At 62.8% G+C, this 57,671-nt stretch carries 50 protein-coding genes and 1 tRNA gene (1 of these 51 running past the window's edge); 27 read left to right on the top strand and 24 right to left on the bottom strand.

Annotation, left to right across the window (positions count from 1 at the left end):
* The coding region (locus K1X71_12005) for a hypothetical protein (GenBank protein MBX7073863.1) at positions 1-618 on the top strand (618 nt) is incomplete at its 5' end.
* A 405-nt stretch (positions 619-1,023) separates the two neighbouring features.
* Positions 1,024-1,593 (top strand): hypothetical protein, encoded by a 570-nt coding sequence (locus K1X71_12010; GenBank protein ID MBX7073864.1) that lies wholly within the window; start codon positions 1,024-1,026, stop codon positions 1,591-1,593.
* Positions 1,594-1,656: 63 nt separating this feature from the next.
* On the opposite strand, the gene K1X71_12015 is transcribed toward K1X71_12010, so the two are convergent.
* Positions 1,657-1,731: transfer RNA gene (locus K1X71_12015), tRNA-Pro, on the bottom strand.
* A 170-nt stretch (positions 1,732-1,901) separates the two neighbouring features.
* Entirely contained in the window at positions 1,902-2,288 is a 387-nt protein-coding gene (locus K1X71_12020; GenBank protein ID MBX7073865.1) for a DUF1622 domain-containing protein, read from the bottom strand.
* Between the two features lie 183 nt (positions 2,289-2,471).
* On the opposite strand from K1X71_12020, the gene cls reads away from it, so the two are divergent.
* Positions 2,472-3,929, top strand: a complete 1,458-nt coding sequence (cls, locus tag K1X71_12025; protein ID MBX7073866.1) for a cardiolipin synthase — start codon at positions 2,472-2,474, stop codon at positions 3,927-3,929.
* 9 nt (positions 3,930-3,938) lie between these two features.
* Here cls and K1X71_12030 read toward each other — a convergent pair whose 3' ends face one another.
* The 6 genes from K1X71_12030 to K1X71_12055 form a co-directional block, all read right to left on the bottom strand.
* On the bottom strand, positions 3,939-7,823 hold the full coding sequence (locus tag K1X71_12030; protein ID MBX7073867.1) for a hypothetical protein: 3,885 nt from the start codon (positions 7,821-7,823) through the stop codon (positions 3,939-3,941).
* A gap of 47 nt (positions 7,824-7,870) precedes the next feature.
* Positions 7,871-8,590: a class I SAM-dependent methyltransferase gene (locus tag K1X71_12035; GenBank protein MBX7073868.1), complete on the bottom strand. Its 720-nt coding sequence runs from the start codon at positions 8,588-8,590 to the stop codon at positions 7,871-7,873.
* Positions 8,587-9,519 carry a sulfotransferase gene (locus tag K1X71_12040; GenBank protein ID MBX7073869.1) on the bottom strand — a complete coding sequence of 311 codons (933 nt, stop codon included), beginning with the start codon at positions 9,517-9,519 and terminating at the stop codon, positions 8,587-8,589. The genes K1X71_12035 and K1X71_12040 overlap by 4 nt, the downstream gene beginning before the upstream one ends.
* Before the next feature lie 196 nt (positions 9,520-9,715).
* Positions 9,716-10,201 (bottom strand): histidine phosphatase family protein, encoded by a 486-nt coding sequence (locus K1X71_12045; GenBank protein MBX7073870.1) that lies wholly within the window; start codon positions 10,199-10,201, stop codon positions 9,716-9,718.
* A 26-nt stretch (positions 10,202-10,227) separates the two neighbouring features.
* Positions 10,228-11,202 (bottom strand): hypothetical protein, encoded by a 975-nt coding sequence (locus tag K1X71_12050; GenBank protein MBX7073871.1) that lies wholly within the window; start codon positions 11,200-11,202, stop codon positions 10,228-10,230.
* Between the two features lie 327 nt (positions 11,203-11,529).
* Entirely contained in the window at positions 11,530-11,856 is a 327-nt protein-coding gene (locus K1X71_12055; protein ID MBX7073872.1) for a hypothetical protein, read from the bottom strand.
* 251 nt (positions 11,857-12,107) lie between these two features.
* Here K1X71_12055 and K1X71_12060 point away from each other — a divergent pair, with 251 nt between their 5' ends.
* The 5 genes from K1X71_12060 (at position 12,108) to K1X71_12080 (ending at position 16,041) form a co-directional block, all read left to right on the top strand.
* Positions 12,108-12,749 carry a sigma-70 family RNA polymerase sigma factor gene (locus tag K1X71_12060; GenBank protein ID MBX7073873.1) on the top strand — a complete coding sequence of 214 codons (642 nt, stop codon included), beginning with the start codon at positions 12,108-12,110 and terminating at the stop codon, positions 12,747-12,749.
* Positions 12,750-12,754: 5 nt separating this feature from the next.
* On the top strand, positions 12,755-13,273 hold the full coding sequence (locus K1X71_12065) for a hypothetical protein (GenBank protein ID MBX7073874.1): 519 nt from the start codon (positions 12,755-12,757) through the stop codon (positions 13,271-13,273).
* Positions 13,254-14,348, top strand: coding sequence for a hypothetical protein (locus tag K1X71_12070; GenBank protein ID MBX7073875.1), 1,095 nt, complete (start codon positions 13,254-13,256; stop codon positions 14,346-14,348). The genes K1X71_12065 and K1X71_12070 overlap by 20 nt, the downstream gene beginning before the upstream one ends.
* A gap of 122 nt (positions 14,349-14,470) precedes the next feature.
* Complete coding sequence (locus K1X71_12075; protein MBX7073876.1) at positions 14,471-15,517, top strand: type II secretion system F family protein; 1,047 nt, start codon at positions 14,471-14,473, stop codon at positions 15,515-15,517.
* Between the two features lie 191 nt (positions 15,518-15,708).
* Complete coding sequence (locus K1X71_12080) at positions 15,709-16,041, top strand: iron-sulfur cluster assembly accessory protein (GenBank protein ID MBX7073877.1); 333 nt, start codon at positions 15,709-15,711, stop codon at positions 16,039-16,041.
* A 75-nt stretch (positions 16,042-16,116) separates the two neighbouring features.
* Here the strand turns inward: K1X71_12080 and K1X71_12085 are convergent, their stop codons facing one another.
* The gene (locus K1X71_12085; GenBank protein ID MBX7073878.1) at positions 16,117-17,106 is read right to left on the bottom strand and encodes a phosphoglycerate dehydrogenase; all 990 of its coding nucleotides are present in this window, start codon (positions 17,104-17,106) and stop codon (positions 16,117-16,119) included.
* Between the two features lie 450 nt (positions 17,107-17,556).
* On the opposite strand from K1X71_12085, the gene K1X71_12090 reads away from it, so the two are divergent.
* The 10 genes from K1X71_12090 to K1X71_12135 all read left to right on the top strand — a co-directional run bounded on the left by K1X71_12090 (position 17,557) and on the right by K1X71_12135 (position 27,475).
* Entirely contained in the window at positions 17,557-17,889 is a 333-nt protein-coding gene (locus K1X71_12090) for a hypothetical protein (protein MBX7073879.1), read from the top strand.
* A 153-nt stretch (positions 17,890-18,042) separates the two neighbouring features.
* Positions 18,043-18,549 (top strand): A24 family peptidase, encoded by a 507-nt coding sequence (locus K1X71_12095; protein ID MBX7073880.1) that lies wholly within the window; start codon positions 18,043-18,045, stop codon positions 18,547-18,549.
* A gap of 30 nt (positions 18,550-18,579) precedes the next feature.
* Positions 18,580-18,999, top strand: coding sequence for a pilus assembly protein (locus tag K1X71_12100; GenBank protein MBX7073881.1), 420 nt, complete (start codon positions 18,580-18,582; stop codon positions 18,997-18,999).
* Between the two features lie 34 nt (positions 19,000-19,033).
* Positions 19,034-19,942: a Flp pilus assembly protein CpaB gene (cpaB, locus tag K1X71_12105; GenBank protein MBX7073882.1), complete on the top strand. Its 909-nt coding sequence runs from the start codon at positions 19,034-19,036 to the stop codon at positions 19,940-19,942.
* Positions 19,943-19,984: 42 nt separating this feature from the next.
* On the top strand, positions 19,985-21,163 hold the full coding sequence (locus tag K1X71_12110) for a hypothetical protein (GenBank protein MBX7073883.1): 1,179 nt from the start codon (positions 19,985-19,987) through the stop codon (positions 21,161-21,163).
* A 57-nt stretch (positions 21,164-21,220) separates the two neighbouring features.
* Complete coding sequence (locus tag K1X71_12115) at positions 21,221-22,336, top strand: hypothetical protein (protein MBX7073884.1); 1,116 nt, start codon at positions 21,221-21,223, stop codon at positions 22,334-22,336.
* A gap of 61 nt (positions 22,337-22,397) precedes the next feature.
* Complete coding sequence (locus K1X71_12120; GenBank protein ID MBX7073885.1) at positions 22,398-23,759, top strand: CpaF family protein; 1,362 nt, start codon at positions 22,398-22,400, stop codon at positions 23,757-23,759.
* Positions 23,760-23,774: 15 nt separating this feature from the next.
* Entirely contained in the window at positions 23,775-24,704 is a 930-nt protein-coding gene (locus K1X71_12125) for a type II secretion system F family protein (protein MBX7073886.1), read from the top strand.
* A 66-nt stretch (positions 24,705-24,770) separates the two neighbouring features.
* Positions 24,771-25,811, top strand: a complete 1,041-nt coding sequence (locus K1X71_12130; GenBank protein MBX7073887.1) for a type II secretion system F family protein — start codon at positions 24,771-24,773, stop codon at positions 25,809-25,811.
* 176 nt (positions 25,812-25,987) lie between these two features.
* Positions 25,988-27,475, top strand: a complete 1,488-nt coding sequence (locus tag K1X71_12135; protein ID MBX7073888.1) for a lipopolysaccharide biosynthesis protein — start codon at positions 25,988-25,990, stop codon at positions 27,473-27,475.
* Positions 27,476-27,496: 21 nt separating this feature from the next.
* Here the strand turns inward: K1X71_12135 and K1X71_12140 are convergent, their stop codons facing one another.
* The 4 genes from K1X71_12140 to K1X71_12155 all read right to left on the bottom strand — a co-directional run bounded on the left by K1X71_12140 (position 27,497) and on the right by K1X71_12155 (position 35,650).
* Positions 27,497-28,183 (bottom strand): zinc metallopeptidase, encoded by a 687-nt coding sequence (locus K1X71_12140; protein MBX7073889.1) that lies wholly within the window; start codon positions 28,181-28,183, stop codon positions 27,497-27,499.
* Between the two features lie 159 nt (positions 28,184-28,342).
* Positions 28,343-29,815 (bottom strand): glutamate synthase subunit beta, encoded by a 1,473-nt coding sequence (locus tag K1X71_12145; protein MBX7073890.1) that lies wholly within the window; start codon positions 29,813-29,815, stop codon positions 28,343-28,345.
* A 13-nt stretch (positions 29,816-29,828) separates the two neighbouring features.
* On the bottom strand, positions 29,829-34,481 hold the full coding sequence (gene gltB, locus K1X71_12150) for a glutamate synthase large subunit (protein ID MBX7073891.1): 4,653 nt from the start codon (positions 34,479-34,481) through the stop codon (positions 29,829-29,831).
* 83 nt (positions 34,482-34,564) lie between these two features.
* Entirely contained in the window at positions 34,565-35,650 is a 1,086-nt protein-coding gene (locus K1X71_12155) for a LysR family transcriptional regulator (protein ID MBX7073892.1), read from the bottom strand.
* A gap of 549 nt (positions 35,651-36,199) precedes the next feature.
* Here K1X71_12155 and K1X71_12160 point away from each other — a divergent pair.
* From K1X71_12160 to aroB, 3 genes are all read left to right on the top strand, one after another.
* Positions 36,200-37,168 carry a serine acetyltransferase gene (locus K1X71_12160; protein ID MBX7073893.1) on the top strand — a complete coding sequence of 323 codons (969 nt, stop codon included), beginning with the start codon at positions 36,200-36,202 and terminating at the stop codon, positions 37,166-37,168.
* 116 nt (positions 37,169-37,284) lie between these two features.
* The gene (locus K1X71_12165; GenBank protein MBX7073894.1) at positions 37,285-37,506 is read left to right on the top strand and encodes a hypothetical protein; all 222 of its coding nucleotides are present in this window, start codon (positions 37,285-37,287) and stop codon (positions 37,504-37,506) included.
* Positions 37,436-38,653 (top strand): 3-dehydroquinate synthase, encoded by a 1,218-nt coding sequence (aroB, locus tag K1X71_12170; protein ID MBX7073895.1) that lies wholly within the window; start codon positions 37,436-37,438, stop codon positions 38,651-38,653. The genes K1X71_12165 and aroB overlap by 71 nt, the downstream gene beginning before the upstream one ends.
* Positions 38,654-38,716: 63 nt before the next feature.
* Here the strand turns inward: aroB and rplU are convergent, their stop codons facing one another.
* The 7 genes from rplU to raiA all read right to left on the bottom strand — a co-directional run bounded on the left by rplU (position 38,717) and on the right by raiA (position 44,711).
* A complete protein-coding gene (rplU, locus tag K1X71_12175) occupies positions 38,717-39,031 on the bottom strand; it encodes a 50S ribosomal protein L21 (GenBank protein ID MBX7073896.1) in 315 nt (104 codons plus the stop codon).
* A gap of 100 nt (positions 39,032-39,131) precedes the next feature.
* Positions 39,132-40,781 carry an Rne/Rng family ribonuclease gene (locus K1X71_12180; protein ID MBX7073897.1) on the bottom strand — a complete coding sequence of 550 codons (1,650 nt, stop codon included), beginning with the start codon at positions 40,779-40,781 and terminating at the stop codon, positions 39,132-39,134.
* An 83-nt stretch (positions 40,782-40,864) separates the two neighbouring features.
* A complete protein-coding gene (locus K1X71_12185; GenBank protein MBX7073898.1) occupies positions 40,865-41,512 on the bottom strand; it encodes a TIGR03936 family radical SAM-associated protein in 648 nt (215 codons plus the stop codon).
* Positions 41,509-43,251, bottom strand: coding sequence for a phosphoenolpyruvate--protein phosphotransferase (ptsP, locus tag K1X71_12190; GenBank protein MBX7073899.1), 1,743 nt, complete (start codon positions 43,249-43,251; stop codon positions 41,509-41,511). The genes K1X71_12185 and ptsP overlap by 4 nt, the downstream gene beginning before the upstream one ends.
* A 194-nt stretch (positions 43,252-43,445) precedes the next feature.
* Positions 43,446-43,733, bottom strand: a complete 288-nt coding sequence (locus K1X71_12195) for an HPr family phosphocarrier protein (protein ID MBX7073900.1) — start codon at positions 43,731-43,733, stop codon at positions 43,446-43,448.
* Between the two features lie 102 nt (positions 43,734-43,835).
* Positions 43,836-44,309, bottom strand: coding sequence for a PTS sugar transporter subunit IIA (locus K1X71_12200; GenBank protein MBX7073901.1), 474 nt, complete (start codon positions 44,307-44,309; stop codon positions 43,836-43,838).
* 48 nt (positions 44,310-44,357) lie between these two features.
* Complete coding sequence (gene raiA / locus K1X71_12205) at positions 44,358-44,711, bottom strand: ribosome-associated translation inhibitor RaiA (GenBank protein ID MBX7073902.1); 354 nt, start codon at positions 44,709-44,711, stop codon at positions 44,358-44,360.
* A 308-nt stretch (positions 44,712-45,019) separates the two neighbouring features.
* On the opposite strand from raiA, the gene K1X71_12210 reads away from it, so the two are divergent.
* The 3 genes from K1X71_12210 to K1X71_12220 all read left to right on the top strand — a co-directional run bounded on the left by K1X71_12210 (position 45,020) and on the right by K1X71_12220 (position 48,945).
* Positions 45,020-46,375 (top strand): PQQ-binding-like beta-propeller repeat protein, encoded by a 1,356-nt coding sequence (locus K1X71_12210; protein ID MBX7073903.1) that lies wholly within the window; start codon positions 45,020-45,022, stop codon positions 46,373-46,375.
* A gap of 122 nt (positions 46,376-46,497) precedes the next feature.
* The gene (locus K1X71_12215; protein MBX7073904.1) at positions 46,498-47,058 is read left to right on the top strand and encodes a HEAT repeat domain-containing protein; all 561 of its coding nucleotides are present in this window, start codon (positions 46,498-46,500) and stop codon (positions 47,056-47,058) included.
* Between the two features lie 93 nt (positions 47,059-47,151).
* Positions 47,152-48,945: a glycoside hydrolase family 15 protein gene (locus tag K1X71_12220; GenBank protein MBX7073905.1), complete on the top strand. Its 1,794-nt coding sequence runs from the start codon at positions 47,152-47,154 to the stop codon at positions 48,943-48,945.
* Between the two features lie 4 nt (positions 48,946-48,949).
* On the opposite strand, the gene recJ is transcribed toward K1X71_12220, so the two are convergent.
* Positions 48,950-50,707 carry a single-stranded-DNA-specific exonuclease RecJ gene (gene recJ / locus K1X71_12225; GenBank protein ID MBX7073906.1) on the bottom strand — a complete coding sequence of 586 codons (1,758 nt, stop codon included), beginning with the start codon at positions 50,705-50,707 and terminating at the stop codon, positions 48,950-48,952.
* A 191-nt stretch (positions 50,708-50,898) separates the two neighbouring features.
* On the opposite strand from recJ, the gene K1X71_12230 reads away from it, so the two are divergent.
* Positions 50,899-52,137, top strand: a complete 1,239-nt coding sequence (locus K1X71_12230) for a glucose-1-phosphate thymidylyltransferase (protein MBX7073907.1) — start codon at positions 50,899-50,901, stop codon at positions 52,135-52,137.
* 450 nt (positions 52,138-52,587) lie between these two features.
* Positions 52,588-52,908 (top strand): thioredoxin family protein, encoded by a 321-nt coding sequence (locus K1X71_12235; GenBank protein MBX7073908.1) that lies wholly within the window; start codon positions 52,588-52,590, stop codon positions 52,906-52,908.
* Positions 52,909-53,064: 156 nt separating this feature from the next.
* Here K1X71_12235 and K1X71_12240 read toward each other — a convergent pair whose 3' ends face one another.
* Together K1X71_12240 and K1X71_12245 are read right to left on the bottom strand one after the other, a co-directional pair.
* Entirely contained in the window at positions 53,065-54,864 is a 1,800-nt protein-coding gene (locus tag K1X71_12240) for a 30S ribosomal protein S1 (GenBank protein ID MBX7073909.1), read from the bottom strand.
* 294 nt (positions 54,865-55,158) lie between these two features.
* Positions 55,159-56,934, bottom strand: coding sequence for a hypothetical protein (locus K1X71_12245; protein ID MBX7073910.1), 1,776 nt, complete (start codon positions 56,932-56,934; stop codon positions 55,159-55,161).
* Between the two features lie 283 nt (positions 56,935-57,217).
* Here K1X71_12245 and K1X71_12250 point away from each other — a divergent pair, with 283 nt between their 5' ends.
* Positions 57,218-57,616: a hypothetical protein gene (locus K1X71_12250; protein MBX7073911.1), complete on the top strand. Its 399-nt coding sequence runs from the start codon at positions 57,218-57,220 to the stop codon at positions 57,614-57,616.
* Positions 57,617-57,629: 13 nt separating this feature from the next.
* Here K1X71_12250 and K1X71_12255 read toward each other — a convergent pair whose 3' ends face one another.
* Positions 57,630-57,671: the end of a recombinase RecA gene (locus K1X71_12255; GenBank protein MBX7073912.1), read on the bottom strand. It continues 837 nt past the right edge of the window; the window shows 42 of its 879 coding nt (coding positions 838-879); its start codon lies beyond the right edge, outside the window; its stop codon occupies positions 57,630-57,632.

Raw genomic sequence — 57,671 nt, forward strand, 5'->3', positions numbered from 1 at the left:
CGCAACAATCTGCCTTCTAACGAAGACCTGTTCAGCTCGGCTCAGCCGGTCCACGTCGTTTCGCCCAAGAATCTCCGCAGCAAGAATCCGGTCTACGTCCGCGACACGTACGGCACCCACTTCGTCTACGACGCCGACCACATTCACGACCTGCTCGAGTGGCATAACCCCAAGCCAAATCCCCTGTCGCAGGATTGGCTCGAGTTCTGTAGCCGGCAGGGCTTCACCGAAGGCTACAAAAAGCGGCGCGAGGCGGAGTACGCCGCGCATCAAAAGCTCAAGGCGGAAGGCCGCGCCGGCCCAACTCGCTACCGCTTTGGCCCCGACCTGTGGGGAGACGACATCGACTCCGACATCCACGAGCGCCGCCGCGCCTCGATCTTGTCGGAGCCGTACGATCCCTGCACCCGCGGCAAGTCGCCCCCCGCTGACGACGACGAAGACGAATTTGAATCGCCGTATGGCGATTCACGGCGCAGCGATTCACGGCGCGGCGATGCGCCGCGCAACACCCCGCGCGACGACCAAGAGCTCTACGGCCACGATCCCGAAGTCGCCCGCCAGCGCGAGCAGGACAAAAAACCCTCCTTCGTCGACGAACGTCCGAATCAGATTTGAAAGCAGCGACTAGCGGTCAGCGATCAGCGATCAGGGATCAGGGATCAGCAAAGCAGAAAAAAACGCCGCGTGCCATGCTCCACGGCGCAGCCGTGGGCATGCCGACCAACGCGCGAGCCGACTTCGGCCTTCGCCCCCGCGCAGCGAAGCGCAGCAGGGGGAGAAGGTGGCCGATAGGCCGGATGAGGGGGGCCTTCTCTTACCACTAACCACTAACCACTATTCTTCCCCTCGGCGTCTCTACATCTCAGCGGTTCATTCTTCCCTAACCACTCGCCACTTTTCCTCACTGCTCGAAGGCCAGATGATAGGGATCAATGATCTGGAAAACGCGACATCGAAACGGCCACGACAGGGCGTCGCTGCGGTTGTCACTTTTTGTAGTTATGAAAAGTTGTATTCTCGATGAGCGTATCTGGATGTGAATCGTCGTCGGCCGGACCGAACCTCACGCTGATCGGCTACTTCTTGAAGCGCACGACGTTGCCGAGCGGCTGGAACTTTCCGCAGTCGGTGGCCGAGATTTGCAGCGTCAGCGACTGCATCAATCCGGCGCCCGATGATTGGATCGAGCGCTGGCTGCACAACGAGTTGGGATTCTTCGATTCGCGCGACGACGCGCGCAGCATGAACGTCGACCCGAGCAAAGCGTGGCGCCTGTTCGCGTTTCGGCTTCTGCCCGTCCGCTTTGTGCAAGGGCGTCGTGAGCCATTGGACATTCCTGCGCTCATGGTCGAACCGTTATCGAACGACTTTGTGTCGCTGGGCTTCGACGTGGTGAGCAAGAGCATTTCGGCGTTCTTCGAGTGTTCGCCTTTGTCGTGCAATGGACTGGCGAGCGAAGTGCCGGTGAATCGCTATTGCCTGCTCGACACCCTGACCGAGGCCGAAACCCTTGCCGATTGCTGCTCACGCGAGGGGCCGGAACCCGGCCCCTACTACGTGCTGGAGGTGCTGCGCGAGGAGGGGCAATAGAGCGCCGACGCCGCGAGAAATTGCGATCGCTCAGCGCACGGGCGGTCGCCGCGCAGCGAAAAATCGGAGCGACAAGATTCGAACTTGCGACCCCCTGCTCCCAAAGCAGGTGCTCTAGCCAGGCTGAGCTACGCTCCGCTCTTGTTGCTTGCCGAAAGACAATCCCAGATCGCACGTGGTTCGACGATCGCCCGTCAGCCAGCACAAGGAAAATAGTATCGCAGACGACGCCAGAGGTGACTAGCCGGACCAAGCCCGCGCCGCGGGATGCCAGCATGAAGCCACGGAAACAGCATGCCCTAGTCCAGCTAGGTCGGCGTCGTGCCCGCCGAGCGGCCTCCGTCGCCGCGCTGCCACGGCCAGCGGCCATCGATTTCAAGCTGCAACGAGGTGCTCAGGAAGGTGCGGATCAGCACGATCATCCCCAGCACGGTCACGTTCTCCATCGTGGGGTCGACGACCACCGTGCGGATAATGTCCCCCGCCACCAGAAATTCCAGCCCCAGCAAGATCGCGCGGCCGAGGTCTTGCCGATAGCGGCGATACGACTCTTGAGCCTGAAAGCTGGCGGCCAGAAATCGTAAGGTCGCGACCAGCGCGCCAATCACCACCACCAACACGCCCACCGCATCGATGCCGATGCCCAGCGACTCCATGAGTTGGCGGAACTCTGTCATCAACCCGGTGTCTGTCATGCCGCGCCTCGCGACCTCGTGTGGCGAAATGGTTCCTTCAATTGTAGGAGCGCCCTGGCCGCGGCGCCGGCCACTTGCGCGGCGGCGAAACGCCCGCATATCGTCGGGCGATTGCAGCGGCAGTATAGTAGGCGGCTGTGCCTCACTTGCCGTTTGCTCACGCCGTCCCCGAGGGCCCGCGCCTTGCCAGAGCCTGGTTTCGGACTGTTCTTGCTGGTGCTCGACTGGCTGATTCGGCTTGGTTTGTCGGCGCGCATCTTGGCGCGCCGCCTGCCGGTCGGCACGACCTACGCGTGGCTGATCGTCGTGCTGGCCGTGCCGATTGGCGGCGCTGTCGCCTACATGATGTTTGGCGAACTGCGGCTCGGCAGTCGCCGCATGAAGCTCTGGCAACAGCTCAAGCAGCCGTACGACCAGTGGTTGCAAGCCATGACGCGGCGCTTTCCCGATCCCTTGGCCACCCTCGACTCCGACGACGAACGCGGCTTTGCGCGGTTGGCGCTGCGCACCTTCGACAGCCCCCCCGTGCCGGGCAACGAAATCACTCTGCTGCGCGACGCCGCCGAATCGATTCGCGCGCTGATCGCCGACATCGACGCCGCCGAGCGCACTTGCCACTTGGAGTTTTACATCTGGAGCGATGGCGGCATCGCCGACGACCTGGGGCGCGCGCTGGTGCGCGCCGCGGCGCGCGGCGTCACCTGTCGCGTGTTGGTCGATGCGCTCGGCAGCGCCCAGTTTTTGAAAGGGTCCATGATTCGCGAACTGCGCGCCGGCGGCGTGGCGGTGCGCGAGGCCTTGCCCGTTTCCATCTGGCGGCTGACCGTGGCGCGGCTCGACCTGCGCAACCATCGCAAGATCGCGGTGATCGACGGCGAGATCGGCTACACCGGCAGCCTCAATATCGCCGACCCCCGCTACTTCAAGCAGTCGGCCGGCGTGGGGCAATGGATCGACGCCATGGCCCGGTTGCGCGGCCCGGCGGTCGAATCGCTGGCGATCACCTTTCTCGAAGATTGGGAACTCGAAGCCCGCGAAGGCTTCGACCAACTCGCGCCAACCAGCGATGTGCACCAGTTGCCCGAGGTGGGCCCCGCCACCGTGCAGCTATTGGCGTCCGGCCCGCAGATGCCGCACCAGGAGATTCGCGAGGTGCTGTTGTGCGCCATTCTCATGGCGCGCGAGGAGGTGATTCTCACCACGCCCTATTTCGTGCCCGACGAGTTGCTGCTGGCCGCGGTCGCGTCGGCCGCGCGGCGCGGCGTGAACGTCACCCTGGTATTGCCCGAAAAGGTCGATTCGCGACTGGTCCAGCTTGTCAGCGAATCGTACTTTTCGGCGCTGTCGCGCGCCGGCGTGCGGATCATGCTGTTCCGCGGTGGGCTGTTGCACACCAAGTCGATCACGGTCGATCGCGACTTCTGCCTGTTTGGCTCGCTGAATCTCGATCTACGCAGCCTCACGCTTAACTTCGAGGCCACGCTGGCGGTGTATGACGATGGCTTCACCTGCGCTGTGCGCGATCTGCAGCGCCACTATTTGCAAAACTCCATTCCGGTCGCCGCGGAGAAACTGCGGCTGAGCACGTTTCGCGAACAACTCGCTGAGCGCGTGGCCTATCTGGTGTCGCCGTTGTTGTGAGGCGCCGCGCTACTGCCCGGGCCGCCGCGCGGCGCCTTCGGTATACGCCTTGAACTGCTCGGCGTACTCAGCCGGCGGATTGGTCCAGCGCATCTCGCGCAGCATCTTGTCGTCGCCGCCAATGCTCTGCTGCTCGATCGACACGCGCCGCCGCTTCAATCCCAACCGCGCGATCGCCTCGTCAAGCTGCTGCCTGGCCTTGGGATCATGCGCCGCCGCGTCGCGTAGCTTGTTCCAATGATCGACAAATCGCTTCATGTCGTCAGGCGTCCAGCCTAACTTCTTGAGCAACTCCGGGTCGATCTCGCCGCGGTCGACTTGCTGCTCCAGCGATTCGAGCACCATGTTGGTGGCCTTTTTCGCGTACTCCAGATTCGCGGGATCGGCTTCGGTGGCGATCTCTTCCTGTTGTTGCCCGTCCACCGGTTCGTGTTCTGGGGCGCCTCCCGCTTTGCTCGGCCCCTGCGCGCGATCTTCCTCGGCATCGATTTCCGTGGGATCTTTCTCGCCGGGTTGCGGTTCAGAGGCGTCTCGGTTCGTCGCCGCGCCAGGCTTCTTGGCCGCAGCGCTGCCGGCGGCCGCGCCCCCCGGTCGCTCACCGCCAAGCGGCGCGCGTTGACTCGGCTGGGCGTCGCCATCCCCGGGTTTTCCGCCGGTCATTCCGCCCCCTTGTCCCGACTCACCCGCCGAGCCCGCTCCGGCGGCTTGGCTGCCACTGCCACCGCTGGGCTTTTGGCCCGCGGCGCTATTGCCCGCCTTGCCCGAGGTCTCGCCGCCGCCAGCGCTTTGAGCCTGACCTGCTCCTTCATCGCTCTCGGTGTTTTGGCCTGCGGCGCCTGTGCCGGCTGAGTTCGCCTTCTGTCCGCCCCCCTTCTTGCCGCCCCCCGATCGATCTCCCGCTTCTCCCCCGCGCGAGTTCGATTCCTTCTCGCTGTTGCTCGGGCTGTCGGCCTGTTCGGCTTCGTTCTGCTCGGGCGGTTGCCCTGGTTGGCCAGGCTGCTTCGACTTGGGTTGATTGGCGCCTTGCGCATTGGGAGACGGCTTCTGCTGTTGCGAACCTTGGCCGGCGCCTTGATTCCCTTTTTGCTGCTGCGGATCGCCCCCGCCAGCTTGGCTCTCTTGCGCCGGCGCCTTGCCATCCGGTTTCGCTTGAGGTTCCTTCATGCCCGCTGGGTCGCCGGCGCGATCGCCTTCGCCTTCTTTAGGCGCGTCGCCTGCCTGCTCGCCAGTGGGTGAACGCCCCTCGCCCGCCTGCGGCAGTTTGCCCTCGTCAGCGCGATCGGTTTGTTCCTCGCCGGTCGACTGCTGCGATTCGGCCTCCCCCGGCTGATGGCTATTGTCGCCGGCGCCTGCTTGCTGACCTTCGTCTTGGGACTTCGATTGGGATTGGCCGGCGCCAGATGGTTTCTTGGACCCGCCCGACGTCGAGGCGCCGTCTTGCGCCGCTGACTGGCTGCCGGGCTGCGACTTCTCTGTGCCCCCCGACTGGCCATCGCCCGCCTGCCCTTCGCCCGACGAGGAATCGCTAGCCGGTTGTTGTTCGGCCGATTGCGGCTGACCCCCTTGCCCCTCGCCTAGTTTCTGCTTGGCGGAGTTTCCGCTCCCCGACTCTTGCGACTCGTCAGATTGCGAAGACCCCGATTCTCCTTCGCCCCCCGACTGTTGATCTTCCTCTTGCGGAGGCTTCTTTTTGTCTTTGCCGCCGTTCTGTCCGCCAGCGCCGCCGTCTTGACCATCCCCCTCCGATTCGTCGGGCTTCTGCTTCTTCGGCTCGGGCTTTTCCTTGGGCTTTTGCTCGTCTTGCGGCGGCTGCTGCTCGGGGTTGTCTCCTGTTACTTCCTGAGGCTGCGATACTTGTTCGTCTGGCGATGAAGGTTTCTTTTCCTGCGGCTGCGCGGAGTCGCTGGCCTTGGACTCCTTTTGCTCGCGATAATCGACGATCCGCTCCAGCGCCTCCGCGGCGTCCTGCTCGGGGTCGACCGGCTTTTGCTCGTTGGTCGGGTCTTCCTTTGGGGCTTCTGTCTCTTGCGCATCGGCCGGGCTGGTCGGCTTCGAATCGTCGTTGGGTTGCTCGCCCTTGGACTGGGCCTCGTCGCGCGCTTGACGATCGGCTTCTTCCTTCTTGCGTTCCGCCTCGCGGCGCTGCCGTTCCTCTTCTTTTTGATTCACGCGCTCGGCAAGGCGAATCTTGTACTTCACCGTCTCGGCGTGGTTGGCGGTGGGAGTGCGATTGTCGCGCGCCTCGGCCCAGTACTCGATCACGTCTCCCGGGTTCAATTGGAAGCCCGCGAACTTGGCCGGCTCGAACACGTGCCCCGCTTCAAACGTGCCGGCGCGGGCAGCGTCGAGCAGCAACTCGCTCGTCAGCGGTTTGCCATCCTTGGAAAAATGCAGAGTCACGCGCCGTAACCGAAAGTCGCGGTCGCCTGCCCGCAGCCGGATCGGCAGCGAACCGTTGACCGCCATCTCAACCAAATCCTTAGCCGGCTCGGTGATTTCGATCGCGGGCGGTTGGTCGGCCACAACTTCGATGGCGTGCCGAATCGGTTGCGGGTTCTCGTTGCCGTGCTCATCCGTGAAGCGAATCTGATAGTTCTCATGCAGCGGCCGGCCGCCGTCGCCCAGTTGCAGCTTGAATGATCCGGTGGCCTTGCTGCCTTCGAGGACCAGCGGCAAGTCGCGTCCACCGTCAGAGTTGAAGTCGATGTAAGCCGCCTTCATCGGCACGTTGGCCGCCGCGTCGATAGTGACTGCCGTCCCCTCAATGCCATGCAAGTCGCCTTGCTTCTCCACCACGCGCGGCGCCACATCGGCATACGCCGGATAGTCGTATCGCACGCGCTCCACCAAGATCGAAGGCGCGGTCACCACCTCGATCTTGAAAGTTGGGCTCGTGAAGTCGCCAGCGGTCAGTTGATATTCGACCGATTGCTGCAAGCCTCCCACGTCGCCCGGCAAATCCAATTCGTGCCGGTAGCCATCGGCCGGCAAGGCCATTGGCCGCGGTTGGCGCACCATTTGGCCATCGGCCGTGGAGAGCACCAATTGAACTGGCTCGCCCTGACGTAGGCCAACGACCTGCGCCGATACCTTGACGACCCGCCCTCGAAATACGCGCGTCGAGCCCGGTTGAACATCGACGATCGTCACCCGCGTGGGCGAGGTGATGTCGGCCCAGGGCGCGGCCAGGCGGCCAAACGTCCGCAGTGGATCCTTGGGAGAAAAGAGCTTGTACAGACAGAGCACGATCACCAGCGCGGCCAGCACGTAAAACACTCGCACCAGATGCGAGCGATCCACCGCGTCTTCGACCGGCGCGTCGTTCAGATCGCGCGCCGCGCGCTGCTCAATGGCCTGATAAATGGCGTCGGCCAGGTGCTCCTTCTCGCGCCGCAGCAACAAGAAGTTGACCAGACTGTTTTTGAGCGACGGTTGCGTTTGCTCAATGGAGTGCGCCGCGTACACGACATTCACGCGCCGCCGCATGATCGGCGCCACGCGCCAGGCAAACAGGCCGACGCTGCCCAGCGCCAACCCCAAAAACGCCACCAGCCGCGCGGTGGGAGATAGGCCCCCCGGCGCCACCCAGTGGTCGATCAGCACTACCAGCAGCACATACGCCAGGACGCAAACAATGAGTTGCACCACAGCCACCGACACCTCGACCAGCTTGACCTGCCGGCGGGTGCGGTTGATCTGCCCTTCGATGAATTGCTCGTACTCGACATAGCGCCCTGCGCGCGCCGCTTCTGGCGGGTTGACGGGGGGTTCGGGCGTGGTGACGGCGCCGGCCATATCGGTTTCAGTTAGACGCGTCGTGGGGCGCGGTGGTTCCTTCGCCGCCGCCGTTTTTCCATTATAGGCGGCCTGCGCGCCGGTCGAGCCTTTCTGCACGGCGCCGGCGCCGATTGCGCCGACCGGGACGAAAACGCGGCCCTTTTCTAGGTACGCGGCTTTTCAAAGAGCGCCAAGTGCCAGAAGTTCAATACCCGCAAGCTCTCGGCCAGATCGACCAGCGGCTCGCCCAGCCGGAGCAAAAGCCGAGCCAAAGGGGGCGCCAGCGTCACCCGCCGGCTAGCCACGACCCGCCAGTTGGGAAAATACTCGCGTCCGATCTGCCCGGCCGAGATGCCCTGTGCGTGGCGATTGATCGGGTTCCAGACAAAGTCGTACCACAATAGAAAGCCGCCGGGCCGCGTCACGCGGCGCATCTCCGCCACCATTTTGCGCCGCAATCCCTCGTCGAGAATCGAGGTCAACAGCATCCCTTGATGCACCAGGTCGAAATGGTCGTCTGGCCAAGGCAGCGAGTCGGCGCTTCCCGCCCGCAGGTCCAGGTCGGGGGACTCGGCCAACCCCCGCTCCACGCGTTCTTCGAGCAGATCGATGCCGCAAATCTCGCCGCCGGTATGCCCCCATTGCTGGCGGCAAGCGACCAGCCACTCGTTGCGCCCCGAGCCGACATCCAACACACGGCGGTCGGCCAGCGGCAGCAAGCCGGCCTCGCGCAGCAGACGTTCATACTGACGATGCCGGCGCTCCATCAGCCGATCGAAGACGCGGCGCTCGTCCGCCGTGAACGAATCAAAGCGCTCGGTCCGGCGCGCGTACTCGGCGCGAACCGGATCGAGCGAGTCGCCACGCTGGCCAGCTTCTGTCACGACGAAGGCCTCGCTTCGCCATAGCCCAACTCGCGACACAGATCGGCGACGTATGGCTCGATGATTTCCAACTCTTCGGCAGTCAGCCGCGAGAGCCATTTGCCAGACACGCTGCGATCGACCCGCCGGGCAATGAAGTCGTCCACCTCCTGGCTCGGCGGCAATCCCAGAAATTCCAATAGCGGTGGCACAGACGCTTCGGGCTGGCCAACCAGGTCTTCAAACCGAATTTCGTAATACTGGTCAGCAGGCAGCGTCTTGCCAAACGATCGGGCAGCGGTCACGCATTCGCGCCAGGTGTAGGCCGTGAACGCCATGCGGTCCATCTCGCGTTTTAGCTTCTGCCAGTTCTTGATCTTTGGCCCCATGCTGTAGCGGTATTTACTGCCCGCGAGCATAGTCCAGGTGGTGCCCACAAATTCAGCCGCGTAGGCCGGCAGATCGACCAGCGGCACCTCGCGCACGCGGTTGTACACCAGCTTGTAATAGGGTGGACGGCTCCCCTTCGCGCGGAGCAGCGAGTTGTGGGTTTGCCACTCCTCCTTCTGCGACGCGGCCACCTCGCGCCCGTTGCGAATGATGTGCACAATCTTGCCACGCGGAAACACCGCATGCACAAACCCCAGCGACAGGCTGTTCGCCTGTGTGCAAACCAGCAAACGCTGGCGGCCGCTACGAGCAAGAAAATCGCCAAACTGGCGATGGATATAGCGCACCACGCCCGGTCGCGCGTCGGCCGGCGTCAGGCAATCGTCGCTCTGCCACGCGTTGCCGTACCGCCAGATGTACTTGGGCCGCCGCCAGTACGCCAACTCGGGATGCTGTGACAGCACCTCCCCCAGAAAATTAGTGCCGCTGCGCGCCGCCCCCACTTCGCAAATGAAGTGGTCGCGCCAGTGCGGGTCGAGTGGTTGAGCGGTGTCGGACATCAAACTGATGGATGGCTAAGAGGGCTGGCCCAGCGGCGCGCCTTTGGAAGGTCCAATTTGAACTGCCGTGCTGCCGCGCAAGCTCCGCAACCGTAGCACTGGCTGGCTGTAGCTAGGATAGCTTGCTCGACCAGACAGTGACCAGTTGTCAAAGCAGGTTCTGCGTCGCCGGCGCTCTGCAAGAAACGCCAGTGCGCTAGCAGCCCAGCAACTTGGCGGTGACCAGCCATTCGAGCTGGCCGTGCCCGGAGCCAAGCCGTTCGAAGCGGATCGCCGCCGCTGCCCCTTTGGAGAACCGAAGCGAGGCGTGCGCGTCGCCGATCAAGGCGGCGGTCAATTCCTCGACATCGGGCGAATGTCCGACCCAGGCCACATCTTCCCCTTGCCGTTGGCGAGTCCATTCCATCACCCGCTTGAGATCGGAGCCCGGCGCCAGCGCGTCGAGCTCTGCAAGTTGCGTCGACCGAGGCAACCGCGCCAACAAGAGATCGGCGGTCTCACGGCAGCGGATCAAAGGACTGGTGGCAATCGCCGTAGGGGCAAATCCGCGCTGCGCCAGCGCCTTGGCGACTTTGGCGAACCGCGCTCGCCCTTCGGCGGTCAGCGGGCGTTTGCCGTCGTCGGGCCAGCGGTCGGCGTCGCGCTCATACGCCCACGCGTGTCGGACGATGTAAAGCCGCATGGCATTGTTTTCCCAATTGAGCTGTATCAACGCGAGCGCCACAGCACCGCGTCGTCGATGCCCAGCGCCATCTGCCGACTGGCGATCTCGCTCTTGAAACGGCCCGCGTCCCCAGGATAACCAGCCGTCGCGCGCAAGTCGGGAAGCTGCTCGCGCCAAAAGGCGTTGAACGCCCGCATCGACAACTCGCGCAGGTACTTGGCAACCATGGAGGCCAGCGCCACCGGCATGTGCTCCTCCCCGCGCACGCGGAACCGCACTTCGACGCGCCGATCGAGCGGACGCAGCCGGTAGACGCTTTCAGCCGCTGCTTCGCCGTGGATCGCCACCAGGCTGTCGGGAAACTGCTCCTGCAAAAAGCGGCCGTAAGTGTTGCGCCCTCCATGTTTGTCGCCAACGGCCAACACCTCGCCAGGGCCGCAGCCCGCAATCGCGTCGCTCAGCAGTTGAATCGACAGTCGCGACAGCGCCTCCCCCTTGGACCCATATTGCTCGACCAGCGCGTTGAATCGCTCGGGAAACACGGTCACGGCTCGCACCTGCGTCAATCGCACGCGGGCATCTCGAAAGCCGTCTTTCAGCACAGGCGCGATTTGCGCCAGTTCGCGACGGTCGGCCTCCAGCGGCAAACAAGGATTGAAACCGAGATGCCACGGAACCGCATCGAGGTAGTCGCGGCACGCGGGCGCCACCAGCCGCCAGAAATCGCGGCAGTCGCGAGGTCGCTGCCGCGCCAGTCGCAACATGGCCAGCACACTGCGCTCCAGCGTCGCGATGCCATGTTGCGAGCCGTACAAGACTTTTGAATCGGCAATCGGCAACCGGGCCGAGCCGCCGTCCCGAGATCGAGCAGACTGGCGGCAAACGACGCCGGCAAGTCGCTCGTAAAGATCGGCCCCCTGCCGGGGATTGCCGGGCACGCGCCAGACTGTGGCAGCGATCACCAAGGGCCCTAAGTTAGGGGCGTAGCCCGCCTCGTCGATGCCGATCAGATATCCCACGCCCGATTCCCATCCCTGCTGCCGCGGCGCGTTTGGTTCGCGCTCTGCGGCGATTCAGGTTAGGAGTTCGCCTGGCGTTTGGCAACTAAACGCGGCGAGGGCGAGCGCGGTTTGTCCACTGGTGGTCGCGGCCGTGGCGATTCTTCGATTTGCGCGCGGCGTTTGAATTCTCGCAATCGGCCAGAAACAGGTGGCGGCGACTGTACGCGGGTGATGCGATTCATGAGTCTCCTCGGCGCAAGCGACCTCAAGGGTAGGCGCGTAGAGCAAGTGGGGCGCGAGTGCGCTTTCAAACGTAGCTTATTCGAGGCGCGAGTGGCGCGGGCTTTAGAACCCGGGTCCCACCATGACGCCTCCCCCGAAGCCGATTCCGCCACCGCCGTACGGAGGATATCCCCAGCTCCACGCGCCCGGCAGGCCCCAGCCATAGCCGGCGTACGAGGGATACCACGGTCGATAGTAGGCGTTGTAGGCGGCGCCGCGCGACGGCACGAACACTGGCGGCGCCACGTAAGCGGGGGCGACGACGACCGCCGGATAGTAAGCGCGGTAGGGATAAGCGACACGATAGCGATGGCGCCAGCCGGCCGACGCGCTGGAAGTTGCGGCGCCGAGCACCAACAGCACTAGGAGCGTCAACAGCATGCGTTTCATGAACGTGTCTCCAGCTAATCCGATGGCCGAACTGCCTTGAATTCTAGCTTCAGCAGTAGTCTAGCCAATGATCTTGCGGAAATCTCATTTCAACCTCGCTCGGTTGCCTTGCCAGGCCCAAGCTGGCCGCTTGCTACCAACCCAGCGCGGCGGCGCGGTACATTGGCAAATAGTGCGGAACTATGTTCTGCAATTGGGGTTAATCGTAATTGGCAGGCGATCTCGCTGTTGCTCCACGGTCAGGGACCACTTTGGCGATCACCGAATCCACGGCACGGCGGTACGAGCTAGCCGATCCAGACGTGCGGCTGATGCTGGCGGTGCGCGAAGGGGACGCCGCGGCCTTCGAACAACTGATGCAGCGCTACCAAAACCGGGTGTTGACCGTGCTACAGCACCTGGTCGGTTCCCCGCAGGAGGCCGAGGATTTGGCGCAAGAGGTCTTCTTGCGCGTGTTTCGGGCGCGCAAAAACTACGCGGCCGGCGCCAAGTTTTCCACCTGGCTGTTCACCATCGTCAACAATGTCGCGTTCAACGCGCGGCGCGGGCGGTCGCGCCGCAAAGAAGTGCAGGTCCGCGACGAAGTCAGCTCGTCGGGCAGCGTGCGTGGCATGGCCGATCTGGCTCAGGCGGCCAGCGGCATGATGCCGACTCGCGTAATCGACAAAGAGGAGATGCGCGATGTGGTGCGCGCCGCGCTCGATGTGCTCAACGAGCGGCAGCGGATGGCCGTGCTGCTTAACAAATTCGAGGGGCTGGGTTATGCGGATATCGCCGAAGCCATGCAGATGAGCCCGCAAGCCATCAAGTCGCTGCTGTCGCGGGCGCGGGTGGCGCTGCGCGACGTGATCGAACCGTATTTGCAATCCGGCGTTCGATCTCCATTGGAATAGCATTGATGTCGAACGAACCCGCTCCACACGACGCCGCGCGACTCGACGATGAGTACGTCGCTTATCTCGACGGCGAAACGCCGCCCGAGGTAAATCATCGCCTGGAAGCGCTGCTAGCGCGCGACGACGCGGCCCGCGCCGATGTGCATTCGCTGGAGCGTGTTTGGGACGCGCTCGACCATCTGCCCCGCGCGCATGCCAGCACGGCATTTACCTCGACGACGGTGGAAATGGCCGCCGTCGGCGCCGAGCAGGAGGCCGCCGCCAGCGGACGCAGTGCGGTCAACGATCGCTGGCGACACGCGCTTTTGGCGCTGGCCGTCCTCTCCGCGGCGCTCGCCGCGGGCTATGCCGTCGCCTCCCACCAGGGTCGCCAAGAAACCGAAGCGTTGGTCAAGCATTTGCCGGTGGTCGAGCGGCTGGACGAGTATCGACAAGCAGGGAACATCGAGTTCCTCCGCCAATTGGCCGACGAAATCCCTTTTGACAAGGCGGCGCCGACCGATGCCAAAACAGGTCACTAGCCACGCGGGGATCCGCCGTCTGCGGCGGATCATGCTGAGCGGCCACTTTCGCCAGATGCTGGCAGTGGGGGGGGCCGCGCTGGTGATCCTGGCGTCGTGGTGGGCCGCCGGCGCGCGCGGAGACTACTCCGCCGCGGAAGCCAAGCTTGCGGCGCTGTCGCCCGTGGAAAAAGATCGCTTGCGCCGCAACTACGACCGCTTTGCTCAATTGGACCGCGCGGAGCAAAAAGCGGCGCTGACGCTCGAAAGCGAACTAATGGCCGATCCACGGCAGGCCGAGTTGCGCGCTGTCATGCGCGACTACTATCAATGGCTCACCACGCTAACAGCGGGTCAGCGAGCCGAGCTTGCGCGACTCGCCACCGACCAGCGCGTGGCGAGAATTCGAGAACTGCGCGCCGCCCAAGCCCGCGATGCTGAAAAGTTGGCCGATCGGTTGGCCATCGTGCGCTGGATCGACCAAAAGACGCTCGAGCGCTTGATGACCGCCGAAGAGCGCAAGAAGGCCGAGCAGGCGCCGCCGATGGATCGCCGCCTCATGGTGCTCCGCGAAATGCGGCGCGGCGGGCTTCCCGAGTTGCTCGATCACTTGGAGCCGGCTGACTTCACCGAGTTGCGAGCGCAACTGAGTCCGCGGTTAGATCGCGAACTCGATGCCAAGCCCGATCGCCGCCAACGCTGGGAGCTAATTGCCAAGGAAACCGGCAGTTGGATGCGTAGCTGGGGGGAGGGAGGCAGTCTCGGATTGTTCTCGCCCGAGGAGCAGGCCGAGAACCAGGTCGCACTCAAGGATTTTTTCGAAAAGCAGCTCGACGACGCCGAGCGCGACCGCTTGCTGAGCCTGCCCCCCGACGAGATGGAACGCGAACTGCGCAAGGCGTATTTGTTCAAAAATCATGGCGAGCAGTTCCGGCAACGCTTGGAGCCGCTGAAAACGCGTCAAAGACCGTCCCGGCGCGGTCCCGATGCCGATCGACCCGGCCCGCCGGACCGCCGGCGACCGCACGACCCCGATGCGGACCACCCCGGTCCACCCGGCAAGCGCCACCCCCGCGACGAGCGCGGCGCGGTCTAACTCTTTCGCTCATCCGCAGCGATTTGTCGCGCAAGTCGCGGGGTGAAAATGTCCGCCGCGCGGGCGCCTTGGCCCTCTATAATGAGGCCAGCTCAATTGCCGATCACTCGCCGGAACACCGCATGCTGGGCAACCATCTCTCCAGTCGCGAACTGGCGGCGCTCTGCCGCCGGTTGGCCACCGCGCTCGAAGCCGGACTCGATGTGCGCCGCGTGGTGGCGCGCGAAGCGAGCGGGCGGGGACGTCGCGCGCTAATCGAGCGGTTCGAGGAGTTGCGCCTCGACGTGAATCGTGGTCATTCGTTGACCGACGCGCTAGCCAAGACGGGCGATTTCTTTCCCACGCTCTTTCGGCAAATGGTGCGGCTTGGGGAAGAGACCGGGCGACTGCCAGAAACGCTCAAGCACCTGGCCGAGCACTATGAGCTGCAGGTTAAACTGCGCCGCACGTTCCTCGCCGCGATCTCCTGGCCTCTCTTTCAATTGACCTTTGCCATTTGCATCGTGGGGCTCTTGATTTGGGTGCTGGGAATGATCGGCAATCGCAATGGCGCCGAACCGATCGACCTGCTCGGTCTAGGTCTGATGGGTGGCCGCGGCGCGGCGATCTATTTCAGCCTCGTCGGCGCCATCGCCTTGGTCGCCTTCCTGGTGATCCGCGCCATTCTGCGCGGCCAATTGTGGGCGCGGCCACTGGCCCGCCTGGCGCTCAAGCTGCCCGTCATTGGTGGCTCGCTCACCACATTGGCGCTGGCGCGCTTGTCGTGGAGTTTGTATCTCACCCTCGATGCCGGGCTCGATCTGCGCAAGGCCATTCCGCTGGCGCTCGACGCATCGCGGCACCCCGGCTATCGCGACGCCGCCGGGCTAATGGTGCAAGAAATCGGTCGCGGACGCGAAATCACCGAGGCCATGACCCAGTCGGGCGTCTTTCCACGGGAATTCTTGGACGCCGTCGAAGTAGGCGAGCGCAGCGGGAAGCTGCCCGAGCAAATGGGACTGTTGTCGCGCCAGTACGATGAACAGGCGCGCCGGGCCTTGGCCACGCTAACGGGGGTCGCTGGATTCGGCGTCTGGCTGCTGGTGGCGGCGCTGGTCATCGTGATGATTTTCCGCATCTTCAACACCTTGTACCTGGCTCCGCTGGAAGACGCGCTCAAGGGGCTTTGACCTCGACCCCGCTCCAAAGTTGCCAGATTACCCGTACAGGTGTTCCCTAGGTTCGCCAGATTCGCAAGCGAGATCGGGTCCGGCAACTCGATTTACGCCCTTTCCATTCCTGATCCGATCGTATAATTAGGAGCAGTCCAGGGGGCCGGCCGTACAGCACATCCACAACCCGTCCGGGAGCACGAGCGAACATGGCACTTACTTTGACCGAAAAGGCCGCGTCGGAAGTCAAGCGGATCATTCAAGACCAGAAGCTGACCGACGACACCCTGTTGCGGGTGGGCGTGGTTGGCGGTGGCTGCAGCGGTTTTAGTTACAGCCTGGGCTTCGACACCAGCTTCGACGAGAAGGCCGACAGCAAGTACTCCCACCATGGAGTGACAGTGGTGGTCGACAAGAAGAGCGCCCTTTACCTGGACGGCACCACCGTCGATTTCTACGACGGACTGGAAAAACGCGGTTTCACCTTCGACAATCCCAATGCCGTGAAGAGCTGCGGCTGCGGCAGCAGCTTCTCGGCCTAAGTCAGCCGAAAACAGTCGCTAGATTGTGATTCGAAAAAAAGCCTCGGGAATGAACCCCCGAGGCTTTTTCGTTGGTTAGCGCCACTGCCAACCGCTGCGAATCTGCTCGTTCACCACGCAGCCTTCCGGCCAGCGTCCCTCGTGCAGATCGACAATGCACTGCGCGGCAAGGCTGCTCATGGCGACTTCGCTCTCCAGATCCAGTCCCCCCATGTGCGGCGCTAGCAGCACGCGATCAACCTTCAACAGTGGGCTATCGAGCGGCAACGGTTCGATCTTGAACGCGTCCAGGCCCGCCCCAAACAAGTGGCCGCTGGCGATTGCCTCGGCCAGCGCGTCCTCATCGACCAGGTTGCCGCGCGCCGTGTTGATGAGGATCGAGCCGCGCTTCATGCGGGCGAGTGTGTCGCGATTAATCAAGTCGTTCGTCTCGGCGCAGGCCGGCGCGTGCAGGCTCACAATGTCCGCCTCAGCCAGCAACTCGTCGAACGAAACCAGTCGTACACCCGACTGCCGAACAAACTCGGGATCGGCGCACGGATCGCACGCAATCACCTTTAGTCCCAGCCCTACAGCCCGCGGAACCACAGCTCGCCCGATTCGACCCAGCCCCACGAGCCCCAGGGTGCGCCCCGCGAGCCGCGGCAGACTTTGCCGCTTCCACTGTCCGCTGCGAACCTCCTGATCTCGGCCGGGAAAGCCCCGCGCCACGCCAAACATGAGCGCGATGGTCTGCTCGGCCACCGAGTCTTGATTGGTGCCAGGGGCGATGCAGACTGCCACTCCCAGCTCGCTGGCGCTCGGCACGTCCACGGCGTCGTATCCCACGCCCATCCGCGAAACCACACGCAATTGGCTGCCCGCCAGCACCCGCGCGTTGAATGGCTCCATACCGGCCAGCGCCGCGTCGATGCCTTGCAACTCGGCCACTAATGCCTCGGGATTGGCAAGTACGGCGGAGTTGTCTTGGGGATAGACCACCTCGAATCCGGCCCGCTCCAGAATGTCGCGATAAGGACCGGGTTGGTTCTTGAGCATGAACGGAAAGACCATGACGCGCGGCATGACAATCGCGCCGCTTGGGGGCGCCTCAAGCTGACTGACTGGACTGGATGGCGCTCGCTGGCGCACGACCGGCACGAGTTTATCAGACGCGCGCGATCGGCGAAAACGCGCTGAGGCCAAGCCGCAGTGTGTACGGTTGTTGTTGACGTTTCGCATCGTCGTCGGTGGGCGCCGAAGGGCGTGCGTCGAATTTTCGCAACACCGCGATTTTTGTGCGGCGCTCCTGATTGCCGTCAGTGTTTTCGACCTAACCGCGTAATCTGCCGGATGTTATCGCGGCCTGCGCGGCGCCGGATTGCGATTGTATTGTCGCTTGGTACGCGTGGTGCTTTTCGAGAGGCACTCGACGCCGCTGGCTCTGATCTCACACCAAAAGTCACGGCGCGAAGGAGTCGCCTGAAAGGCGGGCGACCTTAGTTTCCAGGGCGTTTCTAGTTCAAGGAGTCCCGTGTGAAAGCAGTACTGCAAAGGGTCTGGCAGGAGGAGCACGGCGTGCTCACCTTCGAATGGATTCTGCTGATCACCGTGCTGGTGATCGGTATTGTCGGCGGCTTGAGCGCTGTCCGCGACGCGCTCATCAGCGAACTCGGCGATGTCGCCGAGGCCATCGTCTCGCTCGACCAGTCGTACTTCATCATCTGGCCGGTCGAAGCTGTCGCCCACGACAGCGCGATGGATGGCGCCACGCAGTCGGTGTTTGTCGACACCAACTGCAACCGCGCCGCAAGCTGCCGTCCGCCGGTTCCCCGGATGGGCCAACAGGTCAACCTGGGCGGCCTCTAGTCCCGCAAGTCTCGCCTGACCGCGGCGTAAGCGGTCGCCTGAACGATCCCCGGTCCTCCGCGGCACGGTACGCCGTGCCGCGGAGATCCACCGGACTCTCTCCCAGTCAACGCAACTAGTAACGCAACGAGAAGCAACGTGACGATCTCTTGGATGTTTCTGCTGGCGGTTGCGGCTTTCACAGCCACGGCGGCCATTACCGACATTCGCTATCGCCGTATCCCCAACTACCTCACCGTGCCAGTGGCGGCTGCGGGCCTCGTGTTTCACACGCTCCACCCCCAAGGGTTTGGCCTGTTCACTGCCGCAGCCGGGTTGCTGGTCGGTTTCGCACTGCTATTGGCGCCGGCCTTGATGGGGGGCAGCGGCATGGGCGACGTCAAGCTGCTGGCCGCGCTCGGCGCGTGGCTCGGTCCCAAGCTCACGTTGGTGGCGTTTGCCGTCAGCATCGGGCTGGCCGCGCTATTGGCCATTGGCATGTTGATCTACGTCGCTGTCGACAAAGGCGTCTTGCAGATGCAGCGCCGCATTGGTCCACCGCAGCCAATCATGAGCTATCCCGCCAGGCGCGTCGAACATCGCCTGCTACCGTTTGCCGTGCCGGTCGCGCTCGGCGCCTGGCTGATCCTTGCCTGGTCGGTTTTGACCCAAGGCCTCTAGTCGAATTTTCCACCCATGAGTCGATTCACCGTGTCCAAACCATCCCGCAAAACTCGCCGTCGTGGCGCCCTCACCATCGAGTTGGTGATGGTGCTCCCGGTGGTGCTGCTCGTGCTGCTGGCGATCGTGGAGATCAGCCTGTTGCTGGTCGCTGGCCAGGCGGTGAGCGCCGCCGCCGGAGTCGGCGCTCGCGAGGCCACCATGCCGGGCGCCACCCGTGCAACGGTCGAGCAAGCGGTGGCCCATTCGCTGCAACCCTGGAAGTTTGGACCGCGGATCGACGTGGTGCAGATCGATCCGCCGTTCGTCTCGCTTGTCGCGCCGGGCAAGCCGGTAACGGTCACGGTCAGCGTCGATGCCGCGGCCGCCGCGCCCGACCTGCTCAAGTACATCGGAATTTCACTGTCTGGCCACAAACTATCGACGACCTACGTCGCCCGTAAAGAGTAAGCACACACAACGTCTGGCTTTGAGGAACCCTTCGATGAAACGCATCACACCTGCCACCGTCAGCCTTGGCGTTTTCGCGATTCTGTTGGGCCTGGTCACGGCCTACAGCGTGAAGCGATTCTTGGAACCCGCTCCGGCCCGCACCGCGACCATCGTCGTGCCGCGAGTGAATCTGCCCAAGTACAGCCGCATCCGCGAACAGGACATCGAAGAGATCAAAGTGCCTGTCAACGAGGCCCCCGCCGACGCCCTGCACAGCGCTTCGGTCGCCCTCTATCGTCTGGTGAAAGACACGGTGATCGCGGGCGAACCCCTCAAAGATGAAGACCTCTACGACGTCGGCAAGACGCCGACCTTGGCCGAACAGCTTCCGCCGGGCTTCCGCGCGGTGACCGTAGCGGTCGATTCCAACGACGCCTTGGATGGCGTACTGGTGCCCGACTCCCTCATTGATCTATCGCTCACCGTCCGCGGCGAGCATCCCGAATTGGGTGGCGTGTCGACTTTGACCTTGCTCAAAGGCATCAAGGTGCTGGCCACCAATCAAGACCTCTATCCGACCGAGGAGCGGCTGAACCAGCCGTTGCGCACGATCACCGTGGCCGCCACGCCGGAAGACGCCAACAAGCTGATTCTGGCCCAGCGCTTCGGCACGTTGAGCGTCACCCTTCGTAGCGCCACCGAAGCCATTCAACTGGCCAGTCACAACGCGGGCGAAAACCGCGTGAACCCCGCCAGCATCCTGGGCCTGCCCCCCGTGGTGCAGAAGAAGGCGCAGGTGTGGCGCGGCGACTCGATGCAAGAACTCACGTTCACCAACGATCAGATCAACGAATCGCGCGAGGCGACGGCCGCCGCCGAGCAATCGGCTAATCGCACCGCAACGGAAAGCAACGCGTCGACGCCGGTCGCGGCCGAAGGGATCTTTTCGAGCGGTTTCTAGTCGAACGACACTTCGCCTATCACACTTGCCAGTTTTCGCGCCATGAAGAATCAACGACACAACACGAGAAGCCATCGCCAGGCCTACGACCGCCGCGGCGCCGTCACCCTCGTGCTGCTGGCGGTGATCGTCATCGGCATCGCCTTGGCCGCCTGGTCGATCAATTGGGCCTATCTGGTGCTTATGCAACAGAATATGCAAAAGCGAACCGACTTGATCGCGTTGGCCGCCGCTCCGGCGCTGTTGGACGAGGATCTGCTGCGCGACGCTCAAGGCGAACCCCAATCGCGACCGGCGGACGATGTTGTCGCGGCTCGGCGTCTGGCCCAACACTATCGCCACCGCGCCAACAGTGCCGGTGGCGCCGCGTTGGAACTGCACGCCAGCGATGTGAAGTTGACCGCCGGCCGTGTGCCCGATCCCAAGGCCCCTCGGCCGCGATTTGGATTGCGGCCCGCCACTGGCGCCACCCATGCCTTTAACACGGTTCGCGTTGAGGCTCAACGTTCGCGGTCAGGAGATAACCCGGTCCTGCATCTGCTGGCTGGATTCATGCGTCCGCACGCAACCACGGTTGGCAGCAATTCGCTGGCCACGCTCGACAATCATGTGGTTGGCTTTCGACCGACTCACCGGCTCAGCGCGCCGGTGGCGCCGCTGGCGATTTCGAGCCGTGCCTGGAAGCACGATCGCAGCCAGGACTCAGATTCCAACAGCGTCAAAGAGCTAGTGGTCCGTCTGGCGGCGCAGCAGTCGTCTCCCCTCCCCTCCAACAGCGCGATCGTCGCCACGGGCTCACAACTCAACTTGGCCGCCGCCATCAAACAAGTGTCTCATGGCGTCGTGCCCAGCGAACTACTGCCGCGAACTCAAATCCTTGGTCCCGCCACCCCCACCGCCCCCCTGAATTTGCTCGCGACCGAAAAGGCGACCGCGGCCACCGCCGCGGAACTGGCCGGCCGCTTCAACCAGGTCGCGCGCAGCCAACGCAACATCCGCGCGTTTCCGATCTATAGCGAACTCGACGAAAAATCGCACGAGGCGCGAATCATCGGCTTTGTGGCCGCCCGCGTGCTTGAGGCCAAGGTGGAAGGGCGCCAATTGACGCTCCGCATCGAGCCAGCCTATCTGATACATCCCACCGTTCATACGACCTCGCCCCAAAGTCCGCTCCGTCCCGAGCAGAATCTGTATCTGCACAAACTCGCGCTGACGAGTTGAGCCACGTTCCAACCCAAACCATCATTCCCGAAATCCACGCGAAAAGAGGTGCCTGAGATGCGAATCGTTGTCGCCGACCAAAACCGCGGGCGCAGCCACGAGTTGCGCCGCGCCGTGCTGAGCGAAGGATTGATCTGCGATTCGCTCGACGCGGTCGATTTCCACCACCTGCCCAACCGACTTGCCGAAGCCGCTGCCGAGCTGGTGTTGGTCGTCTGCGAAGGCGCCTTGAGCGAAGTGGTCGAAGCCATTCAGGCGGCGCGTAGCGTCGCCAAGGCGCCGATCCTGGTGACCGGCGCCGTGCTCGACGCCGAGCCCATTCGCGCGACGATGGCCGCCGGCGCCGCCATGTATTTGGACCTGAACCACTTTCAAGACGAGTTCCGGGCCGCCGTGGCCAAGCTGGAAAGCGACGGCCACGTTCCCGACGAACGTGGTCGTGTGATAGCGATTTACTCCGCCACCGGCGGCGTCGGCGCCACCACGGCCGCCATCAATGTCGCCGCCGACATGGCTCGACAATCCAAGCAGCAGGTGGCCTTGGCCGAGTTTAAGGCAGGCCCTGGCGACTTATCGCTGTTGTTGGATATCGAACCGCGGTTCTCGCTGTCCAGTGTGTGCAACCAATTGCCGCGTCTGGACCGGCAGATGCTCGCCGCCTCGATGACCTTGCATGGCGCCGGCCTGCATGTGTTGGCGGGCGACGCTTTCCCAGTGGATGGCGCCCTGTCGAATTCGCCGCTGCGTCCCGAACTGGTGCGGCAACTCTTGACCTTGCTGCGGCGCATGTACTCGACCACCGTGCTCGATCTCAATCATCAACTCGACGCCACCCAGCTAGAGGCGATGCGACTGGCCAACCTCGTCACATTCATCGTCCGCCCCGATGTGCCTGGCGTGCGCCGCGCCCGTTGGTCGCTGGAGGTGGCGCTGCGTAGCGGCGTCTCGCGCGACAAGTTTCGCCTGGTTCTGGCTCGCAGCGGTCAACGAGGGCAACTCTCGCTGGTCAAAGTCGAAGAGACCTTGGGACTATCGGTCATGCACTCGATTCCCGAAGACACCAGTTCGGTCAATCACGCCATCAATCAAGGCGTGCCTCTGGCCGAATCGTCGTCGCTGTCGCGAATCAATCGCAGCTTCGCCACCTTGGCTCGCAACGTCCAATTGAACTAGCAGGTTGTGGGCATAGCCGCATCAAGACCACTTGCCTATTAGCACTCAGCGGAGTTTTACGATGTATTCGAGCGACTTGGACCTGTCCCTCAACCTGTGGTCGCAACCCGACTCGCGGGCGGCGGACTGCGTCGACCCCTTTGAAACCGAGTTTCAGCGGCTCAAGACGCGCATCCACCGCGAACTGATCGACGCCCTCGACCTGTCGCGCATTGGCGCCCTCACCAGCGCGCAGCTCAAGGAGCATGTGCGCGTCCTGGCCGAGCGCCTGCTCGCCTCTCGGCCAGAACTCTTGTCGCGCATCGATCAAGAGCGCCTGGTCGACGAGCTCTTGGCCGAATCGTTTGGCCTCGGCCCGCTCGAGCCGTTTCTTCATGATTCGAGCGTGTCCGATATTCTGGTCAACGGCCCGCATGAGGTGTACATCGAACGCCATGGCCGGCTCGAAGAGACGGGCACGGTATTCGCCGACGATCAGCACCTGCTGTCGATTATTCAGCGCATCGCCGCCCGCATGGGCCGGCGCATCGACGAATTATCGCCCATGGTCGACGCGCGTCTGCCGGATGGTTCTCGCGTCAACGCGGTAATTCCTCCGCTGGCGCTGAACGGTCCCACCCTCTCGATTCGCCGCTTTGGCCGCCGTCCACTGGAACTCGACGACCTGTTGGCCGCGGGTTCGTTGGCGCCAGAGATCGTTGCCTTCTTGCAGTCGGCGGTAGCCGCCCGCGTGAACATCTTGATCAGCGGTGGAACCGGCGCCGGCAAAACCACGCTGCTCAACAACCTGTCGCGCTTCATTCCGCATGGCGAGCGACTGGTGACCATCGAAGACGCCGCCGAATTGCAATTGCAGCGTAAACACGTCGTGCGGCTCGAAACCCGACCCGCCAACGCCGAAGGGGCGGGCGAGATCACTCCCCGCGACATGGTGCGCAACGCCCTACGTATGCGGCCCGATCGCATTGTGATCGGCGAAGTCCGTGGCGGCGAAGCGCTCGACATGTTGCAAGCGATGAACACCGGTCACGAAGGATCGCTCACCACGATCCACGCCAACGACACTCACGACGCTCTCTCGCGCTTGGAGCTGATGGTCAGCATGGCCGGCTTCGAACTACCGGTGATGGTGGTCCGCCGCTACGTCGCTTCCGCGATCACGCTGGTCGTTCATCTGGCGCGCCTCAAGGGTGGCGTTCGCCGGGTCACGCGCGTCTCCGAGATCAACGGACTGCACGACGGCGAGTACCAACTTCGCGATCTGTTCGCGTTTCGGCAAACCGGTGTCGACGAAGCCGGCGCCGCCAGCGGTCACTTTCATGCCACCGGCAATGTGCCCCGCTGCTTGCCGCGATTGGTCGAGCAGGGCCATGAACTGCCGCACGACCTATTCATCCAGCGCCAATTGAATGTTCGCGATTAACAACAGAGCAAAACCATGTCGATCGCCATTTTGACGTTTCTAGGTTTCGCCGCTGCGACCACCGCCGCGCTCGCCGTCGCCCTCTCCATCCGAGACATTCGGGCGGCCGCCGCTGTCGGTGTCGATCGCCGAATCGGTCTCGATCGCCTCTCGGGCTGGGATCTCGCCAAAGGCCTGGAGTTACCCGTTCCTCAGACCGGCATCAATCGGCTCTTTGCCGAGCTGGTTGAACAGTCGGGCGTGGCGACCAATGCCGCCACAGCGCTAGCAATCGTGGCGGGGACTGGCGTGGTTGGCCTCGCAGCGCCATTGTTGCTGTTGGAAAACATCCCGCTCGCGGCGGCCGGTCTATTGTTAGGAACTTTGACGCCGCTCGCCTACTTGGCGATCAAGCGTTGGCGTCGCCGCAAGCTGATTGCGCAGCAGTTGCCGGAAGCCATGGAGATTTTGGCCGATGGCGTGCGTAGCGGCCGCAGTTTTGAGCAAGCCATGGAGCTGGTGGCCCGTGACGCCCCGGCTCCATTGTCTCAAGAGTTCGCTGATAGCGCGTCGCAACTGCGGCTCGGTCAGTCGCCGGTGGCGGTGCTCGAACGTATGGTCTGCCGACTGCCGCTGGCGGAGTTCAAGATTTTGGCGATCACCATCCTGGTGCATCGTCAAACGGGCGGCAATCTGGCGCTGTTGGTCGAGCGGCTGGCCGCCGCGACCCGCGATCGCCAGGAGTTTCGCGGCCACGTTCGTGCCATGACCGCTGGCAGCAAGATATCGGCGATCGGCTTGTTCGTCGGCACCTTCGCGGCGGTGGGTTTGTTGGCCTGGATGGAGCCCGCCTACCTCGGCGATTTTCTCGCCAGTCCCATGGGGCCGCCGCTGTTGGCAGTGGCCATTGTGCTCGACCTGGTGGGGTTTGTTTGGGTCTGGCGCATCGCCAAAGTCGATTACTAGTCGTTGTCTAAGAACTCATTCATTCCAGAATTCGTATCCGACGCCATTATTCTAGGATCATCGACCATGAACTTGCTGGCGGTCATCGAAGTGCGGCATCTACAATCCGACCTCGGCCGTTGGGCCCTTGTGACGGGCGCGTTTGTTGCCTCAGTCGCGCTTGTCGGGCTCATTGGCTGGTGGAGCGCGCGGCGTCGCGAGCGGGGCGCTCGCCGGCTCGCGGCCGCGACAGGCCAGCCGCTGCATGAGACCGATTCCAGCCTCTTTCAAGACCTTGCGCCTGCATTAGCGGCTCAGCTTCCCGAAAGTCGCAAGGAGCGCCGCGAGTTTCAAAAGCTGCTCCACGGCGCCGGCTTCTACAGCCCGAACGCGGCAACCACGTTCTACGCGTTGCGGTTCATCCTGCTCGCCGCTCCGCTCTTGGTCGCTGGCGTGTTCTGCGTGTTGCTAGATAGTCGCTACACATTCATCACAGTGTGCGCTGGTGGCTTGTCGGCGGCGGTGCTTGGCATGCTGCCGAGGTTGTATGTCTTCTTCCGTCGCCGGCGCCGCATGAAGGCCATCCGCCGCGGCCTGCCCGACACGATCGACATGCTCAGCATGTGCGTCGGCAGCGGCCTGTCGCTTGGCAACAGCGTCGACTACGTGACGCGGCAACTTTCGAGCTACCCTGATCTTGCCACGGAGTTGACGATTCTCAAGCGCCAGTCGGAAATGAGTACGCTGGAACTGGCGCTCGCCGAACTGACCGCCCGTGTGCAACTGCCGGAGATACGCCAGTTCGCCAGCCTGCTTACGCGGGGCGATCGATTGGGCGCCAAGCTGGCGCCGTCGTTGTTAAGCCAGGCCGACCACCTGCGCACCGCCCGCAAGCAAGCGGCCATGCAGCAGGCCAACAAGACTCCGGTCAAACTGGTGTTGCCGCTGATGTTCTGCTTCGCGCCGGCGGCCTTGATTTTGTTGACCGCGCCGGCCGTCATCGAATTGAAAGAGTTCCTGGCCCCCTCCCACGGCCAGAGCGTGCTCTCAGGGGACGCAGGTCAGCTTTTTGCCCCCAGTCGGGTGATCGACACCCTGGATCAACTGGGTCAGGGATTCGACGATTAGCAACCCCGGGGAAGTATTCGCCGGGCTGCTAGAATTGCGGCAGCGTAGCCGCGCTCGCGGCGAGAGGGTAAAAACGCCGCCGCCGATTTCTTCCCCAGACTTGTAGCCCCCAGGCCGGCCCGCCGCCCGCATCGCCGGAAAGTTCGGCTCGTTAATTCCCTCGCAGCGGACCGCGTGTGAGCGAGCAACCACCAACGATAGCGACCAGCAGCGAACTCAAGCGGCGAGTGCGCTTTGGCGCCGGCGTCACCGCCGCGGCGCAACTGCTGGGGCAATTGGTCCAGGTCGGCATTCTTTGGCTCCTCTATCGGTTGCTGACCCCCGCCGATTTTGGCCTGTTTTGGATGGTGGTCCCTTTCCTGCTGTTGCTGCGCAACTTCAGCACGCTGGGGCTGAACATTGGCGCGGTGCAACAACAGCAGTTGGATGGCGAGCAGCTTTCCACACTCTTTTGGTGTACCGCCGCCGCAGGACTGGCCGTTTCACTGGTCACTGCCGCCTTGGCGCCCGCCTTGGCTTGGTTTTATCAATCGCAAGTCGTATTTTCGGTGACGCTGGTCATGTCGCTACATGCCCTGGTGGTCGCGCTGGGCGCGCAGCATCAGGCGCTGTTGGAGCGAGAGCTGCGTTTGGCGTCGCTCGCCGGCGTGCGAATCGCCGCGCAGCTCGTCGGCGGAGCCGCGGCGATCTTGGCGGCACTGAACGGCAAGGGGGTGTGGTCGCTGGTCTTAGGCTGGTATTTCGAGGCGGCGCTATTGACCGCGCTCTGCTGGTGGCTCGCTGCATGGCGACCAACCTCGCGGGTCAGCCTTTCGGCCGCGCGAGGCTTATTGCGATTTGGCGGCTACTACACCGCGGCAAGTTTGTTTTTCGTGCTGGCGCAGAATCTCGACAAGATTCTGGTGGGCTGGTGGCTCGGACCAGTCGCCGCCGGTTATTACAGTCAGGCGTTCAACTGGATGATGAAACCGGTGTACCTTGTCACCACACCGTTGGCCAGCGCGCTGTTGCCGGCGCTCGCCCGCGCCGCCCATGATCGTGCCCTTTATAGCGAAGTGCTGATCGCCTTCACGCGTTTGGTGGGCATGATCCTGATTCCCGCCGGCATTGGCCTGGCAATCACGGCGCCTGAGGTCATGTTGGTGCTCGGCGGCCCGCAATGGGCGCCAGCAGGCGATCTGTTGCGGTGGCTGGCGCTGGCGATTGTGGTGCAAGGCTTCATCAACTCAGCCGGCAGCATTTGGTCTTCGGTCGGCAAGTCGGATCGGCTGCTGATCGCGTCGCTGGTGATGACCGTGGCGCTGACCATGGCGTATGGTTTGGGCTTGTTCGTCGGCAACTATTTCCACCAGCCTCTAACTGGGTTGGCCGCCAGTTATGCGGCCGCCATGTGGATCTTGTTTGGCCCCTACATGGCGGCTTGCCTGCATAGCGCCGGCGTCGACGTGCGAGATTGGTTCCAATCGCTGTGGCCAATTCTATTGGCGGCGGCGGCGATGGGCGCGGTGGTGATGGCGCTGCGAACGGCGCTGCTCCACATCATGGCGTTGCCGCCAGCCGCGATCCTGGCGATCGAAGTCCCCGCCGGCGTGGCGGTATTCGCCCTCTGCGCGTGGTGTCAGGTGACTTGGGCCATAGGACAGTTGCGACGTGTGGGCAATTGATCCTCACCAGTTTCGCGACGCTTAGTCGCGGCTGCCACCGCTGGCGCGGAGGAGGAAGTAGACCAAGGTCATCACCGCTTGCAACGTGCCCGCCACATAGGTCAGCGCGGCGGCGTTCAGCACGCGATTCACTTCGACTAACTGCTGCTGGTTGATGATGTTCAGCCCCACCAATTGCTGCTTGGCGCGGGTGCTGGCGTTGAATTCCACCGGCAGGTTGACGACTTGAAAGAACACCACCCCGCAAAACAGCGCGATTCCGACATAGACCAGCGTGGTCAGATGAAACATGAAGCCCACAAAAAAGATGATGAACGCGGCGTTGCTCCCCAGGTTCGCCACCGGCACGGCCGCGTTGCGAATCGTCATCGGTGCGTACTGGTGCGCGTCTTGCAAAGCATGGCCCGCCTCATGAGCTGCCACGCCCACCGACGCCAGCGTTTGCCCTTGGTACACCTCGGGGCTCAGTCGCAACACCTTGTGACTCGGGTCGTAATGATCGGTCATGAACCCCTGGACCTGCTCGATGCCGATGTCGCGCAGCCCAGCCGAATCGAGCACGTACCGCGCCGCGACGGCGCCGCTCACTGGCGCAGGCAATTGCGATGCCCGATGATAGGCGCTCTTCACTCGCATTTGCGCCCACATGGCCAATAGAACTGCGGGCACCGTTAGCAGCATGTAAAGCGGATCGTAACCGACGAACATGGCGTTTTCCTTCGATGATCGCGTGGGAACTCAATGGCCCGCGCTGGCTGAGTGTATTGTACGCAAGCGGACCGCTGCTGGTTCTCGGCGCCCGGCGCAAATCTTAACTGGCAGAAGGGTTAAGTTAAGACATGGCCGACGCCTGCCGATCGACAATTCCTAGCGGTAGGCGTAGTCCCCCGCCGCCACGCTGGGAAGGTTGCTGACCCCCATCAGATAGTGGTCAACCGCACGGGCCGCCTCGCGCCCTTCGTGAATCGCCCACACCACGAGCGACTGTCCGCGCCGCGCATCGCCGGCGGCAAAGACGCCGGGCACGCTCGCCATATAGTTGGCATCGCATTGGATGTTGCCGCGCTGATCGAGTTCCAGCCCCAGTTGGGCAACGGCGCCGTCTGGCTCAGGGCCCAAAAAGCCCATCGCCAGCAGCACCAATTGGCACGGCCATACTTTCTCGCTGCCGGCAATCTTGTGCATCTGCTGGCGACCTTGCGCGTCGGGCTTCCACTCGACTTCGACAGTCCGCAAGCTTTTGACGTTGCCTTGCTCGTCGGCCAGGAACTCCTCGGTCAAGATGCTCCAGTGGCGGTCGCAACCTTCCTCGTGCGAGGTGCTGGTGCGCAGCATCATGGTCCACTGTGGCCACGGCGTCGCTTGTGGGCGCTCTTCGCGGCGCGGAAAGTCGCCAAGATCATCGGGCCGCGGCAGCAGTTCAAACTGAGTCACGCTCGCCGCGCCGTGCCGATTGGAAGTGCCGGTGCAGTCGCTGCCGGTGTCGCCGCCGCCGATGATGACGACGTCCTTGCCGGTCGCCATGAGCGAAGCTTCCGCCGCGATCGTGTCTCCTTGGTTACGTCGATTCTGCTGCGGCAGAAACTCCATGGCGTAGTAAACCCCCTTCGACGCGCGGCCCGGAATTGGCAGGTCGCGTGGCTTGGTCGAGCCCACGCAAAACAAAATCGCGTCGTAGTCGCGGCGCAGATCCTCGACCGGCACATTGCGGCCGACATGGGCGTTGCACTCAAACCGCACCCCTTCGGCCTTCATCTGTTCCACCCGCCGCCATACGCGCCACTTCTCCAGCTTGAAATCGGGGATGCCGTACATCAACAGCCCCCCCGGCCGGTCAGCCCGCTCGAACACGGTGACCAGGTGCCCGGCTCGGTTGAGTTGCTGGGCCGCGGCCAAGCCCGCCGGACCGCTGCCAATCACCGCCACGCGCTTGCCGGTGCGAGTCGCGGGCGGCTCGGGCACGATCCAGCCTTCGTCGAAGCCGCGATCCGAGATCGCCATCTCGATGCTCTTGATGGCCACCGGATCTTCGTTGATCCCTAGCACGCAGGCCGATTCGCACGGCGCGGGGCAGACGCGGCCGGTGAATTCTGGAAAATTGTTCGTGGCGTGCAGCCGCGCCGAAGCGTCTTGCCAGTGACCGCGATATACCAGGTCGTTCCAATCAGGAATGATGTTGCCCAGCGGGCAGCCGGTATGGCAAAACGGCACGCCGCAATCCATGCAGCGAGCGCCTTGCGCGCGCATTTCCTCTTCGCCCAGCACCACCAGAAATTCGTTGAAGTGCTTCAGCCGCTCGGCCACTGGGGCCTTATGGTGATGGTCGCGCTGGTACTTCATGAATCCGCGAACTTCACCCACGGCTCACCTCCTGCAATTCGGCGGCCGGCATGGTTGCATGCTGCTGCATCGAGTTCTCTTTCTTCATCTCATTCAAGGCGCGTTTGTAATCGATTGGCATGACCTTGACGAACTTGCCGAGCAATTCGTCCCAGTTGTCAAGCACGTTTTGCCCGCGGGCGCTGCCGGTGTAGTCCACATGTTTGCGAATCAAGGCCCGGACGGCGATTTGCTCCGCAGGGTCGACAAACGACTCCAGTTCGACCATTTCGGTATTCACCCGGTTGGCGAAGTCGCCGCTCTCGTCCAGCACGTAGGCGATGCCGCCGCTCATGCCCGCCGCGAAGTTGCGCCCCGTGTGACCTAGAATGATCGCCCGGCCGCCGGTCATGTACTCGCAACCGTGGTCTCCCACCCCCTCCACGACGGCGGTGGCGCCGCTGTTACGAACGCAGAATCGTTCGCCCGCCTGCCCCCGCAGATACATCTCGCCGGCCGTGGCGCCATAAAGCACCACGTTGCCCGCGATGATGTTGTCTTCGGCCGCAAAGGTGCTTTCTCGCGGGGGATACACAATGATCTTGCCGCCTGAGAGTCCCTTGCCGCAGTAATCGTTGACATCCCCTTCGACGCGGACGGTGACGCCCGGAACCGCGAACGCCGCCAGGCTCTGCCCCGCGCTGCCGCGCAGGTTGAGCTGAATGGTGTCTTCTGGCAGTCCCTTCGCGCCATGACGTTTGGTTACCTCGCCCGAAAGCACGGCGCCGACCGTGCGGTTCACATTGCGAATCGGCAGATCGACCGTCACGGGTTGCCTCTGATCGATCGCCGGCCGGCAGCGATCCAGCAGCACCGTCACATCCAGCGATTTGTCGATGCCATGATCTTGCGGTTCGCAGCAATACGTTTTGACGTGCGCCGGAACGTCAGGCTTGTGCAAAATCGCGGTGAAGTCGAGTCCGCGCGCCTTCCAATGGTCGATGGCCGCCTTGGTGTCGAGCCGATCGACGCGCCCCACCATCTCGTTGATTGTGCGGAAACCGAGCTTAGCCATCAGTTCTCGCAACTCTTCGGCCAGCAGGAAGAAGTAGTTGACCACCCACTCTGGCTTGCCCTCGAACTTCGCTCGCAACTCGGGATCTTGCGTGGCGATGCCCACCGGACAGGTGTTGAGGTGGCACTTGCGCATCATGATGCAGCCGAGCACCACCAGCGATCCGGTGGCGATGCCCCATTCTTCGGCGCCCAACAGCGCGGCGACGGCAATATCTTTCGGCGTGCGAAGTTGTCCATCGGTTTGCACGACGATCCGGCTGCGCAGATCGTTCATCACCAGCACCTGCTGCGTCTCCGCCAAGCCGAGTTCCCAAGGGATGCCGGCGTGCTTGATCGACGTTTGCGGGCTGGCGCCGGTGCCACCGTCGTAGCCGCTGATCAGCACCACGTCGGCTTTGCCTTTGGAGACCCCCGCCGCCACTGTGCCCACACCGACCTCGGACACCAGTTTGACGCTCACCCGCGCGTCGCGATTCGCGTTTTTCAGGTCGTGAATCAACTGCGCCAGGTCTTCGATGGAGTAGATGTCGTGATGCGGCGGGGGCGAAATCAATCCTACGCCGGGCGTGCTATGGCGAATGCGGGCGATCTCTTTATCGACCTTGTGCCCGGGCAATTGCCCTCCTTCGCCCGGCTTGGCGCCTTGCGCCATTTTGATCTGTAGTTCCCGAGCGTTGACCAGATACAAGCTCGTGACGCCAAATCGTCCGCTGGCGACCTGCTTGATGGCGCTGTTCATCGAGTCGCCGCTGGCCATCGCGTCGTAGCGCTTGGGATCTTCGCCCCCCTCGCCCGTGTTGCTCTTGCCGCCAATCCGGTTCATGGCGATCGCCAGCGCTTCGTGGGCTTCCTTGGAGATCGACCCGTAAGACATGGCCCCCGTGGCAAACCGCTTGACGATCTCCTGGGCGGGTTCGACCTCTTCGACAGGGACCGATTGATCTGTCGGCTTGAATTCGAGCAGGCCCCGCAGGGTGAGCAACTTGCGCTGTTGCTCGTCGACTGTTTTGCAAAAATCTCGAAACTGCTCGCGGCTGTTGATCCGCGTGGAGTTTTGCAGCTTGGAGACCACGTCGGGGTTCATCAGGTGCGACTCGCCCTTGCGGCGCCACTGATATTGGCCGCCCACATCCAGATCGAGCGTTTGCGGCACCGCGACGCGCGGCCAGGCGTATTCATGTCGGCGCAGCGCCTCGGCGGCCACTTCCTCCACGCCAATGCCTTGGATGCGGCTGGGAGTCCAGGTGAAATACTCGTCGACAAAGCGGCTGTTGAGCCCCACCGCTTCGAAGATCTGCGCGCCGCGATAGCTCTGCTGCGTCGAGATGCCCATCTTCGACATAACCTTGAGCAGACCCTTGCCGACCGCCTTGATAAAGTTCTTTTCGAGCTTTTCGCGCGGCAAATCGTCGGGAACGTACTTCTCGCGCTGCATGTGATAGAGCGTCTCGAACGCCAGGTACGGATTGACGGCGCCGGCGCCATAGCCGGTTAACAGCGCAAAATGATGCACCTCGCGCGCTTCTCCCGTCTCGACCACGATGCCGCAGCGCGTGCGGGCCATCTCGCGAATCAAATGGTGATGCACGCCACTGGTGGCCATCAGCGCCGGTATCGGCGCCATATCGGCCGAGACGCCGCGATCCGACAGGATCAAGATCGTCACGCCGTCGGCAATCGCCTGCGACGCTTCCTGCCGCAGTTCTTGCATCCGCTGTTCCAAACCGGTGGCCCCGGCCGCGACCGGAAACAGCGTTGACAGCACGCGACTCTTGAGCCGTCCGGAGTCGAGCGCCTTGACCTTGGCCAGGTCGCGATTGGTCAAAATCGGTTGATCCAAGCGCAACAGGCCGCATTGATCGGGAGTTTCGTCCAGCAGGTTTCCCTCTGACCCGATGGTCGTGATCAGCGAGGTGACGATCTCCTCGCGAATCGCGTCGAGCGGCGGATTGGTCACCTGCGCGAAAAGTTGCTTGAAGTAGCTGTAGAGCAACTGCGGCCGGTCCGAGAGCACCGCCAGCGGCGTATCGTTGCCCATCGAGCCAATGGGTTCCTCGCCATTGATGGCCATCGGCGCCAGCACAATGCGCAGGTCTTCCAGCGTATAGCCAAAGGCCCGCTGCAATTTCACCAGTCGCTCGTTGCGCCCCTGCGCCGCGCTGTTTTCAGCGTGTCCATTGCCCGAGAACGCTCGCGATTCATCGCCCGACACCTCGCTCGGCTCGGGCAACTGGGCCAATGTTTTTTGGTTGCCGCAGATCCAATCACGATACGGATGTCGCGCTACAAGCTCGTTCTTGATCTCCTCGTCCGCCACGATCCGCCCCTGCGACATGTCGACCAGGAGCATGCGCCCCGGCTGCAACCGCCCTTTGTACTCCACTTCGGCGGGAGGAATGTCGAGCACGCCAGCCTCGGAACCCAAGATCACCACGCCCGCCTTGGTGACCCAGTAGCGGCTGGGGCGCAGGCCGTTGCGATCGAGCAACGCGCCCACGCACACGCCGTCGGTGAAGGCCATCGAGGCGGGGCCGTCCCACGGCTCCATCAGGCACGCTTGATACTCGTAGTACGCCTTCTTTTCGTCCGACATGCTCTCGTGCCCCGCCCAGGGCTCGGGAATCAGCATCGACATCGCTTGCGGCAGCGGCCGGCCGGTGATAACCAACAGCTCCAGCACGTTGTCGAAAATCGCCGAGTCGCTCGCCCCTGGTGTGCAGATCGGCAGCACCTTGTGCAGGTCGGGCCCGTATTGCTCGTGGGCAAGCATGCTCTCTCGCGCGTGCATCCAGTTGACGTTGCCGCGCAGGGTGTTGATCTCGCCGTTGTGGCACATGAAGCGGAATGGTTGCGCCAAGTCCCAGGTGGGAAACGTGTTGGTGCTGTAGCGCTGATGCACCAGCGCCAGCGCCGACTTGAAGTCGTCGGCGGCCAGGTCGCGATAAAAGCCGTCCACCTGCTCCGCCAGCAGCAGCCCCTTGTAGATGATGACCTTGGACGACAGGCTGGGAATGTAAAAGTATTGCTTCTGCGTCAATTCGCTGTCGCGAATCACGTGCTCAATGCGCTTGCGAATGACGTACAGCTTCCAGTCGAAGTATTCGGCTGGCGTGCGATCGCCGCGGGCAATCACGATCTGGCGAATGACCGGCTCGACTTCGCGAGCCAACCAGCCCAGCGACGCTTGATCGACCGGCACGTCGCGCCAACCCAGCAGTCGTTGCCCTTCTTCGCCGATGATCGCGGCTAGCCGCTCTTCGCAATAACGGCGTTCGGCTTCGTCGCGCGGCAGGAAAACCGCGCCCACGGTGTAATCGCCGGGTCCAGGAAGTTCGATATGCAGTTCGCGGGCCACACGGGCGAAAAACTCGTGCGGCATCTGCGTGAGGATGCCCGCCCCGTCGCCCGTGTTGGGATCGCAGCCGCAGGCCCCGCGGTGGGTGAGGTTCACCAGGATTTCGAGCGCGGAGCGCACGATCTGATGATTCTTCCGGCCGTGCATGTCGACCACGAAGCCGACCCCGCAAGCGTCGTGCTCCAGCGCCGGGTCGTAAAGTCCCTGCTTGGGTGGCAAGCCGGCCTGACGAATATGGTGTCGTGATTCGTGCATCAATTCACTCACTTCCTACAAATGTTTTCGCGTGTCGGCACGCCGGCCGCTAATCGCTGTTCCAAGCGATGCCGGCCCGGCGGCTAGGTGTTGGGCGACCCGGCCACCAGCCAATGTTCTCGGCTGTGGGCCTCGCCGGGGGGCGTCTCTCCGCGACCGCCAACCCCCAATCGGTCTGCCGCTCGCTGTTCCGCCAGCGCGGTCACCGCTCGCTGATTCGCCGCAGAGGAGACCTCCGGCGCATTCGCGGCGTCGGCGAGCATAGGTTCCAGCGGAGTCTCCAGCGACTTTGATTCACTCTGCAACAGTTCGATGAAGCGCCGCGTCGTACTGTTCAGTTGCTTGCCGCGCCGATAGATGATGCCCAAGGGGCGCACCAACTCGTTGTCTTCCAGCGGCACGGCGACCAGCGTCCCCGAATCGATTTCGCGCGCGACGGTGGGGGCGGGCAGCAGGCTCACGCCGGCGTCGATTTCGATCGCCCGCTTGATCGTTTCGATATTGTCGAACTCCATCGCCACCTGGGTCTCAACACCGTGCGCCCCCAGCACCGAATCGATCTCTCGCCGAATCGTCAATTCGCTGTCGAAACCGACAAAACTCTGGCCATGAAGTTCGCGCCAGGCCACGCGCCGGCGGCCGGCGAGCGCATGTTTGGGCGCGCACACCAAGAGCATCGGTTCCACGCGCCAATGAATCGCCCTAATTGCTCGCGACGACTTAGGGTAGCTCACCAGCCCTAGGTCGGCTTTGTCGGCCTCAATCGCTTCGTACACCCGATGCGGATGCAGGTATTCGAGCCGCACATTGGCCTTGGGATGCTGGCTCAAAAAGTCTTGGATGTAGCGGCTCATATGATGCAAGCCGACCGAGTAGATCGAAGCCACGCGCACGCGTCCCACCACCTCCTCGTGCAGCGTGCGCACGCGGTCCTCTAGTGCGTCGTAGCGCTCCACTAGGTTGCGGCAACCGTCGTAGAACACCTCCCCCTCGGGGGTAAGTACGAAGGGGCGTTTCGACCGGTCAATCAATTTGACTGCTAGGCGTTCCTCAAGCTGCTGCACCAACTGGCTGGCGCCCGATTGCGACAGGCCGTTTTCGGCCGCGGCGCGCGAAAAGCTGCGCCGGCGCACGACGTCGCAAAACACCTTGAGAGACTTGATATGCATGGCTCACCGGGCAATAAGCAACCGCGATAGAAGGCGATTGCAGTATTTGAATCGAACATACTAAGCTAAGGACCTGCTATCGGGTCGTCAAGCACCTCAAATCGCAAAAAATCGGGCTAGATCGCATGCCGACCAACCCGGAAAAGTCGATGCAAACGTCGCCATTGGATTCCGCTAGCTCAGAGTTTGCCGATTGGCGCGATTGGCCGGGCCGGCCGGTTCAGAAAGGCCTTAACTCGGGCTTTTGCCAAGGCCGAAGACAGAGCCAGCATTCTTGATTCTGCGGATTGTGCCGCCTACGATGAACCGGCGCGCAACTGCTTGCATCCCAAGGCTGTATCGATCATGCGACCCCTCGCCGCGGTCTATCGATCCCACTGTTGGTCTCGCCAATCTCGTTTGGCCGTCGTCTGTCGGTGCGCTTGTCTTTGGGGCTAAGGAGAGGCATCTCCTTTAGCCCGCGCCCCGCCTTCTGCTCGATCGACGCTCCCCGCATTTCTGGCCCTCCTTTCGACCGTCGCAGGGCCTTCCTCAATCCAGAGCGCTGCCATGGCTTCCGATTTTCGCCTGAAAGAGTTGTTGCCCGAACTGACTGCCCGGCTGGTGAACACCTATCGCGAGGTGGGCTCGATCAACCATTTGGGCCAGTGCCCGTTGCCCAATTATCAAGTGGTGGTTGGCATCATCGAGGACCTCAAGGAGGTGATGTATCCGGGTTACCGGCGGCGCGAAAACCTGCACTTCGGCAATGTGACCTATCACGTCGGCGACCTGATTGACGGCCTGCACGACAAGTTGACGAATCAAATTGGTCGCGCGCTGCGGCACGACGCCCGCGTGACCCGCAATCGATATGAGTGCGATGACGATGCCGATTACGAGGCATTGGGACAGGAGAAGGCGCTCTTGTTTCTGGATCAACTTCCAGAAATTCGCCGTGTGCTCGCCCACGACGTGCAGGCGGCGTTCGACGGCGATCCCGCCGTGCGCAATGTCGATGAGATCATCTTTTGCTACCCCGGTCTGGAGGCGATCACGGTTTATCGCCTGGCGCATGCCTTGTACCAGCTACAAGTGCCGCTGATTCCACGCATGATGACCGAATGGGCGCACAACAAGACCGGTATCGACATCCATCCGGGCGCGCACATTGGCGATCATTTCTTCATCGATCACGGCACCGGTGTGGTCATCGGCCAGACTTGCGAAATCGGCGAGCGCGTGAAGATCTACCAAGGCGTGACCCTGGGGGCGCTCAGCTTTCCCACCGACGGCGACGGCAACTTGGTGCGCGGCCAGAAGCGGCATCCCACCATCGAGGACAATGTGGTGATCTACGCCAACGCCACAATCTTGGGAGGCGGCACGGTAATTGGGCACGACTCCATCATTGGCTCCAACGTCTGGCTCACCCGCAGCGTGGCCCCGCATACCACGGTGCTGCTGGAAAAGCCCAATCTGCGGATGCGGGCCGAGCATATGGAAGACCTGTCGCCGGAATACCACTTTGAAATATGAGAAATATGAGCCAGACCGACTTGGTCGCGGAGGCACTTCGCACAGGTTTTTGCGGCCAGTATACTTGAGGGCCATTCCTCAACCGTGATGCCCCCGAGCTACCGCAGAAATCGCCGATGTCCGACCAGCACGATCCCTATCGCGAAGCGCTAGTCCTCGAAACCGACACCGTCTGGCCACCTGAATACGATGGCTGGGACACCTCGCAAAAGGCGAGCGTCGCCAATCGTTTGCACGCCGACCCAGCACAGGCCAGCAACCTGGAATATGTGCGACTGCACAGCGGTTTCTGTCGCCGCATCCACGTCACCGCCGAAGATATTGCCCGATTCAGCTAGGCCATTGCCGGCTGAGCTGTTGCCCCCTACGGCAGGAACCACGGCCGTGAACGAGCCCCCCACACTGGTCCGCGTTGCCCTCGGTCGCGCGAGCTACGACATCGAGATCGGCTCCGGCTCGTTGTCGCGAGCGGGCGACTTCGTGGCAGCCCGCCGCAAGGCCTCGCATGCCGTCATTATCACCGACGAGCATGTCCACAGTCCGCATGCCGAGCGCGTCGCCGCCGGGCTCATCAGCGCCGGGCTAACCGTTGATCTCTTGGTGATTGAGCCGGGCGAGGAATCGAAAAGTGTGCCCGTCGCCAATCACCTGTGGCAAAAAATGCTGGAGCTTGGCGCCGATCGCAAGTCGGTGGTGGTGGCTGTTGGGGGCGGGGTGACCGGCGATTTGGCGGGCTTTGTCGCGGCGACCTTTGCTCGCGGGCTGGCATTTGTGCAAGTGCCTACCACGTTGTTGGCGATGGTCGATAGCGCCGTTGGCGGCAAGGTGGGGGTGAACCTCCCTTCGGCCAAGAACATGGTCGGGGCGTTTTGGCAGCCGATCGGCGTGCTGATCGACACCGATACGCTCGCCACGCTGCCCGATCGCGAGCTTCGCGCCGGTCTGGCCGAGGTGGTGAAGTACGGAGTGATCCTCGACAACGTCTTTTTCGAGTGGCTCGAGCGCAACGCGGAGCTGTTGCTCAATCGCGATCCCGCCGCGCTGCGCTACGCTATCAGCCATAGTTGCCGTCTCAAAGGAGACGTTGTCGAACGCGATGAACGCGAAGAGACCGGGCTAAGAGCCGTACTCAACTACGGCCACACGTTCGCGCACGCCATCGAAGCGACTATGGGTTACGGCGAATTTTTGCACGGCGAGGCGGTGTCGATCGGCATGATTTGCGCCGCGCAACTCGCGCAGCGATTGGGGCGCGTCGACAGCGATTTTTCTAGCCGCCAGCAGAAGTTGCTCGCGCGACTGGGGCTGCCGACTGCGTTGCCCGGCATTGTGGAGTCCGAGATGTTGGCCGCGATGTCGCGTGACAAGAAGGTGGAGTTCGGCCAGTTGCGATTCGTGCTGCCGACCCGGTTGGGGCATGTCGAATTGGTGGGCCGGATCGATCAGTCGCTGGTGCGGTCCGTGTTGCAAGACGGCGCCGCATAGCTCGGCGCGCAAAAAAAGGCCGCTCTGAACGATGCGCCCAGAGCGGCCTGGAATCGTTAATAGTTAGCCGGTGGTGATCTTTTGGATCTTCACGCGGGTGTAAAGCTGGCGATGGCCAGTCTTGCAATGATAGCCCTTGCGGCGACGAAACTTCTGCACCGTGAGCTTGGGGCCCTGCTGTAGGCCGAGCACCTCGGCGGCAACCGAGGCTCCACCTACCAGCGGCGCGCCGAAGGTGAGCTTCGAGCCATCGCTGACGGCCAGCACATCCCCGAGCTTCAAGGAATCGCCCACGGCGGCTTCCCGAAAATCGAGGTCTAGTTCTTGGCCTTCTTCCACTTTGTACTGGCGGCCGCCGTCTTTGATGATCGCGTACATGGCTCTCAAGTCATTGCAGTTAAGTGAGTTGCGCATAAAAAGCCGGTCGCCTTTGCGGCTGGGCGGCTAGTGAGCCCCATAATCTAGCCGTTTTGGCGGCTCAGGTCGAGGAGTCTGACGAAGGAAACTTGCTCAGCCGGCCGCTGCGGTCTTCGCAGTCGATCACCAGATGCTCCGGCGGCACATGCTCCTTGCCGAAAATCTGGATCACCAGGTTGCCTTCGTCTTCCAGCCGGGCCAGCTCGCGCCGCTTCCGGTTGTTCAGATACGTGGCCACCTCGTCGCAAACCGTGACCATCACCTTGGCCGTGTCGGGGCGTTGGCTGGCCAGCATCAGCGCGCGAATCACCTCGATCGCCATACTCTCGGCCGTTTTGACCAGTCCCGTTCCTTCGCAGCCCGGGCACTCCTTGTACACGCTGCGTTTGAGACTGGGGCGAATCCTCTGCCGCGTCATCTCGATCAATCCAAACGGGCTGATCCGCAGAATTTTGGTTCGCGCTCGATCGCGGCGCACGGCGTCGCGCAGCGCGCGCTCTACTGACCGGCGATGCCGTTCGTGCCGCATGTCGATGAAATCGTTGACAATCACGCCGCCCAGATCGCGCAGCCGAAGCTGCCGGGCAATTTCCTTGGCGGCGGTCAGGTTGACCTGGTACGCGGTCTCCTCGGCAGAATCGTCGGTGCGGAAGTTGCCGCTGTTGACGTCGATCGCCACCAGGGCCTCGGTCTGGTCGATCACGATCGATCCGCCGCTAGGCAGCGGCACCGCGCGGCGGTGAATTCGACTGATCTCATCGTCGACGCCGTACTTGTGAAACAGCGGCTCGCGCCCTTCGTAAAAGCGCAAGCGATCGACGTAGCGCGGCATCACCATTTGCAAAAATTCCTTGGCCCGTTCATGAGCGCTCTCCTCGTCGATGTAAATGGTGTCGACGTCGTTTGAGAAGATGTCGCGAATGGTGCGGATGATCATGTCGCTCTCTTCGTAGATGGCGACCGGCGCTGGTTGCTTGCGCACGCGCCGCGCCAGCACTTTCCACAGCCGCACCAAATACGCCAGATCGCGCGACAGTTCTTTCTGCGTTCGGTCGGTGCCCGCGGTCCGCACGATGAAGCCGAGCCCCTTGGGCGGATTCAGCTCCAGCATGATGTCGCGCAGTCGGCGGCGCACTTCGTCGTCTTCGATCTTGCGCGACACGCCCACCCGCCCCAGGGCGGGCATCAACACCAGATAGCGGCCCGGAATGCTGATATAGGTCGAAAGGGTTGGCCCCTTGGTGCCGATGCCTTCCTTGATGACTTGCACTAGCAATTCGTCGCCGCGCCGCAGAATGTCTTGAATCGGCGGCTTCACGCGCGGCCGAGCGCCGGCGCGCGGCCGGCGCAGGCGGGGTTGATCCTCGTCCTCGCCATCGAAGTCGTCGTCGTCGCCATGCTCGGCGCCATTGCGGTTGGGTCGTCGTCGGCCGCCCGGTTCGATCGGCTTGTCTGGGTCGTAACCCCCCTGGCGAAAGTACTGCGGCTCCACGTCGCTGATGTGCAAAAAGCCGTTGCGCCCCACGCCAAAATCGACGAATGCCGCCTGAATGCTGGGCTCGAGATTGACGACCCGACCCTTGTAGATGTTGCCCACGTAGTTGTCTTGGCTCGAACGCTCGATGTACAACTCTTCGAGCGCGCCGTCCTCGACGATCGCGATCCGACATTCCTCGGGTTGAGAAACGTTGATCAAGATTTCCTTCTTCAGGACCTTGTTTTCGCTGCCGGCGGCTGGCGAGCGGCGCGAAGGCGGCCGGCGCTCTCCGCGGCGCGGACGTTGTGGAGTGGCTGTCATGATGCGAACTCCACTTGGGTTCGAGTGAGATAAATTCCTACTTGTGGCAGGTCGTCGATGCCCAGCGCCGCCAACAGCGCGCGGGGACGAGCCCCTCCTTGATCATTGACTAGTAATCGCATTCGCAACCGATCCTCGGTTAGAGATAATTCTTCCACGCTCGGCCGCACATCGACCGGGTGGCTGCCGTCTTCGCGAGCGGCAATGTAAGTGGATTGACTTAAAAAGTCGGCCAACCGCGCGGCGACCGCGGCGCGCCGCTCGGCGGGCACGGCAATTTCGAAGCTCATGGCCCGCACGCGAGTTTTCTTCGCGTCCGCAGGCACGCATTCAACCGACAGAATGTCGAGCCCGGCCGGCGCGTGCGCGGTCAAGCGGGTCTCGATTTCCGCGGCGCCAAGCGGCTCCGCCAATTCGAAGTCGAGCACCTCGTTGGCCCCGACCACACCCAGCGCCAGCGCCGCCGGAAACACCATTCGCGGCTTGGGGTGAAACCCCTGGCTCATGCCGAGTTTCAGACCGGCCCGGCGAAACAGCCGTTCCATCGCGCGCACCAGGTCGCGATGGCTGATCAGTCGCAGATCGCCTGCTTTGCGAAATCGGATGCGAACTCGATGTCGCTGTATGGTGCTCGGCGCGGTCAAACGGCAATCTCCGGCAAGACTTTCTTCAACTCCTCGCGCAGATAGTTCTTCACGTCGCGGGCGTTTTCCAAGAGCATCGCGCGCTGATACACGGCTTCGCACTGCGGAATCGTCACCGTGCGGCATACCTTCTTCACCTGCGGCACGGCCGCCGGTGTGACGCTGAGTTGCCGCAGTCCCATGCCCAACAGCAGCATCGTGTACGTCGTGCTGCTGCTCATCTGCCCGCACACATTGACCGATTTGCCGTGCCGATTGGCCGACTGAATCGTGGTTTCGAGCAGCTTGAGCACCGCGGGATCGCTGGCGTTGTAGAGGCTGGCCACCTCCTTGTTGTCGCGATCGACGGCCAAGGTGTATTGAATCAGGTCGTTGGTGCCTATGCTGACAAAATCGACCTCTTCCATGAAGCGGTCGATCAGGATCACGGCCGCGGGCACCTCGATCATGATGCCCACCTGCACCTGCCGATTGAACGGCACGCCGTGCTCTTCCAAATCCTCCATGACGTCGGCCAATAGCATCTTGGCCTGCCGCAGTTCGAGTTGCGTGGTGATCAAGGGAAACATGAAGCGCACGTTGCCATCGACGCTGGCCCGCAGGATGGCGCGCAATTGCGTGCGAAATAGCGGCAGATTGCGCAATGAAACTCGGATACTGCGTAGCCCCAAGAACGGATTGCTCTCGGCGGCTATCGGCGTGCCGCCTTTGACTTTGTCGGCGCCCAGATCGAGCGTGCGGATGACCACCGGCTTGCCGCCCATCGAACGCAACACTCGCAGATAGGCTTGGTAGTGGGCTTCCTCGTCCGGATCGGGGCCTTCCCCCAGATATAAAAACTCGGTGCGATAGAGCCCGATTCCGTCGCAGCCGCGATCAAGGCAATGCTCGACTTCGTCGGGGAACTCGATGTTGCCCATCAAATCGATGCGCGTGCCGTCGGCGGTTTCGGCCGGCAGGTCGCGGAGCCCCTGGAGGCCGGCGACAAAGCTGCGTCCTTGCTCCGCCTCTTGTTGGTATTGTCGCAGCGCGTCTTCGTCGGGCTGCAGAATCACCTCGCCGCGATTGCCGTCGATGATGACCAGGTCGCCCCCCGAAACGTCGGCCAAAAACGGCCCCATGCCGACGACGGCCGGAATCTCTAGCGCGCAGGCCACAATTGCCGTGTGGCTGCCGGGCCCGCCGATCTCCGTGACGAAGCCTTTGACAAACTGCCGATCGAGATTGGCGGTTTCGCTGGGCGTGAGATTGTGGGCCAGCACCAGCACCGGCGATTGCAGGCTGGCGATCGTTTCGCGCTTTCTGCCCAGCAGATTGCGGAGCAGGCGTTTCTCGATGTCCGCGATGTCGTGAGCGCGCTCCGCTAGATAGCTGCTTTCGAGCGACTCAAACACCTTGGTGTAACGGCGCAGCGCGCGGCTCACCGAGTACTCGGGCGAGTAATGCCGCTCGCGGATCATCTCATCGAGCTCTGCCCGCAACCGCGGATCGCGGAGCATTTGCAGATGAGCGTCGAAGATGGCGCCGTATTGCTTGCCGAGTTGCTGGCTCACGGCGTCGCGATTGCGTTCGATCTCTAGCGCCGAGGCGGCGATCGCGCGATCGAGTCGCTCCAGTTCGGCCTCGACAGCATCGCGCGCAAGGAACCGCCGGGGGATGCGAAATCCCTCGTTGTCGATCACCAGCGCCTCGCCAATGGCGACGCCGGGTGAAACAGCGATTCCTTGTAGTCTCAGCATCGAATTCGGGGCGTCCCAGCGTGTCGCCGACGGTTGTCGTCGCAAGGAGTCCGGTCCGCGGCCCGCGTGTTCAGGGGCGAGGGCCGGTTTCCTTGAGACGACCGCGACAAACGTCATTGGCGCCGGGACGACCGGCAGCGAATTCGATCAATACGGTCGCGGCGCACCGTGGTCCGCCGCGTCATAGTTCCATGTCATGGGTTCAAATCGTCGGCAAAGTTCTGCTCGACCAGGCGGCACAGCGCGTCAAGCGCGTCTTGCGCGTCGTCGCCCGTCACCTCGATTGCCAGCGGGGTTCCTTCGACCGCGGCCAGCATCAGGATGTCGAGTATGCTCTTGCCATCGACTCGCAGACTTTCTTTGCTCACTTCAACTTGGGATCGGTACTGTTGGGCCAGCTTGACGAACAGGTCGGCCGGGCGCGCATGCAATCCCTGGGGATTGGTGACGATCACGGTTCGCACTAGCTTGGTCTTGGTCATGTCTGTAAGGGCTTTCCGCCTCTCGTTGGCGTGCGCGGTCGCCGGACTAGGGATTGCCAATCGGCGCCGATCCGATCGTCCCCGCCCGCCACCGCCGCGGCGCTAGCCGAATTGCTGATTGTCGGCCTCGTCGAGCAACAAGAGCACGTCGGCCGCCGATTTCGATTGCTTAAGAAAACGGCAGAACGTGTCGTCGCGCAACTGGCGCGAGATGTTCTCCAGCGCGCGGAGATGGTCCCCCGGCCGGTCGGGAGGAGAGATCAACAAGAAGAGCAATTGGACTCTTTCGCCATCCAGGCTGTTGAAGTCCACCCCCTCTTGGCTGACGCCGACCGTGGCCACCAGTCGGCTCACCCCGGCATGCTTGGTGTGAGGAACCGCCACGCCCCGGCCGATGCCGGTGCTGCCGAGCTCCTCACGCTTCAAGATGGCCTTGACGATTCCTTCGCATTCCGAGCCGGGAATCCCCCCCGCATCGACTAGCGACTGAGCCAATTCACGGATGACACCTTCCTTATCGTCGGCCGCGAGCGACGCACACACCGCATCGCGGCTGATGAAGTCGGCAAACTTCATGCACCTGTTCCTTTCTTCCGCCAGCGTCCCACCATCGTCTGGTGACGCCTACGGCTCGCCGGGCCCGGATCGTGCGGAGGCGTCCTCCTGCTTGGGGTTCGGCGGTCGATGATGTTCTTGTACTTTTTCTTTGTATTTGCGCAACTGCTGCTCCAACTTGTGGAGCACTTGGTCGGTGGCGCCGAGCAAATCATTCGATTGCTCCGTCGCCACAAAATCGTGCTTGTGTTCGGCCGAGACGCGCACGTCGATAGTGGGCGCGTCTTTGTGCGCCAAGTCGATCGTCGCCTCAATGGCAGTCAATCGCTCGAACACGCGGTTCAGCTTATCGAGCTTGGCCGCTATCTTGGCGCGAGTCGCTTCACTCAGTTGGCCATGCCGCGCCGATACGTTGATCTGCACCAGCCTAACTCCTTCAACCTGAAGCACGAGGGGGCCTGGAAGCATAGGCCGGGCATTTTAGCGATGCCGCGCCGGGGCGACAAACGCCCTCGCCAGAGCCTCGGAATCGGTCGCCAGCGCGATTCGATCCACTACGAGACAATAATTTACACGACTTTGGCGGCTTGGGCCATGCCACCCGCGTCACCGCTGCCGCCGATCGGCCGGCCGGTGCTTGCTTGCCTCGCGCCGGCGGCTCCCCTACGATCGCATGCGCCCCAATCGACGTCTCGTCCGATCGCCACGTGCTCTTTTCCAGGTGTCTCATCATGAATCGGCTCATCCTTGCGATCTGTCTCATTATACCCAGCGGCGTCAGCTTGTCGGCGGACAATTGGCCCCAGTTTCGGGGGCCTGGCTCGCTCGGCACGGCCGAGAATCAGCAACTCCCGTTGCATTGGAGCGCCAGCGAAAATATCGCTTGGCGAACGCCGGTGGCCGGTCGCGGGTGGTCGTCGCCAGTGGTGTGGGGAGACCGCGTTTTTTTGACTTCGGTGGTCAACGAGGCCGAAACCGAGGCCGCAAAACCGGGGCTCTACTTCGGCGGCGAGCGACCAGAGCCGCCCGAGAGTAGGCATCTGTGGAAGGTGATTTGCTTTGACCTGAAGAGCGGCCAGCAACTTTGGGAGCAAACGGCCCACAAAGGGACGCCCCAAACGGGCCGCCACATCAAAAACAGCTACGCCTCCGAGACCCCGGCCACCGACGGCGAGCGAATCTACGCCTACTTTGGCAATCAAGGCGTCTATTGCTATACCCTCGACGGCAAGCCGGTGTGGGGCAAGGAACTGCCCTCGCACAAGACTCGCAACGAGTGGGGTACCGCCGCCTCACCGATTGTGTACGACGGCAGGCTATTTCTGGTCAACGACAACGACGACGAGTCGTATATCGTTGCGCTCGACGCCAAGACCGGCGATGAATTGTGGCGCGAGCCTCGCGACGAAAAGACCAACTGGGCCACCCCCTTCATTTGGAAGACCCCAGACCGGGTCGAATTAGTCACCGCCGGCACCAACAAAGTGCGCTCCTACGATCTCGACGGCAAGCTGCTCTGGGAACTGGGCGGCATGTCGAGCATCGCCATACCAACGCCATTCGCGCACGACGGTCTCTTGTACCTGGCCAGCGGTTACATCATGGATAAGCAAAAGCCGGTGTTTGCGATCAAGCCCGGCGCGACTGGAGATATTACGCCTAAAGAAGGTGAAACCAGCGGCGAGTACATCGCCTGGTTTCAACAGGCGGCGGGCCCCTACAACCCATCGCCCGTGCTTTACAAGGACAAGCTGTATGTCCTGCTCGATCGTGGCATGTTGGCCTGTTACGACGCCAAGACCGGCGAAGCGGTGTACGAAAAGCAGCGCATCCCCGGCGGACGGGCATTCACGGCTTCCCCCTGGGCCTATCGCGACAAGATCTTTTGTCTGAACGAGTTTGGCACGACGTTCGTCATTCAGGCCGGCCCCAAATTTGAACTGCTGTATACAAACGAACTGGGCGAAGACGTTATGTGCATGGCTTCCCCGGCGATTGTGGGCGACCGCTTGTTGATACGCACCGACAAGGAATTGCTCTGCATTTCCGAAAGCTCCGTTTCCAAAGATCAGGCGGCGTCCCCCTGACCAGGCCGTTTGGACAAATCGGCCGCGACGGATCATTGTGGTGGGTAATGGCCGCTGACTTTGCCACGGACCACTTGCTGCGCCTTGGCCAGCACAGCCAACCCTTGAACGTCGGATTTGGAATGCGCTGTTGTCACTGTCGCTTGCTGGTCTTAGTTTCGTTTTCACTGTTTCTTGGGCTGTCGGGCTGCGGCAAGGGCAACCGTGCGCGACTCCCCGATTTTGGATCGCCGCCCAAGCCCGACGCGGCGCAAATCACCAAGGCGCGCGACCAACTGTGGCCCGCTGGGGCGGCACCCCTGGTGACGACCTCGTCGCCCCTGATGACGACGCCGCTGGCGAGAGAATGGGGCGTGCGCGAAACGGCGATCGACGCGCTGGCGCGGATTGGTCCGGCGGCGATCCCCAGTTTGATTGTCGCGCTAGAAGACCCCAATGCCGATGTTCGAGATCGCGCGGCCCAATCTCTGGCCCGCATGGGGCCACCCGCTAAAGAAGCCGTGCCGGTGTTGATTGCCGCTTTGGAAGATCCCGATTGGAGCGTGCGGCGCAGCGCCGCGCGCGCGCTGGGCCAGATTGGCCCCGAGGCGGCGCACGCCGTGCCCGCGCTGATGCGATTAATGAAAAGCCCCGACGCCGAGCAAGGCGGTCCCGGCGCCGTTCGTCCGAGCGCCGGAATCTGATTTCCGGACATTATTGGCGATTGGCGCGAAGGTTGCGTGAACAAGGAAGTTTTCCACAATAGTCGATGGCGGCTGGCAAGGCAGGAGGCGTGAATGTCGGAGCGGATCGAAGATTATGCGCTGATCGGCAACTGTAAAACCGCGGCGCTCGTGTCGCGGCACGGTTCGATCGACTGGCTTTGCCTGCCCCGTTTTGATTCCGGCGCCGCCTTCGCAGCGCTGTTAGGCACACGCGACAATGGGCATTGGCAAATCGCGACGGCCGACGAGCCGCGCCAGGTTCGCCGTCGGTATCGCGGCGACACGCTGGTGCTCGAAACGCAATTCGAGACCGAGTCGGGCGCCGTCACGTTGATCGACTGCATGCCCACCCACACCCGCGAAACCGACCTGGTGCGCGTGGTGCGCGGCAATCGGGGCGAGGTGCGGATGCGGATGGACCTGACGATCCGCTTTGATTACGGCTCGATCGTCCCATGGGTCACGCATATCGAGGGCGGGCTGCGCGCGGTGGCCGGCCCCGACACGCTGCTGCTCTACAGCGACGTGCCGATGCACGGCGAAGATTTCAACACCGTGGCGGAGTTCACCGTGCGCGAGGGAGAAGAAGTCAGCTTTGTGATGATCTGGCATCCCTCCGAGGCCAAGCGACCGCCGCGCCCGCAACAAAGCGATCAATTGCGGCAGACCGAACAGTGGTGGCAACAGTGGTCCAGCCAATGCACGTTTCACGGTCGCTATCGCGACGCCGTGATGCGCTCGCTCATCACGCTCAAAGCGCTCACGTTCGATCCCACCGGCGGCATTGTCGCGGCGCCCACCACGTCGCTGCCCGAAAAGATCGGCGGCATGCGCAATTGGGACTACCGCTACTGCTGGGTGCGCGACGCCACCTTCTCGCTCGACGCGCTCATGAGCAACGGATTTACCGCCGAGGCGGTGGCTTGGCGCGAGTGGCTGTTGCGCGCCGCGGCCGGCCGGCCCTCGCAGTTGAACATCATGTACGGGCTGCATGGTGAGCGGCGGCTCACCGAGATCGAACTCGATTGGCTGGCCGGTTATGAAGACTCGCGTCCGGTGCGAATTGGCAACGCCGCGCATCGGCAATTTCAGCTCGATGTCTATGGCGAGTTGATCGATGCCTTGTATCAGGCCCGCCGCTTTGGCGTGCGCATGGAGGAGTATGCCTGGCGGGTTGAACAGGCGATCGCCGGCTTTTTGGAGTCCGCGTGGCGCGAGCCGGACGAGGGGATTTGGGAGGTGCGTGGCCCGCGGCAGCACTTCACGCATTCCAAGGTCATGGCCTGGGTCGCCTTCGACCGGATGGTGAAGATGGTGCAAGACTTTGGGCTCGACGGCCCGGTCGCGCAGTGGCGCGCCATCCGCGACGAGATCCATCGCGAGGTATGCGCGCGCGGCTACGACCCGGTTCGCCACACCTTTGTGCAGCATTACGACGGTCAAGCGCTCGACGCCAGTTTGCTGATGATTCCGCTGGTGGGCTTCTTGCCGCCCGAAGACCCGCGCGTGATCGGCACCGTGGAAGCGATCGAGCGCGAGCTGGTGCGCGATGGCTTCGTCATGCGCTATATCACCGACGACGTGCTCGACGGGCTGCCCCCCGGCGAAGGCGCCTTCTTGGCGTGCAGCTTTTGGCTGGTGGACAATCTGTTTCTGATCGGCCGCCGCGACGACGCGGTGCGCCGCTTCGAGCAATTGCTGGAACTGCAGAACGACGTCGGACTTTTGGCCGAGGAGTACGATCCGCACGCTGGGCGGCAGGTGGGCAACTTTCCTCAGGCGCTTTCGCATGTCGCCTTGGTCGAGAGCGCGCTCAATCTGACTCAGCACGAACGCGCCGCCCCGCCCCGCAGCGAAGCGGGCTAGCGCCTCAGCAAGGCGCCAGCGCCGGATCAAGCCGCCAGTCGGCCAGTTGTAGTTCCACGCGGCGACTGCCGCCAAACGTGCTGATCACCGGATGAAAGGCGATGGCGAACGGCTCTCGCGCCGCTAGTAGCTCAGGCTCCCAATCTCCCTTGCCAAACGCCACGGCGCGCATGCTCACGCCGTGCTGCGCGAGCTTGACTGCCAGGTGCCTTCCTCCCGCGCCAATGCGTCGCGGCGGCTCGGCCAATTGCACCCCAGTGGCGCAGAGCAAGGGACGCATGTTGCCGTGGCCAAATGGGGCAAGCTGCTCCATTTGCTCGACCGCCTTGAGAGTGAACGCCGACAGTGGGGCCTCGGCGTCGATCCACAACTCCGCCACGCGCTGCTCATCGGCGATGGCGCCGGCGGCATGACGACAAAATTCCTCGCGAAAGGCGTCCAGTCGCCGTTCGTCGATCTTTAGTCCCGCCGCGGCGGCATGTCCACCATAACTCACCAAATGCGACTCGCACGCCGAAAGCGCCGCGTGCAAATCAAACCCAGGCACGCTGCGCGCCGAGCCGACGCCCGGCTTCACCCCCAGGTCGTCCAGCGAGATCAGCACCGCCGGGCGATGGAAGCGTTCTACAATGCGACCCGCCACAATCCCGATCACGCCCGCGTGCCAACCGCGATCGGCCAACACCAGCGCGGCATCGCGCTCGGGATCAAACTGACTTTCGGCCTGCTTGTGCGCCTTGAGATAAATGCTGCGTTCCAGGCTCTGGCGGCTGCTGTTCAGTTCGTTGAGATACTCAGCCAACTCGGCGGCGCGCTCGGCCGATTCGGTGATCAACAGCTCGATTGCCAACTGCGCCTGCCCCATTCGGCCCGCGGCGTTGAGTCGTGGCGCGATGGAAAAGGCGATGTCTTCGGCGGACAGTTCCCGCTTGCGCTCCAGTTGGGCCGCGCGCAGCATCGCCGCCAGGCCGACGCTGGGACGCTGCTTCAGACTCAACAGTCCATGCCGCACCAAAATGCGGTTCTCATCGATCAGCGGCACTACGTCGGCCACTGTCCCGAGCGCCGCCAGCGCCACAGCGCCCAGCAGAAACTCGCGCATCGCTTCGTTCACCTTGCGCGCCTGCGACGCCTGCTGGCACAGCGCCCAGGCGACCTTAAAGGCCACCCCCGCGCCCGATAGATACGGAAAGGGATACTCGTGGCCGGGAAGCAGCGGATGCACAATCGCGGCCGCGGCCGGCAGGCCGCTCGCCATTTGATGGTGATCGGTAATCATCAGTTCCAGGCCGAGCTCGCGGGCCAGTTCGGCCTCGCGCAGAGCGGTCACACCGCAATCGACCGTGATGATCAATTGGGCGCCTTGGGCGGCCAAAGTCGTTAGCGCCTCGGCATTGAGACCATACCCCTCCTCCATGCGATGCGGGACATAAAAGCCCACATTCGCGCCCAACAGCGACAGGCAGCGCCACAGGATGCTGGTGGCGGCCACGCCGTCCACGTCGTAGTCGCCGTAAACAATGATCCGCCGCCCGCCGCGCACCGCGTCCCACAGGCGCTCCGCCGCTTGCTGGCAACCGGGCAGGTCCAGCGGATCGCGCAGGCCGACCAACTTGGATTCGAGAAAGTCGCGGGCTGTGTCGGCATCGGCAATGCCGCGACAGATCAGCAATTGGGCGACGACGGCGGGCAGTCCACTCGTCTGTTGTAGCCGGGCGATGCGATCCGCATCGTGCGCCCGGAGACGCCAGCGCTTGGGCATGAAGTCATCCTGACTGGGAAGGCGGGCAGGGAGCAGGCATACGATGCACTATTCGACCATTCCGGGCGACCAGACTCAAGCGATTGTCGTTAACCGCTGGCATTGCCGCCTATTGGGCGGTACCGTCGTTTGTGGCCAAATAACGTATGTTGTAATTGGCCTATCCGCTCCAATTTTGACGTTGGCTAGCCATGATGATTCTCCTGTTCGAAGACGATCTGGTGACCGACCTGTATCCGGTGTCGATCAGCCGGCCCGTCTTCGCGATCAGTTGCGGCAGCCTGCGGTTGATCGACCTGGTGAGCAGCTTCGGTTGCCCGGTGAAGTGGCTGGTGCGTCCGCATCTGACGGAGATTCAAGAGGCCGATTTTTGCCATCTGTCGCTGGGGTCCGGTTCTCCAAAACAGTTCGTACTGGCGATTAATGGCGCCGTTGTGCCCTCGGTGGCGGTGCTCAAGCGTCTGCGTGAACTGATCGCCGCGCGGCGCGAAGGGGCGATTGTCACCGAAGAGGGGCGCATCGCAGCGGCTGTGGTGGCGGGAGATAGCCCCCCAGCTCGCGCCGCCAATTATGCGGAATTCCTGGTCGCCATGCGGCAGCGCGAACTGCCGCGCTTGGAAGGCGAGTTGCCGCTCTTTCATTTTCCGCACGACATCATTCGTCATCATTTGATGATTGTGCGCGAGAGCCTAGAGCATCGCGTGGCGCAAGGCGCCTATCGCGAGGCCGGCGATGGCCTGTTTTTGGCCGACGACATTTCGCTCGGCCAGCATGTGGTCACCGACACCCGCCGTGGTCCGGTGGTGATCGACCAAGGCGCCACCATCGGCCCATATACTTTTTTGCGCGGCCCAGTGTACGTCGGCCCCAAGAGCAAGGTCATCGAACACTCGGCGCTCAAAGACGGCGCCACCCTCGCCAACACCACTAAGATCGGCGGCGAAATCGAGGCCTCGATCATCGAGGCCTACACCAACAAACAGCACCACGGTTTTCTCGGACACAGCTATCTCGGCAGTTGGATCAACCTTGGCGCCGGCACCTGCAACAGCGATCTCAAGAACACCTATGGCCAGGTGAACATGGATTACCACGGCCGCAAGGTGCCCAGCGGCATGCAGTTCATCGGGGCGATCATCGGCGACTACGCAAAGACGGCCATCAATACCGGCATTTTCACCGGCAAGACGATCGGCGCGTGCAGCATGGTGTATGGCTTTGTCACCACCAACGTGCCCAGCTTTGTCAATTACGCCCGACTGTTTGGCCAGGTGACCGAAACGCCGGTCGAAGTGATGATCCCGACGCAAGGCCGCATGTTCGCCCGCCGCGACGTGACGCAACGACCATGCGACATTCAACTCTTGCGCGACATGTACGAACTAACGCGCCACGAGCGCCAGATCGCCGGCGAACCACTGTCGCTGTAGCCGCGCACGGGACCGTTTTACCAAATAGGCGCCGCCGCGTCGGGCAGTTTTCGGACATATAGCACGCTGCGTAGCAACCTCTCTTACGACTGCACGGCGAAACCTGGCGCCCATGGTGGCCCAGGAATGTGTCCACCGGCGTCCAATTCTCAAACGCTTCAGATTCTTCGGAAAATCGAGCAACACTCCGAAAACATCCTCTCCAAAGACGCGCGAGAGCCGCGCCAAGATCGACGTAAATCATTCCATGACAAAGCCTTGATAAGCGGCTCATCGTGACCACTTTGCGACCGGTTTTCGGAGCTTTCGGAATTCGCTCGTTTTGCAATCACCACCTGCCGCCAAAGGCGGGCGTCTCCCAGTGACGTCAACGTTTTACTATCGCCGCAGCAAGAGATTTGCTCTGCTGTGTTGATTCTCACTTGTGGATTTCCTAACGAAGGCGGCGCCATGCAAACCGAGTATGTCCACTGCGATCTGTCGCGCGCGGAGGTCGAGGGCTGGCCCGGTCCAACCATTCTTGAGTTTGGCGCCGGCTGGTGTGGGCATTGCCAGGCGGCGCAGGTCCCCTTGGCCGAGGTGCTCGCCGCCGCGGCAGAGGTGAAGCATGTGAAGGTCGAAGATGCGCCGGGCCGGCGACTGGGCCGATCGTTTGGCGTCAAACTGTGGCCGACGTTCGTTTTTCTCAAGGACGGCGTCGAAGTGGCCCGCGCGGTGCGCCCCACCACTACCGGCGAGTTGCAGCCTGGACTTGCGCAAATCGCCGATTGATCGAACGGCGCAAGGCGGGATTTTGCTCCAACAGCGATTGAGTGGGCGGAATTGCCGCGCCTCCACGAAAGAAAAAGACCCACGGAGCGAACTCCGTGGGTCTTGATGCCTATGAACTGATGAAGGCCTTTAATCACCGCAAGACGGTGATTGTGGTTAGGCCTCGCGTGGCTTGATGAGCGGGCCAGAGCTGTCGCCAACACCCCCCTTGAGTTCCTGGGCTGGCGCCGGACGATTGGCCTTGGCTTCTTCGGTTTCTTCGGCTTGCGCCAGGTCGTCGTCGCTCCATTCCAGTCGCTTGCGCGACAGGCCAATCTTGCGCTCGTCGGTGTCGACGCGCAACACCTTCACCTCGATGGTGTCGCCCACCTTGACCACTTCCTCGGGGTTTTCGACCTTGTGGTCGGCCAACTCCGAGATGTGCAATAGCCCTTCCAAGCCATTCTCCAGGCCAACGAACACGCCAAAGTTGGTGAGCTTGGTGACCGTGCCCGACACGCGTTGGCCGGGCTGGTACTTGGAGGGGATGTCGGTCGCCCAGGGATCGTCTTGCAATTGCTTGAGACCCAAGGCGATGCGGCGGCGCTCCTGGTCAACCGAGAGCACTTTGCACTCCAGTTGGTGACCTTTCTCGACCACCTCGCTGGGATGGCTGATCTTGCGGGTCCACGACATGTCGCTGACGTGCAACAGGCCGTCGATCCCCTCTTCGATCTCGATAAAGGCGCCGTAGTTGGTGAGGTTGCGCACCGTGCCGGTGACGACCGTGCCAGGCGGATACTTCTCGGCCACTTTCTCCCAGGGATTTTGCTGGGTTTGCTTCATGCCGAGCGAGATCTCTTGCTTCTCTTTGTTGATGCCGAGCACCACCACGTCGATCTCGTCGCCAATCTGCACCAATTCGCTGGGATGATTGATGCGCTTCGTCCAGGACATTTCGCTGATATGCACCAGACCTTCGATGCCTTCCTCCAGCTTGACGAAGGCGCCGTAGCTCATCACGTTCACCACCTCGCCGCGGACCACGCTGCCGACGGGGAACTTCTCTTCGATGTTCTGCCACGGGCTGGGTGACTTCTGCTTGAGGCCCAGCGCGATCTTTTCCTTTTCGCGGTCGATGTGCAGGATTTGCACCTCGAGCTCCTCGTCGATCCGCACCATCTCGGTCGGATGGCCGATGCGGCCCCAGCTCATGTCGGTGATGTGCAACAGGCCGTCGATGCCGCCCAGGTCGACGAACGCGCCGAAATCGGCGATGTTCTTGACCACGCCTTTGCGGAGTTGGCCCACCTCGAGCGTCGACAAAAGCTGCTGCTTCTTCTCGGCCCGCTCGGCCTCGATCAGGGCGCGGCGGCTGACCACGATGTTGCGCCGTGCTTCGTCGATCTTGAGCACCAGACATTGAATGGTGCGGCCGATGTAGTCGCCAATGTCGTGCGGACGGCGGATATCGACCTGGCTGGCCGGCAAGAAGACATTGACGCCAATGTCGACCAGCAAGCCGCCTTTGATTTTGCGGGTGACGGCGCCGGTGACGACGTCGTTTTCGTGCACTGTTTCCATGACCTTGAGCCAGGCCTCGATCTTTTCGGCCTTGCGCTTGGAGAGGGCGATCATGCCCCCTTCCTGGTCCATCTCGCCGGAAACGTCCTCCACTTCCTCAACCAGAACCTTGAGCTTTTCGCCCGGTTGCGGTGGCTCTTCCTCCTCGCCCCATTCGGCGAGCGGAATCACTCCTTCGCTCTTGTAGCCGACGTCGACCAGCACATTGTCTCCCTCGATCCGGAGCACTTTGCCTTCGACGATCTGATTGAGCTTGATCTCCTGACTGCCCCAGTCGATGTCCTGATCCCAGTCGATCTCCTCAACTTTGGCGCCGTTGAAAGAGTCGCTCAGGGCACGTGTCCACTCGTCGTCGGAGACATCGAATTCGCGGATGAGATTGCGGTTGACCATTATTTCCAGTTCGCCAGCCCAGTGATGCTGCTAGATGTTGGCTGAGACTTCGCCCGCTGGAGTTCGATAGAGCGAACCGAGTCGGGGCGATTTTCGACCGCCGGAGGAACAAGGGGCTGGAGCAGCCTGCCGGCGGGGTTAGTACCAACGGATCGCGCGACGGCCGCCTTACGCGAGCGGCTCCCACGACGGCGCGAGAACCCAGAAATATATCAGGGACGGCAACTTAGAACAATCGCACCCGCTCAGCAACCAAAGCGAACCGAGCCCCGCTCGCGCGGTGCGCCACAGGGGCTATTTCTGACGCTCTTTCCACCACTGCGTCAAGCGCTGCCGGCCCTTGGCGTCGCGCCAGTACGCCCCAGGACAGTCGAGGCTGGCCAACGGAGAGTACATCAACACTTCCAACCCAAAAACGGTCGGCGGGATGCCCGCCCGATTCAGTAAAATCGCTGCGGCGGTGGCGCCGAGCTCGGGCGCCGTGAGCTTTTCCGGTTCTGGACGAGGGTCTTCGCTGGTGGCGGGGGTGGGCTCGCTGGGAGCGGCGGCGGGCCGGCGCATCAAGGGATCGTCGCGCTCCACCAGGCTGAACAGCCACGGGTCGACCTCGGGCCAGGGGTCGTGAACCGCGATGCACAAAGCGGCGATCCAGGGCCAATCCCACGGCGCCTGCGCCGGCGGATCGAAGAATCGCTTGGCCTGAATGGCCGCCAACAAGCCGGGCACTGCATCGTGGCGACCGCTGCGGGCCAGCATGCAGCAGACGTTTTGCAACCGGCTGACATTGCCGACAAATTGCCCCTCGGCTGGCGGATAGTGGCTGTCGTCCACTGCCATGAAGTACTTGCCGGTGAAGGCGGATACCTGGCCATCGTCCAGTTCTTCAAGCATTAAAAGCTCGGATTGCGAGAGCGGCTTTTTGGTGGCCAGGATGTGATCGAGCGTGCGGCGTGTGATGGCGGCCGCGCGCTGGGCATCGTCGCCGCGAATCAGATATTCATAGGCCATGCGGCGGCGCGGTGTGGCCAGGTTGACCAGATGGAACTGCGCGCTACCCTGCTGCGGATGCGGAAAAAAGACGCCAATCGGGTAGTCGCCCGGAGAAAGCGAGTTGCCGCTGACGCAATGCGCGCGTTCGTCGTCGACAAAGTCGAAGTGGCTGGCTCGCTGGGCGCCCTCTGGCACGCTAGGAACGCCGACAAACAGAAATTGAATGGAGACGTGCTGCGGACCTTGCCAATACTCCGCCACGAGCGTGGGGCGCGCCCAATCGAGCACCGCTTCGAGCCGCCGCGCGGCATCTGGTGTAATTCCTGGCCGGGCGATCCGTTCTTCAACGCCATGCCTCACGCGGTCCAGGTATTCATCGCGGGCCAACAGGTCGACCAACTCTTGTTGCGCGGCGTCCTGCTGCAGCGACCAACGTGGTTCGTTGGGACGAACTTGGATCAACGCGTCGAGCCAGGCGGTGAGCTGTTCGTCGCTGACCGGCGGCAACCGCCAATCCTTGGGGTCGCTGGCGAGCCAAACGCCGCGCGCCGTGTCGAGCAGGTCGCGCAGCATTCGGCGCGTGCTGGAATCGATGGTGGGGCTGCCAAGCCCCGCCTTGATGGCCGCCAGCGCCTCGCTATTGGCTTGCGGTTGTGAGGCAATCCATCGCAAGCGGGCCTGGGCGCTGGCGCGGCGGGCCGCCGAGTCGTCGTTAAGCTGCGCCACCAGTTGCGTGATGTCGCCGGCGAGCGGCAAGGGCGATGTTGGGGCCGCCGGCGCCGGCAACCGCTTGAGTAGCGGCGCCAGTCGGCTGCGCGCGTCAAACGATAGTTCGCCCGTGACCAGCGCCGCGCCCAATGCGTCGGCCGTGGATTGCTGCACCTCCTCGAGGTCGGCGATTGCCGACAATCGCGCCGTCGCAGATTGGCGCGCGTCGAAGTCGTTGGAATCTAATTGCCGCAGCAGTTCGGGAATCTCGGCAATGGCCGAGTCGCTCGCTGCGTTCGATGGTGGTTCGGCGGCGCGCAGGCACGACGAGCCAAGCAAAAGAGCAGCGGCCAGTGAGAAAACGAGCGACATGGGCCGTAGCAGCGACCGACTCCTGAGACAGTCCATTGAGCAGCCCTCGGCCGGCAAATGGCAGCAAATAAATAGAAAAAGCGGGCGAACCATGCCGTTCCATCTTACGCAAAGCGCGCGATTGGAGCCAACGCGAAGCCGCCACCGGCAATCTCCGCCGTTCTGCTGCCAGCAAGCAGCTACTATTCGAGCTTTCGGGCCGTCGCGGCCTTGTGGCGGTGGGTAAAAGTTCGCTACAAGACCCCCCGCAATTCTCTCTTGGTCGCTGGAAGGAGATGCCGGGATGCAAAAAAGGCGGACGCTGTTGTTGGGACTACTGGGGATGGCGGCCACGTTGTTAGGGGCGCTCTTGCCGGCGCGCGGCGCCGCGCCGCCTCCGAGCGGCGCAAACGGGCCGATCGACCTGCGCGACATGCTCACCAAGGGGCTCAAGGCGCGGCGGCCTGTCGAATTTCGTTACTTGAACGTGGTGGCCGACATGGTCGACACCGGCGATTTGCCAGTCAGCTTGGTGCACGGCACGTTTTTCTGGGCGCGCCAGCGCTACGACCGGCCGTTGCAATATTTTCAGCAGGCGCTGCACGTGAGAGCCAAGCGAATCGGCATCGAAGTGCCCGGCATGGATAGCGCGCTTTCCACCACGCGCCCCACGCCGCCAACGCCGGGCTTCACCGTGCCGTGATGGCCAGGCTGTTTCACAAGAGCGATATTCCGCGGTCGCCGATCTCGAACGGAAT

The organism is Pirellulales bacterium (assembly GCA_019694455.1).
GTDB lineage: Bacteria > Planctomycetota > Planctomycetia > Pirellulales > JAEUIK01 > JAIBBY01.

Bases quoted from the DNA above. Each gene is read 5' to 3' on its own strand.
- K1X71_12010 (MBX7073864.1), top strand. From the start codon at position 1,024: ATGAGCGTATCTGGATGTGAATCGTCGTCGGCCGGACCGAACCTCACG.
- K1X71_12020 (MBX7073865.1), bottom strand. From the start codon at position 2,288: ATGACAGACACCGGGTTGATGACAGAGTTCCGCCAACTCATGGAGTCG.
- K1X71_12040 (MBX7073869.1), bottom strand. From the start codon at position 9,519: ATGTCCGACACCGCTCAACCACTCGACCCGCACTGGCGCGACCACTTC.
- K1X71_12045 (MBX7073870.1), bottom strand. From the start codon at position 10,201: ATGCGGCTTTACATCGTCCGACACGCGTGGGCGTATGAGCGCGACGCC.
- K1X71_12055 (MBX7073872.1), bottom strand. From the start codon at position 11,856: ATGAAACGCATGCTGTTGACGCTCCTAGTGCTGTTGGTGCTCGGCGCC.
- K1X71_12065 (MBX7073874.1), top strand. From the start codon at position 12,755: ATGTCGAACGAACCCGCTCCACACGACGCCGCGCGACTCGACGATGAG.
- K1X71_12070 (MBX7073875.1), top strand. From the start codon at position 13,254: ATGCCAAAACAGGTCACTAGCCACGCGGGGATCCGCCGTCTGCGGCGG.
- K1X71_12075 (MBX7073876.1), top strand. From the start codon at position 14,471: ATGCTGGGCAACCATCTCTCCAGTCGCGAACTGGCGGCGCTCTGCCGC.
- K1X71_12080 (MBX7073877.1), top strand. From the start codon at position 15,709: ATGGCACTTACTTTGACCGAAAAGGCCGCGTCGGAAGTCAAGCGGATC.
- K1X71_12085 (MBX7073878.1), bottom strand. From the start codon at position 17,106: ATGCCGCGCGTCATGGTCTTTCCGTTCATGCTCAAGAACCAACCCGGT.
- K1X71_12095 (MBX7073880.1), top strand. From the start codon at position 18,043: ATGTTTCTGCTGGCGGTTGCGGCTTTCACAGCCACGGCGGCCATTACC.
- cpaB (MBX7073882.1), top strand. From the start codon at position 19,034: ATGAAACGCATCACACCTGCCACCGTCAGCCTTGGCGTTTTCGCGATT.
- K1X71_12110 (MBX7073883.1), top strand. From the start codon at position 19,985: ATGAAGAATCAACGACACAACACGAGAAGCCATCGCCAGGCCTACGAC.
- K1X71_12115 (MBX7073884.1), top strand. From the start codon at position 21,221: ATGCGAATCGTTGTCGCCGACCAAAACCGCGGGCGCAGCCACGAGTTG.
- K1X71_12120 (MBX7073885.1), top strand. From the start codon at position 22,398: ATGTATTCGAGCGACTTGGACCTGTCCCTCAACCTGTGGTCGCAACCC.
- K1X71_12125 (MBX7073886.1), top strand. From the start codon at position 23,775: ATGTCGATCGCCATTTTGACGTTTCTAGGTTTCGCCGCTGCGACCACC.
- K1X71_12130 (MBX7073887.1), top strand. From the start codon at position 24,771: ATGAACTTGCTGGCGGTCATCGAAGTGCGGCATCTACAATCCGACCTC.
- K1X71_12140 (MBX7073889.1), bottom strand. From the start codon at position 28,183: ATGTTCGTCGGTTACGATCCGCTTTACATGCTGCTAACGGTGCCCGCA.
- K1X71_12145 (MBX7073890.1), bottom strand. From the start codon at position 29,815: ATGAAGTACCAGCGCGACCATCACCATAAGGCCCCAGTGGCCGAGCGG.
- gltB (MBX7073891.1), bottom strand. From the start codon at position 34,481: ATGCACGAATCACGACACCATATTCGTCAGGCCGGCTTGCCACCCAAG.
- K1X71_12155 (MBX7073892.1), bottom strand. From the start codon at position 35,650: ATGCATATCAAGTCTCTCAAGGTGTTTTGCGACGTCGTGCGCCGGCGC.
- K1X71_12160 (MBX7073893.1), top strand. From the start codon at position 36,200: ATGGCTTCCGATTTTCGCCTGAAAGAGTTGTTGCCCGAACTGACTGCC.
- K1X71_12165 (MBX7073894.1), top strand. From the start codon at position 37,285: ATGTCCGACCAGCACGATCCCTATCGCGAAGCGCTAGTCCTCGAAACC.
- aroB (MBX7073895.1), top strand. From the start codon at position 37,436: ATGTGCGACTGCACAGCGGTTTCTGTCGCCGCATCCACGTCACCGCCG.
- rplU (MBX7073896.1), bottom strand. From the start codon at position 39,031: ATGTACGCGATCATCAAAGACGGCGGCCGCCAGTACAAAGTGGAAGAA.
- ptsP (MBX7073899.1), bottom strand. From the start codon at position 43,251: ATGCTGAGACTACAAGGAATCGCTGTTTCACCCGGCGTCGCCATTGGC.
- K1X71_12195 (MBX7073900.1), bottom strand. From the start codon at position 43,733: ATGACCAAGACCAAGCTAGTGCGAACCGTGATCGTCACCAATCCCCAG.
- K1X71_12200 (MBX7073901.1), bottom strand. From the start codon at position 44,309: ATGAAGTTTGCCGACTTCATCAGCCGCGATGCGGTGTGTGCGTCGCTC.
- K1X71_12210 (MBX7073903.1), top strand. From the start codon at position 45,020: ATGAATCGGCTCATCCTTGCGATCTGTCTCATTATACCCAGCGGCGTC.
- K1X71_12215 (MBX7073904.1), top strand. From the start codon at position 46,498: ATGCGCTGTTGTCACTGTCGCTTGCTGGTCTTAGTTTCGTTTTCACTG.
- K1X71_12220 (MBX7073905.1), top strand. From the start codon at position 47,152: ATGTCGGAGCGGATCGAAGATTATGCGCTGATCGGCAACTGTAAAACC.
- recJ (MBX7073906.1), bottom strand. From the start codon at position 50,707: ATGCCCAAGCGCTGGCGTCTCCGGGCGCACGATGCGGATCGCATCGCC.
- K1X71_12230 (MBX7073907.1), top strand. From the start codon at position 50,899: ATGATGATTCTCCTGTTCGAAGACGATCTGGTGACCGACCTGTATCCG.
- K1X71_12235 (MBX7073908.1), top strand. From the start codon at position 52,588: ATGCAAACCGAGTATGTCCACTGCGATCTGTCGCGCGCGGAGGTCGAG.
- K1X71_12240 (MBX7073909.1), bottom strand. From the start codon at position 54,864: ATGGTCAACCGCAATCTCATCCGCGAATTCGATGTCTCCGACGACGAG.
- K1X71_12245 (MBX7073910.1), bottom strand. From the start codon at position 56,934: ATGTCGCTCGTTTTCTCACTGGCCGCTGCTCTTTTGCTTGGCTCGTCG.
- K1X71_12250 (MBX7073911.1), top strand. From the start codon at position 57,218: ATGCAAAAAAGGCGGACGCTGTTGTTGGGACTACTGGGGATGGCGGCC.